The sequence below is a fragment of the Nonomuraea sp. JJY05 genome, from assembly GCF_043496855.1.
In the GTDB taxonomy this organism is placed as follows: Bacteria; Actinomycetota; Actinomycetes; order Streptosporangiales; family Streptosporangiaceae; genus Nonomuraea.
In genome coordinates, this window is sequence record NZ_JBIEIS010000008.1 from 56,731 (window position 1) to 114,172 (window position 57,442).

General features: G+C 68.7%; 54 protein-coding genes and 2 tRNA genes (2 of these 56 running past the window's edge). 29 read left to right on the top strand and 27 right to left on the bottom strand.

The window, feature by feature from the left end; all coding sequences use genetic code 11:
• Positions 1-856, top strand: the 3' portion of a protein-coding gene (locus ACFKCF_RS13565) for an alpha/beta hydrolase (protein ID WP_394493482.1). 257 nt of this gene lie to the left of the window's left edge; 856 of the gene's 1,113 nt are visible here — the last part of the coding sequence; its start codon lies off the left edge, out of view; its stop codon occupies positions 854-856.
• On the opposite strand, the gene ACFKCF_RS13570 is transcribed toward ACFKCF_RS13565, so the two are convergent.
• The 6 genes from ACFKCF_RS13570 to ACFKCF_RS13595 form a co-directional block, all read right to left on the bottom strand.
• A complete protein-coding gene (locus ACFKCF_RS13570; protein ID WP_394493484.1) occupies positions 831-1,355 on the bottom strand; it encodes a DUF305 domain-containing protein in 525 nt (174 codons plus the stop codon). The genes ACFKCF_RS13565 and ACFKCF_RS13570 overlap by 26 nt on opposite strands.
• A 37-nt stretch (positions 1,356-1,392) precedes the next feature.
• A complete protein-coding gene (locus ACFKCF_RS13575) occupies positions 1,393-1,587 on the bottom strand; it encodes a dihydrofolate reductase family protein (RefSeq protein ID WP_394493485.1) in 195 nt (64 codons plus the stop codon).
• Complete coding sequence (locus tag ACFKCF_RS13580; protein ID WP_394493487.1) at positions 1,584-2,597, bottom strand: phosphotransferase family protein; 1,014 nt, start codon at positions 2,595-2,597, stop codon at positions 1,584-1,586. The genes ACFKCF_RS13575 and ACFKCF_RS13580 overlap by 4 nt, the downstream gene beginning before the upstream one ends.
• Positions 2,598-2,604: 7 nt before the next feature.
• Positions 2,605-3,231: a class I SAM-dependent methyltransferase gene (locus ACFKCF_RS13585; protein WP_394493489.1), complete on the bottom strand. Its 627-nt coding sequence runs from the start codon at positions 3,229-3,231 to the stop codon at positions 2,605-2,607.
• Between the two features lie 221 nt (positions 3,232-3,452).
• Positions 3,453-4,106 (bottom strand): response regulator, encoded by a 654-nt coding sequence (locus ACFKCF_RS13590; protein WP_394493491.1) that lies wholly within the window; start codon positions 4,104-4,106, stop codon positions 3,453-3,455.
• Between the two features lie 162 nt (positions 4,107-4,268).
• Positions 4,269-5,360, bottom strand: a complete 1,092-nt coding sequence (locus ACFKCF_RS13595; RefSeq protein WP_394493492.1) for a sensor histidine kinase — start codon at positions 5,358-5,360, stop codon at positions 4,269-4,271.
• A 419-nt stretch (positions 5,361-5,779) separates the two neighbouring features.
• Here ACFKCF_RS13595 and ACFKCF_RS13600 point away from each other — a divergent pair, with 419 nt between their 5' ends.
• The gene (locus ACFKCF_RS13600; protein ID WP_394493494.1) at positions 5,780-6,901 is read left to right on the top strand and encodes a hypothetical protein; all 1,122 of its coding nucleotides are present in this window, start codon (positions 5,780-5,782) and stop codon (positions 6,899-6,901) included.
• A gap of 602 nt (positions 6,902-7,503) precedes the next feature.
• On the opposite strand, the gene ACFKCF_RS13605 is transcribed toward ACFKCF_RS13600, so the two are convergent.
• Positions 7,504-8,532: an ArsR/SmtB family transcription factor gene (locus ACFKCF_RS13605; protein ID WP_394493495.1), complete on the bottom strand. Its 1,029-nt coding sequence runs from the start codon at positions 8,530-8,532 to the stop codon at positions 7,504-7,506.
• On the opposite strand from ACFKCF_RS13605, the gene ACFKCF_RS13610 reads away from it, so the two are divergent.
• Both ACFKCF_RS13610 and ACFKCF_RS13615 read left to right on the top strand, forming a co-directional pair.
• On the top strand, positions 8,513-8,791 hold the full coding sequence (locus tag ACFKCF_RS13610; RefSeq protein ID WP_394493496.1) for a hypothetical protein: 279 nt from the start codon (positions 8,513-8,515) through the stop codon (positions 8,789-8,791). The two genes, ACFKCF_RS13605 and ACFKCF_RS13610, sit on opposite strands and share 20 nt — an antisense overlap.
• A gap of 4 nt (positions 8,792-8,795) precedes the next feature.
• On the top strand, positions 8,796-9,089 hold the full coding sequence (locus ACFKCF_RS13615) for a hypothetical protein (RefSeq protein WP_394493498.1): 294 nt from the start codon (positions 8,796-8,798) through the stop codon (positions 9,087-9,089).
• 492 nt (positions 9,090-9,581) lie between these two features.
• On the opposite strand, the gene ACFKCF_RS13620 is transcribed toward ACFKCF_RS13615, so the two are convergent.
• Positions 9,582-10,892, bottom strand: coding sequence for a serine hydrolase domain-containing protein (locus tag ACFKCF_RS13620; RefSeq protein ID WP_394493499.1), 1,311 nt, complete (start codon positions 10,890-10,892; stop codon positions 9,582-9,584).
• Between the two features lie 95 nt (positions 10,893-10,987).
• Between ACFKCF_RS13620 and ACFKCF_RS13625 the strand changes: the two genes are divergently transcribed.
• Positions 10,988-11,170, top strand: coding sequence for a hypothetical protein (locus tag ACFKCF_RS13625; protein WP_394493501.1), 183 nt, complete (start codon positions 10,988-10,990; stop codon positions 11,168-11,170).
• 609 nt (positions 11,171-11,779) lie between these two features.
• On the opposite strand, the gene ACFKCF_RS13630 is transcribed toward ACFKCF_RS13625, so the two are convergent.
• The gene (locus ACFKCF_RS13630; RefSeq protein WP_394493503.1) at positions 11,780-12,238 is read right to left on the bottom strand and encodes an ArsI/CadI family heavy metal resistance metalloenzyme; all 459 of its coding nucleotides are present in this window, start codon (positions 12,236-12,238) and stop codon (positions 11,780-11,782) included.
• Between the two features lie 104 nt (positions 12,239-12,342).
• Here ACFKCF_RS13630 and ACFKCF_RS13635 point away from each other — a divergent pair, with 104 nt between their 5' ends.
• The 7 genes from ACFKCF_RS13635 to ACFKCF_RS13665 all read left to right on the top strand — a co-directional run bounded on the left by ACFKCF_RS13635 (position 12,343) and on the right by ACFKCF_RS13665 (position 16,383).
• Positions 12,343-12,705 (top strand): ArsR/SmtB family transcription factor, encoded by a 363-nt coding sequence (locus ACFKCF_RS13635; RefSeq protein WP_394493505.1) that lies wholly within the window; start codon positions 12,343-12,345, stop codon positions 12,703-12,705.
• Entirely contained in the window at positions 12,702-13,439 is a 738-nt protein-coding gene (locus ACFKCF_RS13640) for an aquaporin (RefSeq protein WP_394493506.1), read from the top strand. The genes ACFKCF_RS13635 and ACFKCF_RS13640 overlap by 4 nt, the downstream gene beginning before the upstream one ends.
• Positions 13,440-13,448: 9 nt before the next feature.
• Complete coding sequence (locus ACFKCF_RS13645; RefSeq protein WP_394493508.1) at positions 13,449-13,877, top strand: arsenate reductase ArsC; 429 nt, start codon at positions 13,449-13,451, stop codon at positions 13,875-13,877.
• A complete protein-coding gene (locus ACFKCF_RS13650; protein WP_394493509.1) occupies positions 13,874-14,413 on the top strand; it encodes a GNAT family N-acetyltransferase in 540 nt (179 codons plus the stop codon). The genes ACFKCF_RS13645 and ACFKCF_RS13650 overlap by 4 nt, the downstream gene beginning before the upstream one ends.
• A gap of 76 nt (positions 14,414-14,489) precedes the next feature.
• A complete protein-coding gene (locus tag ACFKCF_RS13655; RefSeq protein WP_394493511.1) occupies positions 14,490-14,849 on the top strand; it encodes an ArsR/SmtB family transcription factor in 360 nt (119 codons plus the stop codon).
• Entirely contained in the window at positions 14,842-15,597 is a 756-nt protein-coding gene (locus tag ACFKCF_RS13660; RefSeq protein WP_394493512.1) for a methyltransferase domain-containing protein, read from the top strand. Before ACFKCF_RS13655 ends, ACFKCF_RS13660 begins: the two co-directional genes overlap by 8 nt.
• Positions 15,598-16,212: 615 nt before the next feature.
• Complete coding sequence (locus tag ACFKCF_RS13665) at positions 16,213-16,383, top strand: hypothetical protein (RefSeq protein ID WP_394493964.1); 171 nt, start codon at positions 16,213-16,215, stop codon at positions 16,381-16,383.
• A gap of 57 nt (positions 16,384-16,440) precedes the next feature.
• On the opposite strand, the gene ACFKCF_RS13670 is transcribed toward ACFKCF_RS13665, so the two are convergent.
• From ACFKCF_RS13670 to topA, 10 genes are all read right to left on the bottom strand, one after another.
• Positions 16,441-16,517, bottom strand: a tRNA-Thr gene (locus ACFKCF_RS13670).
• Positions 16,518-16,572: 55 nt separating this feature from the next.
• Positions 16,573-17,403 carry a stage 0 sporulation family protein gene (locus ACFKCF_RS13675; protein WP_394493965.1) on the bottom strand — a complete coding sequence of 277 codons (831 nt, stop codon included), beginning with the start codon at positions 17,401-17,403 and terminating at the stop codon, positions 16,573-16,575.
• 69 nt (positions 17,404-17,472) lie between these two features.
• A complete protein-coding gene (locus ACFKCF_RS13680) occupies positions 17,473-18,561 on the bottom strand; it encodes a permease-like cell division protein FtsX (protein ID WP_394493514.1) in 1,089 nt (362 codons plus the stop codon).
• Entirely contained in the window at positions 18,558-19,085 is a 528-nt protein-coding gene (locus tag ACFKCF_RS13685) for a SigE family RNA polymerase sigma factor (protein ID WP_394493515.1), read from the bottom strand. Before ACFKCF_RS13685 ends, ACFKCF_RS13680 begins: the two co-directional genes overlap by 4 nt.
• Positions 19,086-19,136: 51 nt before the next feature.
• Positions 19,137-20,015, bottom strand: coding sequence for a permease-like cell division protein FtsX (locus tag ACFKCF_RS13690; RefSeq protein WP_394493517.1), 879 nt, complete (start codon positions 20,013-20,015; stop codon positions 19,137-19,139).
• Between the two features lie 90 nt (positions 20,016-20,105).
• Positions 20,106-21,278, bottom strand: coding sequence for a DNA polymerase III subunit delta' (locus ACFKCF_RS13695; protein ID WP_394493518.1), 1,173 nt, complete (start codon positions 21,276-21,278; stop codon positions 20,106-20,108).
• A gap of 53 nt (positions 21,279-21,331) precedes the next feature.
• Complete coding sequence (tmk, locus tag ACFKCF_RS13700) at positions 21,332-23,401, bottom strand: dTMP kinase (RefSeq protein WP_394493520.1); 2,070 nt, start codon at positions 23,399-23,401, stop codon at positions 21,332-21,334.
• Between the two features lie 132 nt (positions 23,402-23,533).
• Positions 23,534-24,079, bottom strand: coding sequence for a helix-turn-helix domain-containing protein (locus ACFKCF_RS13705; RefSeq protein WP_394493522.1), 546 nt, complete (start codon positions 24,077-24,079; stop codon positions 23,534-23,536).
• A gap of 75 nt (positions 24,080-24,154) precedes the next feature.
• The gene (locus ACFKCF_RS13710; protein WP_394493524.1) at positions 24,155-25,372 is read right to left on the bottom strand and encodes a metallophosphoesterase; all 1,218 of its coding nucleotides are present in this window, start codon (positions 25,370-25,372) and stop codon (positions 24,155-24,157) included.
• Positions 25,373-25,429: 57 nt separating this feature from the next.
• A complete protein-coding gene (gene topA, locus ACFKCF_RS13715) occupies positions 25,430-28,114 on the bottom strand; it encodes a type I DNA topoisomerase (RefSeq protein WP_394493526.1) in 2,685 nt (894 codons plus the stop codon).
• A gap of 208 nt (positions 28,115-28,322) precedes the next feature.
• Between topA and ACFKCF_RS13720 the strand changes: the two genes are divergently transcribed.
• A complete protein-coding gene (locus ACFKCF_RS13720) occupies positions 28,323-28,490 on the top strand; it encodes a DUF5703 family protein (RefSeq protein ID WP_225963818.1) in 168 nt (55 codons plus the stop codon).
• Between the two features lie 118 nt (positions 28,491-28,608).
• Here ACFKCF_RS13720 and ACFKCF_RS13725 read toward each other — a convergent pair whose 3' ends face one another.
• Entirely contained in the window at positions 28,609-30,630 is a 2,022-nt protein-coding gene (locus ACFKCF_RS13725) for a chaplin family protein (RefSeq protein WP_394493527.1), read from the bottom strand.
• A 234-nt stretch (positions 30,631-30,864) separates the two neighbouring features.
• Positions 30,865-31,461 carry a hypothetical protein gene (locus ACFKCF_RS13730; RefSeq protein WP_394493966.1) on the bottom strand — a complete coding sequence of 199 codons (597 nt, stop codon included), beginning with the start codon at positions 31,459-31,461 and terminating at the stop codon, positions 30,865-30,867.
• A gap of 352 nt (positions 31,462-31,813) precedes the next feature.
• On the opposite strand from ACFKCF_RS13730, the gene ACFKCF_RS13735 reads away from it, so the two are divergent.
• Positions 31,814-31,902: transfer RNA gene (locus ACFKCF_RS13735), tRNA-Leu, on the top strand.
• A gap of 105 nt (positions 31,903-32,007) precedes the next feature.
• Here ACFKCF_RS13735 and ACFKCF_RS13740 read toward each other — a convergent pair.
• Positions 32,008-33,255, bottom strand: a complete 1,248-nt coding sequence (locus ACFKCF_RS13740; RefSeq protein ID WP_394493529.1) for a tyrosine-type recombinase/integrase — start codon at positions 33,253-33,255, stop codon at positions 32,008-32,010.
• Positions 33,256-33,957 carry a helix-turn-helix domain-containing protein gene (locus ACFKCF_RS13745; protein ID WP_394493530.1) on the bottom strand — a complete coding sequence of 234 codons (702 nt, stop codon included), beginning with the start codon at positions 33,955-33,957 and terminating at the stop codon, positions 33,256-33,258.
• Positions 33,958-34,016: 59 nt separating this feature from the next.
• Between ACFKCF_RS13745 and ACFKCF_RS13750 the strand changes: the two genes are divergently transcribed.
• From ACFKCF_RS13750 to ACFKCF_RS13785, 8 genes are all read left to right on the top strand, one after another.
• Positions 34,017-34,250, top strand: coding sequence for a helix-turn-helix transcriptional regulator (locus ACFKCF_RS13750; RefSeq protein WP_394493532.1), 234 nt, complete (start codon positions 34,017-34,019; stop codon positions 34,248-34,250).
• Entirely contained in the window at positions 34,247-34,468 is a 222-nt protein-coding gene (locus ACFKCF_RS13755; RefSeq protein ID WP_350770019.1) for a helix-turn-helix domain-containing protein, read from the top strand. The genes ACFKCF_RS13750 and ACFKCF_RS13755 overlap by 4 nt, the downstream gene beginning before the upstream one ends.
• Positions 34,458-34,844, top strand: coding sequence for a hypothetical protein (locus ACFKCF_RS13760; protein ID WP_394493534.1), 387 nt, complete (start codon positions 34,458-34,460; stop codon positions 34,842-34,844). The genes ACFKCF_RS13755 and ACFKCF_RS13760 overlap by 11 nt, the downstream gene beginning before the upstream one ends.
• Positions 34,841-35,989, top strand: a complete 1,149-nt coding sequence (locus tag ACFKCF_RS13765) for an AAA family ATPase (RefSeq protein ID WP_394493535.1) — start codon at positions 34,841-34,843, stop codon at positions 35,987-35,989. The genes ACFKCF_RS13760 and ACFKCF_RS13765 overlap by 4 nt, the downstream gene beginning before the upstream one ends.
• 366 nt (positions 35,990-36,355) lie before the next feature.
• The gene (locus ACFKCF_RS13770) at positions 36,356-36,862 is read left to right on the top strand and encodes a hypothetical protein (protein ID WP_394493537.1); all 507 of its coding nucleotides are present in this window, start codon (positions 36,356-36,358) and stop codon (positions 36,860-36,862) included.
• 458 nt (positions 36,863-37,320) lie between these two features.
• Positions 37,321-38,895 (top strand): N-6 DNA methylase, encoded by a 1,575-nt coding sequence (locus ACFKCF_RS13775; protein ID WP_394493539.1) that lies wholly within the window; start codon positions 37,321-37,323, stop codon positions 38,893-38,895.
• A gap of 55 nt (positions 38,896-38,950) precedes the next feature.
• A complete protein-coding gene (locus ACFKCF_RS13780; RefSeq protein WP_394493541.1) occupies positions 38,951-40,081 on the top strand; it encodes a restriction endonuclease subunit S in 1,131 nt (376 codons plus the stop codon).
• A 3-nt stretch (positions 40,082-40,084) separates the two neighbouring features.
• Complete coding sequence (locus ACFKCF_RS13785) at positions 40,085-43,156, top strand: type I restriction endonuclease subunit R (protein ID WP_394493543.1); 3,072 nt, start codon at positions 40,085-40,087, stop codon at positions 43,154-43,156.
• Positions 43,157-43,417: 261 nt separating this feature from the next.
• On the opposite strand, the gene ACFKCF_RS13790 is transcribed toward ACFKCF_RS13785, so the two are convergent.
• Positions 43,418-43,552, bottom strand: coding sequence for a hypothetical protein (locus ACFKCF_RS13790; RefSeq protein WP_394493544.1), 135 nt, complete (start codon positions 43,550-43,552; stop codon positions 43,418-43,420).
• A gap of 251 nt (positions 43,553-43,803) precedes the next feature.
• Here ACFKCF_RS13790 and ACFKCF_RS13795 point away from each other — a divergent pair, with 251 nt between their 5' ends.
• Complete coding sequence (locus ACFKCF_RS13795; protein WP_394493546.1) at positions 43,804-48,243, top strand: sacsin N-terminal ATP-binding-like domain-containing protein; 4,440 nt, start codon at positions 43,804-43,806, stop codon at positions 48,241-48,243.
• A gap of 394 nt (positions 48,244-48,637) precedes the next feature.
• The gene (locus tag ACFKCF_RS13800) at positions 48,638-49,708 is read left to right on the top strand and encodes a tyrosine-type recombinase/integrase (protein WP_394493552.1); all 1,071 of its coding nucleotides are present in this window, start codon (positions 48,638-48,640) and stop codon (positions 49,706-49,708) included.
• A 20-nt stretch (positions 49,709-49,728) separates the two neighbouring features.
• Here ACFKCF_RS13800 and ACFKCF_RS13805 read toward each other — a convergent pair whose 3' ends face one another.
• Positions 49,729-50,946, bottom strand: a complete 1,218-nt coding sequence (locus ACFKCF_RS13805; RefSeq protein WP_394493554.1) for a hypothetical protein — start codon at positions 50,944-50,946, stop codon at positions 49,729-49,731.
• Between the two features lie 458 nt (positions 50,947-51,404).
• Here ACFKCF_RS13805 and ACFKCF_RS13810 point away from each other — a divergent pair, with 458 nt between their 5' ends.
• Complete coding sequence (locus ACFKCF_RS13810; RefSeq protein WP_030925166.1) at positions 51,405-51,974, top strand: dihydrofolate reductase family protein; 570 nt, start codon at positions 51,405-51,407, stop codon at positions 51,972-51,974.
• A gap of 222 nt (positions 51,975-52,196) precedes the next feature.
• Here the strand turns inward: ACFKCF_RS13810 and ACFKCF_RS13815 are convergent, their stop codons facing one another.
• Positions 52,197-52,994, bottom strand: coding sequence for a WbqC family protein (locus tag ACFKCF_RS13815; protein WP_394493556.1), 798 nt, complete (start codon positions 52,992-52,994; stop codon positions 52,197-52,199).
• Positions 52,936-54,720, bottom strand: coding sequence for an ElyC/SanA/YdcF family protein (locus tag ACFKCF_RS13820; RefSeq protein WP_394493558.1), 1,785 nt, complete (start codon positions 54,718-54,720; stop codon positions 52,936-52,938). Before ACFKCF_RS13820 ends, ACFKCF_RS13815 begins: the two co-directional genes overlap by 59 nt.
• Positions 54,721-54,877: 157 nt before the next feature.
• Here ACFKCF_RS13820 and ACFKCF_RS13825 point away from each other — a divergent pair, with 157 nt between their 5' ends.
• From ACFKCF_RS13825 to fxlM, 4 genes are all read left to right on the top strand, one after another.
• On the top strand, positions 54,878-55,372 hold the full coding sequence (locus ACFKCF_RS13825; protein ID WP_394493560.1) for a hypothetical protein: 495 nt from the start codon (positions 54,878-54,880) through the stop codon (positions 55,370-55,372).
• A 168-nt stretch (positions 55,373-55,540) separates the two neighbouring features.
• On the top strand, positions 55,541-55,930 hold the full coding sequence (locus ACFKCF_RS13830) for a hypothetical protein (RefSeq protein WP_394493562.1): 390 nt from the start codon (positions 55,541-55,543) through the stop codon (positions 55,928-55,930).
• 398 nt (positions 55,931-56,328) lie between these two features.
• The gene (locus ACFKCF_RS13835; protein ID WP_394493564.1) at positions 56,329-56,733 is read left to right on the top strand and encodes a hypothetical protein; all 405 of its coding nucleotides are present in this window, start codon (positions 56,329-56,331) and stop codon (positions 56,731-56,733) included.
• Positions 56,730-57,442, top strand: the 5' portion of a protein-coding gene (gene fxlM, locus ACFKCF_RS13840; protein ID WP_394493566.1) for a methyltransferase, FxLD system. It continues 1,741 nt past the right edge of the window; the window shows 713 of its 2,454 coding nt (coding positions 1-713); it begins with the start codon at positions 56,730-56,732; the stop codon falls past the right edge of the window. The genes ACFKCF_RS13835 and fxlM overlap by 4 nt, the downstream gene beginning before the upstream one ends.

Consider the following 57,442-nt stretch of genomic DNA (forward strand, 5'->3'; position numbering starts at 1 on the left):
CACGGTCGTCAGGGAGGTGACCCGCGTGCGGCGGGGCACGCTCGCGCCGGGCGTCCACGCGTATTTCGACCGCTGGATCTGGGGCCACGAGGACCCGCGCTCGGCGCTCGGCCTGCCGTACGAGACGGTGTCGATCCGCGGGGAGTTAGGCGACTTCCCCGCCTGGCGAACCCCCGGCACCTCGAAGACCTGGTTGATCGCGGTGCACGGCCGCAACGCCAACGCCTCCGAGGCCCTGCGCTTCCTGCCCGTCCTCCACTCGCTGGGGATGCCGGTGCTGGCGATCAGCTACCGCAACGACGAGGGCGCGTCGGCCGGCGAGGACGGCAAGTTCCACCTCGGCGCCAACGAGTGGCGCGAGGTCGCCGCGGCCATCTCCTACGCGCGCGGCCAGGGGGCGACCGGAGTGGTGCTGTACGGGTTCTCGATGGGCGGCGGCATCGTCCCGATGGCGGCCAGGAGGTTACCCGGCGAGCCGATCAAGGGCCTGATCCTGGACAGCCCGGTCATGGACTGGAACGCGCCCATCGACCTGGGGGCGCGGCAGCGGGGAGTGCCGGTCTGGCTGGCCTCGGTGGGCAAGTTCGTGGTGGAGCGGCGTACGGGGATCTCGCTCGACGACCTCGACCACGTGCGGCACGCGAAGGAGTTCAGGCAGCCGATGCTGCTCTTCGTGGACGACGACGACGCCAGCGTGCCCGTCGAGCCCTCGCTGCGGTTCGCCGAGCTCAGGCCGGACCTGGTGACGCTCGTACGCACGAAGGGCGGCGGCCACGTGGGCTCCTGGAACGTCGACCAGGCGCGCTACGAGCGGGCGCTGCGGGACTTCCTCACCGCTTCAGCAGCTTCATCATGATGTCGATCTGCCCCTTGCGCGAGGCCCGCACCTGCCCCGCCCACTCCTGAACGGCCGGGTTGGCCCCGCCCGCCACCTCGGCGGCGGCCATCTGCGCGGCGTCGTCCTGATGCGCGATGAGCAGGTTGAGCAGGTCACGCTCGAAGTTCTTGGACTTCCGCAGCGCCTGGATCCGCTTGACGTCGGTCTCGGGCATGCCTCCGTGGTGGTCGTGCGCGCCGTTCGGGGGCGTGAGCGGCTGGTCCCAGGAATGCAGCCAGCGCAGCATCCGCTCGACCTCGCTCTGCTGCGTGCCGGCGATGGCCGCGGCCAGCGTCCTCAGCTCCGGCGTGGTGGCGCGCTCCGCCCCCACCTTGGCGATCTCGATGCCCTGCCGGTGGTGCGGCACCATCATCTGCACGAACATCACGTCCTCGGCGTTGACCGGGGCTTCCTGGGGCCGGGCCGGGCCGCAGGCGGTGATCAGCAGCAGGGCCGCCAAGGCGGGCAGTGCGCGCATTATCGATAGGAAACCTTCCTAAGGGTTTCCTGTCAGGCTACGTGACTTCGTAGCGCAGGTAAACGATCCCCGAAGGGAACGCCCGGGTTTCCAGCAGCCGGGTCCTGATGGAGGCGTCGAGCTGGGGGAAGAACGGCTTGCCCGCGCCCAGCACGAGCGGGTGGACGAAGATGCGGAACTCGTCCACCAGCCCGAGCCGCAGCACGGGACTACTCCGGCCCGCGGAACTCATCGCCTTTTCGCGAGGAATTCGAGTGCCTCCCCGCTGTGGAACTTCGAGATCCCCAGCATGAACTCCCGCTCCGGGAAATCGCCGTCGAGCAGCCGGAGCGGCCCGGCGGTGAGCGACAGATGCTGAGCCAGCTCGTACAGCCGCATCCGGTCTTCGTCCAGCCCGTCGACGCGCAGCCGCTCATAATGCTCGTGGAAGCGGATCCGGAGGAAGACGTGCTCCCATTCGGCGTCGAAGAACATCGTGCCTTCGAGGTCGATCAGCACCGGCACGTCGTGGTCGTCCACCAGCACGTGATCGGGTCCGAGCTCCCCGTGAATGAGCCCGTAGTCCGGCCGCGGCCGCACGCCCGCGGCCATCTCCCGCAGCGCGCCCTCGAAGTCCTCCCGGACCGCGCCGATCCGCTCGACCCGCACGGCCGCCTCGTCCAGGTCCCGCAGCGCCTGCTCCAGCACGACCTCGACCGCGGACGGCCGCCGGATCCCCTCGATCTTCCCCACCCACGGCGCCCGCTCCCGCCCCATGGCCTCAAGGCTCGCCGCCAGCCGATCCATCACCCGGCCCGCCCTCGTGGGGTCGTCGCGCAACAACGCCTCCAGCGTCCCTCCGCGCACATCCTCGATCACCGCGACGTCCCCCGGCCGGTCCACGAGGTAGACCTCGGGCACCCGCACCCCGAGGCCGCTCAACCGGCTGTGGGCGGCCTCGAAGAACCGCAGCCCGGAAGCATGACCGAACGGGGTCTCCGGGTCGGCGTCCGCCGCGGCCGGCCAGAAGTCCTCCTCCTGGGACCAGACATAGACGATCGCGCCGGGCCGCCCGTCGTCGAACGAGAGCCGATAGACGCCCTTCTTGCTCCCGCCCCTGAGCCGCTCGACCCCCGCAGGCCGGCGCCCCTTCCCGAAGGCCGCACGCGCGATCTCGGCGAACCGCTGATCATCCATCACATGCCCGCCCTTGCCGTGCTGTGGATCCTCAAGAGCCGAGGCCGGCGTACTGCGGCTTCCCATGCCCACCTCATCCGGATCGCCGCAACGTCAGCGACTGGAACCGGAGTCGGTCAGATCCCACGACGTGGAAATCCACCACCTCGAAGGCCTTGCGTGCGTACTCCTGGAGTTGCTCATCGCCGCGGAAAGAGAAGAACCGAGGAGGATGGTGATCGTCGCCTTCGAAGGGACCCTCACCCGTCAAGCTCCCTCCGCCGTACACGCCGAGAAAGAAGAGGCCACCGGGCCGCATCAGCGTGTGGATCGCATCCATTACCGCCGGAAGGTCGCTGTTGGGCACATGCAGCAAGCAGTTCACCGCGTACACGGCGTCGAACGAACAAGGCGGGAAATCGAGGCTCAGAAAGTCCATGGCATGGGCTTCCACGCCCTTCTGTCGGCAGAGAGCCACCATGGCGGGCGACAGATCGACAGCCACGACCTCCAGGCCGTTCTCCTGGAAGTACGCGCTGTCCTGGCCCGTTCCGGCGCCGACCTCCAGCAGCCGCCCGCAACGCTCGCCCCGCAGCCGGCTCAGGAACGCCTCCCGCTCTGCCAGCTTCCACGGAGCCTTGCCGCTGACGTCGCGTCGTTCGGCGCCATCGTCGTATGCCGTTCGGAGGGGGCCGATCACGTCGTCGTAGCGCGCGCTCATCGCGCCATGATGCCCTACGAGGGATCTTGACGACAGGCACCCGCTGGACACATCGTTTCGACCGGACGGCGGCACGAGGCTGGAGACGGCTTCGCGGGCGCGGCCCGGGCAGTCGGCGCGGCTCGCGCGGCCGCGGTGAGCGGGGCGGCGTGAGCAGGGGGCCTTGAGCAGGGGGCCTTGAGCAGGGGGCCTTGAGCAGGGGCTGTGAGCGGGCCGCCGTCCTATGAGGCGTCGTGGACGACCAGGGCCAGCTGGACGCGGTTGTCCAGGCCCGTCTTGGTGAGGATGCGGGAGATGTAGCCCTTGACCGTGCCCACGCTCATGTGCAGCTCACCGGCGATGACGGCGTTGGTCTTGCCCTGCCCGACCGCCAGCGCCACCTCCCGCTCGCGGTCGCTGAGTGCCGACAGCACCCGCCGGGCGTCGACCCGCCGCCGGTCGTCCTCCTCGGGCTGCAGGTGGGCGATCAGCCGCCGGGTGACGCTCGGCGACAGGCTGGGCTCGCCCGCGGCGACGCGCCGGATCGCCTCGACGATCCCCTCGGGCGGCGTGTCCTTCAGCAGGAACCCGCTGGCTCCCGCGCGCAGCGCCCGGAACACGTGCTCGTCCGCGTCGAACGTGGTCAGGATGATGACCTCCGGCGCGTCCTGGCGGGCGCGCAGCCTGCGGGTCGCGTCGATGCCGTCGACGCCGGCCATCCGGATGTCCATCAGCACCACGTCGGGAGAGTGCTCGCCCACCGCGGCCTGGACCTGCGCGCCGTCGGCCACCGCACCCACCACCTGGAGGGCGGGCGCGCCCTTGAGCATCAGCGTCAGCCCAGTCCGGACGAGCGCGTCGTCGTCGACGATGAGCACCCTGATCGCGGCGGGCACACTCCCGGCCCCGCCGAGAGACGCACCCGCAACCTCACCCCCGGCAGAACCCGCAGACCCACTCACGGGTGGACCTCCAGCCCGACTCACAGCCGCACCCCCAGATCCACGGGCGTGCCCGCAGGCCCGCTCACGGGTGGACCGGCAGACCCGCTCACCGGCTCACTCATGGGGCCGCTCACGTGGCCATGGTAGCCGCGCCGCCAGCCGGAACCCGTCGCCGTCGGTGCGTCCCCGCTCCAGGTACCCGCCCGCCAGCGAGACCCGTTCCTCCAGCCCGGCCAGCCCCGCTCCGCCCCCGGTCGTACCCAGCCCCGCCGCCTCCGGCCCGGTGGGCAGCGGGTTGCGCACCTCGACCGTCAGCTCGTCCCCGGCCGCGCCGGAGACCACGACGGTGACGGGCCGGCCGGGCGCGTGCTTGCGCGCGTTGGTCAGCCCTTCCTGCACGACGCGGTACGCCGTGCGCCGGGTCGTCTCCGGCAGGTCGGCGAAGCGTACGTCGTGCTCGTGCAGCTCAATGCGCATCCCGGCCCGCCGCGACTCCTCCACCAGCGGCGCGAGGCCAGTCAGCGGGAGCTCGGCCGACGGGCTCTCGCGCAGCACGGAGATGACCCCGCGCAGCTCCTGCAGAGCCTGGTGGGCGCTGGCCCGGATCACTCCAGCCGCCTCGGCGACCTCGTCCGGCCTCGCGCCGGCGTTGAATTCCAGTGCCCCGGCGTGCACCGCCAGCAGCGACAGCCGGTGGGCGAGCACGTCGTGCATCTCGCGGGCGATGCCGAGGCGTTCGGAGCGGCGGGCCTCCTCCGCGCGCAGCCGCTGGTCGGCCTCGGCGCGGCGGGCCCGTTCCGCCAGTGACGCCAGCAGCTCCCGCCGGGTCCTGGCCAGGATGCCCCAGCCGGTGATCGCCCCGCCGAACAGCACGCCGACCAGCGCCCACACCGGGTACGGCGCCAGCCCGGGCGGCCGCCAGGCGAACCTGACCAGCGTCGCCGCCACCCACGCCACCCCCACCGCGACGGCCGCGGGAGGTCGCCGGTACAGCGCCGCGACGAGCGTGGCGATCCCCGCGGCCACCGACGCGGCCGCGGCCGGGACGGACAGTGCGATGACGGCCAGCGAGGCGGCCACCGGCCACCGCCGGCACAACCACAGCCCCGCGCACGCCAGGGCTCCGCCGACCACGTCGGCCCACAGGTACCAGCCGGGCGTCCCAGGGACCAGATCCCCCCAGACCACCGCGACGCCCCCTGCCACGGCGAGCACGATGCCGCCGACCCCGACCGCCCAATCACGCCGCGACCGCCCCGGATGCGGCTGCCCACCCACCCAGTCACGCCACGACCGCCCCGAGCCCGGCTGCCCACCCGCCCCCGAGCCCCAGCGGCTCCCGGCCTCCCCGCCGCTCGCGGCTCCGCGGTCCCGTCCCGGGCCGTCGTCGTCTGCGGCTTCTCCGTGCCTCCAGGGTTCGCCGTCGCGGCGGCCCCCGTCCCTGCCCTGTGCTGCGAACACAACCGCAGATCGTATCCACCGGCCTTACGCCTGGTAAGCAACCAAAGTCACCACCGCCGCCCCCGCCCTGGCAACCAAAGTCACCACCCGGAAGCGACCGAAGAGGCCACGGACCGGCCTGGCGGCAGCAGCGCGCCGCGCCCGCCCCGGGAGACCGTGAGCGCATGGTCACCTCACGAGCACGCGGCCGGTGGGCCGCGTTCCTGCTGGCCGGGCTCACCCCGGTCGTCGCCGAGCTCACGCTCGGCAATCCGCCCCTCCGCCAGGCTTGGCTGCTGCTGCTGTGGGTGCCGATCTACGGCGCCGGCACCGTACTGATCCGCGAGCTGGTACGCCGTACCGGCCGGGGCTGGCCCGCCATCCTGCTGCTCGGGGCGGCGTACGGGATCGTGGAGGAAGGGCTGGCGCTGCAGGCGCTCACCAGCCCGACCATCTACGGCGTGGCCGGCTGGGCGCCCAGGATCCTCGGTCTCAACAGCGCCTACACCGAGCTGAACCTGCCCTACCATGCGGTCTTCAGCGTGGCGCTGCCGATCCTGCTGGTGGATCTCATCGTCCCTGCTCTTCGTCATCGGCCCTATCTGGGGCGGACCGGGCTGGTCGTGTCGGGGGTGGTGTTCGTGCTGGGCGCCCTGCTGCTGCGGTGGACGACGGCCTTCATCGACCCCGGCTACCAGGCACCGCCGGCGGCGCTGGCGGCGTTCGTGCTGGCGATCGCGGTGCTCGCGGTGCTCGCGCTGCGATTCGTTCCCCGCCCGCCGGACGCGCCGGCCACCGCACCCCAAACGGTTCCCACGCCGCCGACCGCCGCGCCCCGGACGGTTCCCGCGCCGCCGGTCGTCGCGTGCCTGGCCGGGGTGGTGGCGTTCGGATATCTCGCCCTGCTGTTCCCCTTCGGCGGCGCCCGGCACCCGGCCTTCACCCAAGGCGGCTGGGTAATGATCCCGATGGTGGCGGCGGCGCTCCTGGCAATGGCGGCGGGGGTGCTGCTGCACCGGTGGACGGCGCACGGCGGATGGAGCGACCGGCACAGCCTGGCGCTGGCCGGCGGGGCGCTCGTGGCGCACACCGGGTTCGGGGTGATCGCCAACGGCGAGACCGCCACCGATCGTGTGTCGCTGGCCGCGCTCGGACTCGTCATGATTGCCCTGCTGGCCCTGCTCTCCCGGCGTACGCGGAAAGACGCTCAGCACGAACACAGCGAGCCTGATCAGGTGGGATCTTCGGCGATCAGTAAACCTGTGCCGGGGTTCGCCGACGCCCCTGCCTCAGTCTCCGATCTCTGATCGCCGCAAGCACAAGGAGGTGAGTCAACAGGCCGACACCTACGATCAGTCCTGCGACCTGAAACGCAGGCGTCGTGAGCTCACCGGACAGGGACTTGAAGGTCAAGGCGAACCCCACCCAGAGCTGAGCCCCACCCCGAAGGCCGTCAGGGCGTCAACCACGACCTCTTCTGATCAACCGGCTCCACGGCTCACTGTCCCACAAGTGGCCATAAGCGACCACCCACCCCGCCACGGGACCCTTATCCGCGATACCCGCCTCCATGAGTAGTCCTGCGCGTACACGGCGGCGTCCGGGCTCTACCTGATCCCCAGGTCGTGCAGCTCGACACACCCAGAGCCCACTCTCGCCGACCCCTGGCGCCACGCGGAGTCGCGTCGCAGCGCCTACTATCCGGCATCGTCCGGTGAGGGCTGGTCGCGCGGACAGCACCCAGCAGATCGATGGCAAGGATCGACGGAGTCGGTCCGCGGCAGCCCATCGCCCCGGTCCGGGAAACGAGCACCGAAGTGAGCGATCAGCACGGCCTCAGCTCACTTCGACGCGCAACGCTTACGGGGGGTCATCCATTGCCACGGCAACTCGGCTCCGCTTCAACGGTTCATTTCGTCCCGCCGAGGGAGGTCCCAAGAGCAGTCGTCATGTACAAGACGCTGCGCCCGGATCGCTCGCGTGCGACCAGCCCGCTCTCGCGCAGTACGCGGAGGTGTTGTGACACCGCGCTGGGCGTGATGCCGAGCGCACGAGCCAAGTCCGTCGTGGTTGCGGGGGACCGCAGGGCCTCAAGCAGTTCAGCTCGCGCCCGGCCGAGCAACCGGACCGCGCTGCCTGCGGGTGCCTGCGTGCCCGCAGTCCACAGCGCCCCGACGCCCCGCGCCGGATAACGCACCGTGGTCTGCGTGGACGTCCTCTTCTTGATCAGCACGTAAGGTGAGCCGACAACGACCGGCATGAGGACCAGCCCACCCGGACCGCGGTCCACGACCCGCTCGGCCCGCCAACGCGCTCCCCCAAGCTTCAGCTGGCCATCGCGCCAGTGCAGATCCGGATGCAGGTCGGCGAACAACCTCTCGGCACCGCCCGCGGCCATCTGCCTGGCGCGATGGATGACGTCCGCATCGAGTACGGCCCGGATCCGCGACCAATGCGGCGCGATGAGCCGGTCATGTGCCGCGCGCAGTTCCGCGGCGATCGCACGTAGCCCTTCCGCCGGCCGCTCGGCGAGCGCGACAACCGGGGCAGGGGGCTCGTCGCCGAACACGCGCCGGAGGCTGATCCGTACTTGCGAAGCCGGTGTCCTTTGCAAGGCTGCCAGGTCGTCCTCGATGGATGTCCCCGCCCCGGCCGGGGCCGGAACGAGGAACTCCGGCCAGTTCGGCCGATCGCTCACGAGCAGCGGCCACGTATGCGAGAGGTCGAGCGGATGCCTGGCGAGTTCGTCCGCCGCCCATCGCGGCCACCGCAGATTGAGCGGGTTCCGATCACGATCACCCAGTTGCTGCAGGCCGGACACGGTCTCCGACAGCGGCGAGATCGCGAATCGCGGCGGCCCCCCGCCCGCTGCCGCGGACATGAAGGCCTCTGGTGCGTACCGCTTCAGGGCTTCAGGCGTGTACGCCGCCGACACCACGGAGATCACCCAGGAGCCAGAAGGAACAGGCCGGTCCCGGGAAATCAGCATCGGCCGGGAGTTCTACTCACAGGCCTACGTGCGGTCCAAGGACGGCAAGTACGTCTGGAAGTCGCCGCGGACAGTGGGGAAATGGAGCAACTGGCAGAACCTGGCCGGGGTCGTCTGGGGAGAGGACCTGATCAACGGGATCAACCCGGGCTTCCTCAAGCTGGGTGCCTCTCACGATGCGACCAGCGCCGACGGCGGAACTTTTTGAGGGAGTGAAGACTACCCTCCACAGCGGCACGGTGACGGTTCCCGAGCTGGGCGAGAGGCAGGCCGGGATGACCTTCGGGACCGAGGACGAGGACGGTTCGTGGAGCGGGCCGATCACCTGGAAACTCTGGGTGGGACCGGACAACCTGCCGAGACGTTTCCACGCCATCATGAGGTTCACCCCAAAGCGCGGTAGTGGTAAGGCCGAGACCATGACGATGAACATCATCTATCGAGGATGGGGAGAACCCGTCAAGATCACGGCCCCGCCCAAGCACCTCATCACCGACGAATGGTGATCGACGCCCCCTTGTAAGAGAGCCTCGCCCTTACGTGTCTGCCACGACCGGCACGGTGCGTCAGCCGGCGCGGCGTTGGGCATCGGCGAGCCTCGCCAGGCCGACCGGTTCGAGGTCTAGAGCCAGGTGACAGACGTTCATTCGCTGCCCTGCGGCCAGAGCCGAGCTTGATGCGGAGGAGCCGGTCTGCTGGGCTTGCCTGCGTCGATGGTGTGCGAGGTGATCAGCCCCCCAGCCACCCATCTACGTTAAGGGCTGTGTGGCGATCACCTCGGTGCCGGAGTGCTCCCGCCGGAGGCATGTCTTGACCTCATCGGCTCTGTCCGGGAGTTGGCATCCCTCTTGGTGCTAGTGAACGTTCTGTACGCGGTTCCGCCTGCGTTCGTTGGTGCGGCGGGGTGGCCGGTCGGCACCGGCCCGGAGAGGCCGCACGCCCGCCCGGACCGCCCGGCCGCCCGCCGCCCAACGGGCGGCGGCCGACGGCGGTGACCATCAGGCGATCCGGTAGGCGGCGGCGCCGTTGTGCAGGAAACGGGCGCGGCCGTGGCCGTCGGAGCCGACGAGGGACAGGACCTGGTGGCCGGAGGACTTCGGTTCGGCGGTGATGACGGAGCTGTCGTTGAGGCGGACGACCTCGACGCGCTTCTCGGACCCGCCTAGGAAGGACTCGGCGATTTCATTGCGTGGGCGGTAGATGAGGAACGCGCGGTCGTGCTCGCTGGTAAGGGTGAGGTCGTACAGGGTGGAGCGATAGGTGCCGCAGATGCGGTCCGCGTCGATCCCGGTCGGGTACAAGGGCGGCACGGGTAGTGGTGCCGTCTCGACGTCGGCAAGGTCCCTGAGCGCCGCACCGAAGATCTCGTAGGCCAGGGGCTCACCGCCCGTGCTGTTGGTCAGTACGGCCACCGCCACGCCCGCCGATGGGACGACGCGAAGGAATGCCTTCTGCCCCTTGGCGACACCGGTGTGGCCGACGACGCCGTCCTGGTAGAGCATCCAGCCAAGTCCCCAGCCGATGACGCCGCCGCCGAAGTCCGGGACGAATTCCACCTGGGGTTCGCGCAGTGCCGCCAGCGCGTGGTCGGTGAGATGCAGGCGGACGAACTCCAGCAGCTCGCGTGCGCTGATCGCAAAGTGCGAGCCGCTGGGCGCGGAGTAGTAGGAAACCGCCCACTCTCTCGCCGGAACGACCTCTCCGCCGATCTGGACGTGGCCGACGGCGGCGCGGTGCAGGATCGCCTCATAGGTGTCGGTAGCGGCGGTGTGCAGGCCCAGTGGTGTCACCAGGCGTTCGCGGAGCACGTCGTGGAAGGGCTTGTCGCGTAACACCTCCACCAGCCTGCCGAGCACCACGTACCCGCTGTTGGAGTAGGAGAAGACGGTGTCAGGCGGGAGGAGATGGTCCGCCTCGGCGAGGGTGGCGACGAACTTCTCGATCGCGTCGTCGTTGCGACCGGTGTCGGTGAAATGGTTGCCGTCGATACCGCCGGTGTGGGTGAGCAGGTGGCGGGCGGTCAGGGACGCGGTGGCGGCCGGGTCGCTCAGCCGGAAGCCGGGCAGGTAGTCGCGGACAGGACGGTCGAGATCCAGCACACCGTCGCCGACCAGTTGCTGGATCAGCGTGGCTGTCCAGATCTTGGTGATCGAGCCGATCTTGAACACAGAGTCGGTCGTGGCCTCGACCTGGGTGCGCAGACTCAGCACGCCCGCGGCCTCGTCCTGAATCTCCCCGTTGGCCAGCACGGCGACCTGGGCGCCTGGTACGTCGTATTTCGCGACAAGCTCGCCAAGATCCCATCCCATCCCGCCAGGCTAGTGGCGACGGCCTCGTCCAACAGCTCGACCAGGACGACATCGACCGGGCGGCCGAAGACGCCACCACCCCAGGCGACCGGCTCGTGCTCATGCTCGCCGCCGTTCACGCCGCCCGCACCGGCGCCATCCGCTCCCTGCTCCTCGATGATGTCGACCTCGGCAACCGACGGCTCACCATCGCCGACCGCACCCGCCCCATCGATGAGTTCACCCATCAGATCCTGCTCGAATGGCTCGATTACGCGCACCTCCTTCAGTTCGCATGAACTCTGGGACTTCACTGGGGTTGAGGAACGAGCGGACAGCCGCTGGCGTTGAGAACGAGCCGGCGAGCGATCTTTCCAGCCCTATCCCACCTGCGGGCCACACCCACTCGTGAACTCCCCCGCACTCCCGCTCTGCGGCGCTCGGCACACGTTGTCGATCAAGGGGATCCGAATCGACTACCTCGACGCCAGCCTTCGAGGTGTAAGCACGTAGCTGTATTTCGCTGCTGTACGCCCACGCAAAAGGCCCTCCCGGATCATCCGGGAGGGCCTCTGACGTGGAGCCGCCTTGGGGATTCGAACCCCAGACCCCTTCATCACGAGCAAAATCAAGGACTTGCTCATCCTCCCCTACCGAGGGAGTGACCTGCCTTTTGCCGTCCGTCAGAGTCCGTGGACGTCCATGATCGAACGTCCTCGTTGTCACCCACTTCGTCACCCAGCCGCGTCGGCAAGACCTTCGAGCGCTAGGCACAAAAATGCAGCTCAGCGTGGCCTTGCCGATACCCGGTCGCCCTATCTGCGTGCCCGATATCTCAAGAGCGCGCCTTCAGAGATGGCCCGCCAGCCTGTACGGGCGGGCCGCAGCGAGCGAAGAAGGCCCATAGGTCAGCAGCAGTTAGCCGAGGCGCCGACCTGCTCGCTGGCCGATGCGGTGGCCGGAGTACAGCAGGCTGAGTCGGATTCCTTGGTCAGGGTGGCGGCGTCGCCCTTGACCACATACACCTCCCACGGCTCGGCACCGGGACCTTGCACCCAGACCTTGTCCTGGAGGGCGTAGCAGCAGGAGGTGTCGTTCTCCTCGAACGTGGCCAGCCCGGCGTCCTTGAGCCGCTGGGTGGCGGCGTTGACCTGGGCGGTGTCCTCGACCTCGACCCCGAGGTGGTCCATGCGGGTATCCTCCCCCTCCTCCCCCTCGATCAGCACCAGCTTGAGCGGAGGCTCGGCGATGGCGAAGTTGGCGTAGCCGGGGCGGCGCTTGGCCGGTTCGACGCCGAACAGCTTGGAGTAGAAGGTGATCGATCCCTCCAGGTCGGCGACACGTAGGGCGAGCTGGACGCGAGACATGACGATCTCCCATCGTTGTTTCGACGGATGTCTAAGTAGTGCCGAGTTTGCGCCCCTGCTTAGGAATCTGTCAAATTAGAGATATGTCGAAACAGGAGCTGCCGGTGCTCGCCTCCGAGTGCTGCACACCGCTGATCGCCGAACCGATCGCCGAAGACGAGGCCGCCGAGATGGCTCGCGTGTTCAAGGCGCTCGGCGACCCGATCCGGTTGCGGCTGCTGTCCCTGATCGGCGCGCACGAGAGCGGCCGCCAGATCGGTGACGGGGTGTGCGTGTGCGAGTTGGCCGTTGTCTTCGAGGTCACCGCGCCGACGATCTCGCATCATCTCAAAGTGCTGCGTGAGGCCGGTCTGATCGACAGCCAGCGGCGCGGCACCTGGGTCTACTACTGGATCATCCCGGCCACGCTGAAGCGCCTGACGGGTGTTCTGGCCCTGCCCGAGAAGCTTGTCGCGGACGCGCGGTGAACCTGGCGCGCCGGGCGTTTGCCGAGTTCGCCGGCACCGCCGCCCTGGTGGCCGTGGTGGTCGGCTCCGGCATCATGGCAACCGATCTTTCGCATGACGTCGGCGTACAACTGCTGGCCAACAGCCTGGCCACGGCGGCGGGCCTGGCGGTGCTCATCTTGATCCTCGGACCCGTTTCCGGCGCGCACCTCAATCCGGTCGTGTCCGTGGCGGCCTGGGTACTCACCCGACGCGACGCTGCCCCGGCGATACACGGACGGGAGGTGGCGGCCTACGTGCCCGCCCAGGTCGCCGGATCCGTCGCGGGGGCCGTCCTGGCGAACGCCATGTTCGCGCTCCCTGCCGTTCAGGTCTCGGCGCACGACCGGTCGGCCCCTCACCTGCTGCTGGGTGAGGTAGTGGCCACCGCGGGGCTCATCGTGGTCGTCTTCGCGTTGGCCCGGCAAGGCCGCGCCGCGCTCGCCCCGGTCACGGTCGGTGGCTACATCGGTGCCGCCTACTGGTTCACCAGCAGTACGAGCTTCGCCAACCCTGCCGTCACCCTGGGGCGCGCCTTCACCGACACCTTCGCCGGGATCGCCCCTGCTTCGGTGCCCGGTTTCATCGCCGCCCAACTGACCGGTGCCGCGCTCGGCGCCCTGCTGCTGGTCGTGCTCTACCCGAACAACCCGCAGCCCGATGCGGAGCCCGTCCCTGGCTCCGCCTACCAGGCCGCCGCCGATCAGCCTCGATAGGAGAAAGCCGTGCCCGACCAGATCGACGCGCCGCCGCAGGTGTTGTTCGTGTGCGTGCACAACGCGGGCCGCTCCCAGATGGCCGCCGCCTTCCTGACCCATCTGGCCGGCGATCGGGTACGCGTGCGTTCGGCCGGTTCCGCGCCCGCCGATCACGTGAACCCGGCCGTGGTGGCGGCGATGGCAGAGCGTGGCATCGACATCTCCGCCGAGATCCCCAAGGTGCTCACCGTCGATGCCGTACAGGCCAGCGACGTCGTGATCACCATGGGTTGCGGCGACGCCTGCCCGATCTTTCCCGGCAAGCGCTACGAGGACTGGGTGCTGGACGATCCGGCCGGGCAGGGCGTCGAAGCCGTGCGCCCGATCCGGGACGCGATCGAGGCCCGCGTGCGTGCGCTGATCTCTGACCTCACCCCCACTCCCGCAGACAGATGAGCGTCACCACGAACCCGGACACGACGGCCTACGGGCCACTCATCGAGTCCATGCGTGCCGCCCATGCCGATCAGGTGCTGACCGTCTACCAGCTCGGCATCGACGAAGGCCAGGCCACCTTCGAGACCACCGCCCCGACCTGGGCGCAGTTCGACGCGTCCAAGCTGCCCGACCACCGCCATGTCGCCCTGGGCACCCTCGACGGCACGCCCGGCCGGGTAGTCGGCTGGATCGCCGCGTCGGCCGTCTCGGCCCGCAGCGCCTACGCCGGGGTGGTCGAGCATTCGGTCTACGTGCACCCCGGTGGCCGCCGCCGTGGTGTCGGTCTGGCGCTGCTGCGGGCACTGATCGCCTCTACGGAGGCCGCAGGCATCTGGACGATCCAGTCCGGCATCTTCCCCGAGAACACCGCCAGTCTGGCCCTGCATGCCCGCGCCGGATTCCGGGTGATCGGCACGCGCGAGCGCATCGGCCGCCACCACGGCGCATGGCGCGACGTCGTACTGATCGAGCGCCGCAGCCCCACGGTGACGTGAACTCTCGGCCGAAGGCCGGCCGCTCTCATCCTGGAGGCTTTCCGGGCCGCCTTTCATCGTCTATCGTCGATTAACGATGGACAAAGAGAAAGGCCCGCTTGATCGGCCGACCGCAGCCACGTACGCCTCATGGTTCAAGGCCCTGGCCGACGCCACGCGCGTGCAGATCGTCTCGCTGCTGGCCCGCCGTGGCGTGCCGATGAGCGTGGGCGAAATCGTCGAGGCTGTGGACGTGGGCCAGTCCACCGTCTCAGCGCACCTCAAGACCCTTTCAGAGGTGCGGTTCGTGCTGGTCGAGCGCGTCGGCACGTCGGCGTTCTACCGGATCAACACCGCGTGTGTGGAGTGCTTCCCCAGCGCCGCCGATCTCGTCATGGGCCGCCCTGCTCCCGCACCGCCCGCCTGTACCCCCGCGTCAGGAGACACCGATGAGTGAACCCACCGATCGGCGTGAGGCCACCGTTCAGCGCTACTCCGGGCTGGCCCAACTGGCGGTGTCCGGCGGCACGCCGCTGGACTGCGAGGCCGGCGCTTTCACCGACGGCTGCTTCGGCGCCGCCGCCTACGCCGACAGTGACGCACCCGATGTGCCGGAAGCGGCCCTGCGCGCCAGCCTCGGCTGTGGCAACCCGCTCGCCGTCGCCGACCTTCACCCCGGCGAAACGGTGCTGGACCTCGGCTCCGGCGGCGGCCTGGACGTACTGCTGTCCGCCCGCCGCGTCGGCCCCACCGGCCGCGCCTACGGCCTGGACGCCAGCCCGGACATGCTCGCCCTGGCCCGCGCCAACGCTGAACAGGCCGGAGCGAAGAACGTCGAGTTCCTGCACGGCCACATCGAGGACATCCCGCTGCCCGAGGCCGCTGTGGACGTCGTCATCTCCAACTGCGTCATCAATCTGTCCACGGACAAACCCGCCGTGCTCGCCGAAGCCTTCCGCGTCCTGACACACGGAGGACGCCTGGGCATCAGCGACGTCATCGCCGACGACGGCCTGGACTCCGACCAGCGGATCGCCGCCGAACAACACGTGGGCTGCGCCAACGGCACCCTGACCGCTCGCGAGTACGGGCAGCTACTACAACAGGTGGGCTTCACCAGCGTCCGCATCACGCCCACCGCCGACGCTGGTGGCGGGCTCCACTCCGCCATAATCGAGGCCCTGAAGCCCAGCGCCGCTGGTTGACGTGGATGGCTCGTTAAGGGGTTGTTGACGGCTTCACCTTTCGCACAAAGCTCCCAGAGGCCGGACACGCTGTAACACTGGGGCGCCGAACGGGTGAAGCGAAACGTGGTGGACCTCTGCTCGGTGCCGCGCGGCAAGGAGGGCCGTCCGGCCAAGGCGCTCACGCCGGCTCAGGCAGAAGCCGTGCTCAAGGCCGCCGAAGGAACCCGCATGCACGGATATCCGGTGCTGGCCCTGCTCACCGGCGCACACACCGAGGAGCTTCGAGCGCTGACGTGGGACCACGTGGACCTGGAGGGCTCTCCCGACGCTGACCCGGCCGTGCCGCCGTACATGGCCGTGTGGCGGTCCGTCCGCACCGGAGGGGCACCGGAGGGGCACCAAGACCCGAAAGTCCCGGCGCACTCTGGCCCTCCCACAGCGCTGTGGAGCGCTCAAAGCACAGAGGGCTCAGCAGGAGGCGGACAAGGAAGCGGCGGGCAAGCGGTGGATGGAACACGGGCTCGTGTTCGCCTCGACCGTGTGCACACCTCTCGACTCCCATAACGTGCGGCGCGCTTTCCGCGCGATCATCGCCAAACCGATCTCGACCCCGACAAGTGGACGCCCCCGGAGCTGCGGCACAGCTTCGTGTCCCTGCTCTCAGACCAAGGCATCCCCTTGGAGGAGATCTCCCGGCTGGCCGGCCACAACAGCACAGCGGTAACCGAACTGGTCTACCGCAAGCAAATCCGCCCCGTACTCCAGGAAGGCGCGGTGGCCATGGACCGGATCTTCAAGACATGAGATCGGCAGGCTTAGACACCCAGAAGCCCCCCGCGATCACGCGGGGGGCTTCTGGCCTGGAGCCGCCTTGGGGATTCGAACCCCAGACCCCTTCATTACGAGTGAAGTGCTCTGGCCGACTGAGCTAAGGCGGCGTGCTCTGCGACTTGGAAGAGTCTACAGGAGCCGGAGGGGTACTCGCTCCCTCGATCATGCCTCGGCCGGATCTCCGTACGTCGAGTCGTACGCCTTGCGTGGCGCGCACACGCTGGCCTTCGAGCAGGCGCAGCGTCGCCCTCCGTCGTTGAGGCGCACCACCACGGAGTCGGACGGCACGTTGTGGCCCACCACGACGCCCGGCCCCTGCGGGGTCTCCACGCTGGCCCCCGCCCGGGGAGCCGAGGCGCGGAACTCCTGGTAGAGCGGGTGCTCGTACTTCAGGCAGCACATGAGCCGCCCGCAGGCCCCCGCGATCCGCAGCGGATTGACCGGAAGGTCCTGATCCTTGGCCATGCGTACGGAGACCGGCTCGAAGTCCTTCAGGAACGTGGCGCAGCACAGGTCACGGCCGCAGGGCCCGATGCCGCCCTGCAGTCGCGCCTCGTCCCTCGGCCCGATCTGCCGCAGCTCGACCCTGGCCCGCAGGTTGCGGGCCAGGTCGCGGACCAGGGCGCGGAAGTCGACCCGGTGCGGCGCCGAGAAGTAGACCGTGTAGATGTTGTCCTCGTCGAGGTAGTCGATCCCGACCACCTTCATCGGCAGGGTGTGCCGCTTGATCAGCCGCTTCGACACGCTGCGGGCCTCGGCCCTGCGGCGCTTGTTGGTCTCGTCGCGAGCCAGGTGCTCCTCGCCCGCCAGGCCCGCGCACAGGGGCAGCCCTTCGACGTCCTCGCTCGTGTACTGAGGCGCCCAGACGCACTCCGCCACCTCGGGACCCGAGTCGGTCGGCACGAGCACCTTGTCGCCCACTTTCGGGCTGTGCTCGCCGGGATCGAGGTAGTAGAGCCTCCCGTAACGGGTGAAGCTCACGGCCATGATCATTCCCATGGGCTCGAGCTCGCCTCCTGACGGCCTAGGGGTCGTACGACCTTCCCTGCCACATTACGTGTGTCAGCCCGCCGTGGGAGAGGGGCCGGGGTCCGGATGTTCGCCGGATCGCTTGTCCGTCGAGCACACCTTGCTATCAGGCAGGATCAATCCGTAGCGCTCTGCCAGCCGACTGCTGTCCAGCAGGCATCCGTGATAGACCACCTGGCTCACTCCTGGTTCTCGCCTCAACCTGGTCACCATCTTGCTCCAGTCGGCGTCAGGCGCCAGCTTGATCCTGAACGATTGGGGCATGTCGCTGACTTTCGTGGCGCCGATCAGCGTTTTGTTGTCTTTGTACAGGCGGCGGAAGTTCTCGTAGGCCTCCTCCTGGCTCTCGAAGACCGCCTCCTTGGCGTCAGGCATCGAGGCGATCAGCTTCTGGACGGCCGCCATCTGCGCGGGCGTGACGCCCTTCCCCTCCTTCGTGACGGTGAAGCTGCCCTTGCCGTCGGACTTACGCTCGGCGCCGCAGGACGGCATTCCCGACGAGGGGGCGCAGAGGAAGACGCTCACATCCCATTTAGCCGCCGAAGTGGCGTTGTCGGACGTCACTTCGTGAACGGTCAGGATCCCGGGTACTCCTCGCAGCGCCTCCTGCACACGGCGCGGATCAGTGCCCTTCGTGAAGGTCAACCTGAACGAAGCGGGGAGGTCTTCGGCGTCGACGGCGGCCAGCAGCGCCTTGTTGTGCGCGAAATCGCGCCGGAAGTCGGGGTACCCCGCGGCCTGGTCCTCGTAGGACACCTCTCTGATCCCCGGCATCTGCTTGACCTTCGCCGCGATCTCCTTCTTCTCCTCATTGGTGGCAGCGCCCTTGCAGGACGTCCGGTCCCGGTCCGACGACTTCGCGCACAGGAAGACGATCATCTTCCGCTCGGCGGGCGCCGGATCGGCCGCCACCGCGCGGTCCTCGTCGCCCGGACCGCTCAGGAGCCCGACAGTGGTCGCCGCCCCCGCGAGCACCACGGCCGCCGCCACCGCCACCAGCCGGAAATCCACCCTGGACCGCCGCCGCTCCCGTGCTCTCAACGGCCTGAGCGTGCCGGCGTCCACCGTCGCCCCCGCCTCGGCGAGGGCCTCCCGCAGCCTGTCCTCCATCGCGCTGTTCATGAATCCTCCCCGAGTGTCCTGCCGAGGGCGGCCAGCCCCCGCGCGATCGTGGACCTGACCGTGCTGGCGCCGATCCCCATGGTGTCGGCGATCTCCTGGTCGGACAGGTCGAGGTAGTAGCGGAGCGTGAGCGCCTCCCGCTGCCTGCGCGGCAGCTCACGCAGGGCGAGCAGCACCCCGCGCCGCTCCTCGCCCACCAGCGCGGCACTCTCCGCCGACCAGACGGGCGGCTCGTACGGCACCGCCCGCCGGAACACGGTCGCCCGCCTGCGCAGCACCGACCGGCACCCGTTGAGCACCGCGGAGCGGACATAGGCCAGCGCCTTGTCGGCGTCGCGCAACCGGCCGCGCCCGGCATGGGTGTGCGCGAACGCCTCCTGTACGACGTCTTCCGCGGTCGCCTGATCGCCGACCATGATCAGGGCCAGCCGTACGAGGCCCACGTGGTGCTCGGCGAAGATCGACGCCACGTCTATTCGCTGCCGCGCCCGGGCCTCTTGTTGGGTGAGTAGTTCGACTTCCACGTATCAGAGACGCCCGTCAGCCCCATCTGCTGCTCGCGTCACCTGACGGGTTCACTGACGCGGCGCGCAGACCTTGCTGTCGGGGAGGTCCTCACGCCCGTACTCCGCGAAAAGCTTGGTCTGGGCATCCATACACCTCTGGTTGTACACCTGACTCACCCCTGGCAGCCGCGCCAGGCTGCGGCTCACCGCGTTCCAGTCGGTCTCGGACCGCATTTGCAGCCGGTACGCCTCAGGAATGTCCGACATCCGGGTGACGTTCACGAGCGACTCGTTGTCGGCGTAGGACTCGACAAAGTTCCGGTACGCCGTCGCCTGGTCCTCGAAGATGTACGTCTCGACCCCAGGCGTGCCCTCGATCGCCTTGACCACGGCCTTCTTCTCCTTGAGGGTCGCGATCTTCCCGTTCGCCCGGCCGCGACCGGACAGGCAGGCCGGCATGGCCGAGTCCCTCACGCACAGAAAGATAGAAATATCCCATTCCGGGGCCATAGGCTGCGTATCGCCATACAGCACGGCTTGGTCGATGACGTTGCCCACCCCGGGCCGCCGATACACCGCCCGCCGCACCCGATCTTGGTCGGCACCATTCTTCAGCCGCAGGCGGAACGACTCCGGCAGATCCTTCGCCCGCACGGCCTTCAGCAACGCCTTGTTGCCGGCGAAGTCCCGGCGGAAGCTCTTGTACGCGCTCGCCCGATCCACGAACCGGACGTCGCTCAGCTCCGGCCTGGACTCCAGGAACGTCCTGAGCGCCTGCTTCTGCTTCGCCGTGGCACCGCGCTTGTGGCAGCCGTAGGTGGTCGGAATGCACAGGAAGACGGTCATCTCCCGTTCGTCGCTCGCGCTGATCTCCGGGGCGGTCACCGGGTCCGCCGCAGCCGGCGTACCGACGAGGATCGACATCCCCGCCAGCAGCGCGACGATCAACGAACGTAACGCCCGGGGCGCCTCTCCAGCCACTCCGCTCCTCATCCGCACGCGATCGACCCGGGCAGCCTAGTGCCCCTTGATCACGGGTCAGGAACGCAGCGACAGCATCATCGCCTCGACGGCCATCTGCGGGTTGACGTTCGCCGCCAGCCGCTCCCTGCACTGCATGATCGCGTCGATCCGGCGCAGCGTCTCATCGGGCGTGGCCGCCTTGGCCAGCTGGTCGATGTCGAAGCGGAGATCGTCGTTGGCCAGCTCGACCCGGGCCCCGAACTGCATCGCCAGCACGTCCCGGTAGAACGACACCAGCTCCAGCAGCGCCGCGTCCAGAGAGTCGCGCTTGATCCGGGTAGCCCGGGACTTCTGCCGGTCCTCCAGCTCCTTCAGGGCCCCGGCCCCACCGCGTACCAGCCCTCGGTTGAGCCCCTTGCCCGTGGACCCCTCGCCGTAGAGCTTGCGCAGCTCGGTCGTCTCGTTCTCGTTGAGCGCGGCCGTGGCCGCGGCGGCCTCCTCCTCCGCCGTCTTGACCAGGCGTTCGGCGGCGGAGACGCACTCCCCCACCCCGGTCAGCGAGCGCGGGATGCCCAGGACGGCCTCACGGCGCCGTCTGGCGCCCTCGTCGAGCGCCAGCGCCCGCGCCCTGCCGATGTGCCCCTGAGCGGCCCTGGCGGCGAACCTGGCCACGTCCGGCGGCACGCTGTCGCGCGTGGCCAGCACATGCGCGACGGCCTCCGTGGCGGGGGTGGTCAGGTTGACCACCCGGCAGCGCGACCTGATGGTGATCATGAGGTCGTCGGGGGCGGGCGCGCACAGCAGCCAGACCGTACGCGGGGGCGGCTCCTCGATGGCCTTGAGCAGGGCGTTGGCGGCGGACTCCGTGGCCCGGTCGGCGTCCTCGAACAGGATGACCCGCCACCGCCCCTGCGTCGGCGCCCCGGCCGCGCGCAGGATGAGCTCGCGGGTCTGCTTGACGCTGTAGGACAGGCCCTCGGGGCGTACGGACTCCAGGTCGGGGTGGGAGCCGATGAACACCTGATGGCACTGGTCGCAGTGGCCGCACCCGCCGTCGGGACAGAGCAGCGCGGCGGCGAAAGCGCGGGCGACGTCCTCCCGGCCCGAGCCCGGTGGGCCGGTGAACAACCACGCGTGCGTCATGCCCGCGCCGCGCCCGCCTCCGACGACCTCCCCGGCCGCCGCCGCGGCCCGCGACAGCACAGCCACCGCCTGGTCCTGCCCGACGAGGTCATCGAAAACTGCCACGACGTAAGGCTAACCGCCGGCGGCAGCCCCCACGCCCGTACGCGGGGAAGGGGCTAGTCGCGGATAGTGGGCATCGTCCAGTCGCCGCGGATGGCGGGCATCGTGCCCGTGGCGTCCTCGGACTCCTGCGGCACGGGGTCCGGCAGGAGGTCGCGGATCCGGTCCTGGATCAGCTGGGTGATCACCTCGGGCGCCAGCGTGCCGTCCACCACCAGGTAACGCTCGGGCGCCGCCGCGGCCAGTGCCCGGAACTCCTTGCGTACCCGCTCGTGGAAGTCCAGCGGCTCCGACTCGATCCGGTCGGCGGCCCCGCCCAGCCGGGTCAGCCCCACCTGCGGCGGGGTGTCGATGAGCACCGTCAGGTGCGGCACCAGCCCGCCGGTGGCCCAAGAGTTGATCTTGGACACGTCCTTCGGGTCGAGCGCCCGCCCGGCCCCCTGGTAGGCCAGGGACGAGTCCACGTAGCGGTCGGTGATCACGAGCGAGCCCCGGTAGAGCGCGGGACGGATCACCTTCTCCACGTGCTCGGCCCGGTCGGCGGCGTAGAGCAGGGCCTCGGAGCGTGCCGACAGCCCGCGCTCGGCCGCGTCGAGCAGGATTGCCCGCAGCCGCATGCCGACCTTGGTCGAGCCCGGCTCGCGCGTCTGCACCACGTCGTAGCCCTGGTCGCGCAGCCAGATGGCGATCAGCCGCGACTGGGTGGTCTTGCCCGACCCCTCGCCGCCCTCGAACGCCACGAACAGCCCGGGCACCGCCTCGGCCGCCTCGGCCGGGAAGCGCTCGCCGCGCACCGCCGCGATCAGGTCGCCGGCCAGGGAGACGCCCCTCCTGTCGTCCATGTGGCGCAGCGCGAGGGCACCCACGATCATGGCGAGCACCCCGCCGATGACCAGCACCAGGTTGGAGCCGTCGAAGCGGTAGGCGAACTCGCCGAACCGCAGCCAGTGGACGTCGAAGATCGCCGCCAGCGGGTTGGCCACCGCGACCACGAGCAGCAGGGTCACCCGCGCCGTGGACTGCAGGAACGAGAACGTACGGCCTCGCAGCCCGTCCTCGACCTCAAGGCCGATCAGCGTGTAGCCGATGATCCACGCGATGCCCGCGCACGCCCCCAGCAGCACGGTCAGCATGACCACGATCGCCAGGTTGTGCACCAGCGCGGTGGCCACCAGCACGAGCCCGGCGAAAGTGACGGCCAGGCCGAACAGCCGCCGCCGCGACAGCTCGCGCAGCAGCCTGAGGCCGAAGAACATGCCCAGCGCCATGCCGACGAAGACCGCGCCGAACACGACGCCGTAGGCCGCGTCGCCGCCGCCGAGCGCCTCGACGTAGATCTTCGCCACGCCGACCACGGCCCCGCCCGCGGCGAACGCCCCCAGCATGCCGATGATCAGCCCGCGCACCAGCCGGTTGCCGCCCACGAACCGCCAGCCCTCGATGATCTGCTTGAGCACGGAGGGCGTGGAGATGGCGCCGTCGCGCCTGGGGATGTCGCGCAGCGTGAAGATCAGGACGGCCGAGACGAGGTAGGCGCAGGCGTTGACGACCAGCGCGAGCGACGTGGCGTCCTGGCCGGACATGAACGGCACCACGCTGGTGAGCACGCCGCCCACCAGCGACAGCGCCGCGAACAGCATGGCCGCGACCGGCGCGGTGCCGTAGGTGACCAGCAGGTTGAGCCGGTTGGCCGACTCGAGCTGCTCCTTGCGCACCAGGTTGGGCACCGTGGCGTCCTTGGCCGGGACCCAGAACAGGTTGACGCACTCGACCAGGACGGTCGCCACGATCACCCACTGGTAGCTGCGGACGAACGGGATCGACAGCACCACGGCGAACCTGGCCAGGTCGGCCGCGACCATCGTCAGCCGCCGGTCGAACCGGTCGGCGAACACCCCCGCGAGCGGCCCGAGCAGCACGGCGGGCAGCATCTTGGCGATGAACACCCCGCCGACGGCCAGCGACTGCAGCCGGTAGTCGCTCTGCGTGAGATTGCCGGCCAGGGCGGTCAGCGCCAGGAGGTTGAGCCAGTCGCCCAGGCTGCACACCGACATGGCCATCCAAAGCCGTCGGAACGGCGCATTGGCCAGCACGTGGGCCGGGCGGCTTCGGCCAGGGGCAGTCATGATTTCAGCGTATCCAGGAAGTGGGCGGACAACAGACCAGCCGGATATTCCCGGCGGACTCGGGGCTGAGGGTATTACGTTCGCGGGCCAGCGTGCAGGTTGCAGACCTCGAATAGGCCCCCAAAAGCATCATCAATTCATAACTCCGGCCTCAAGTCGGGCCTCTTCCACCAATGGCCCCCACTCCGCACGGATCTCCGCGGGCAGCTCCAGCTCGCCCCACAGCTCGACGAGCAGCACCCCGTCCACGTGATCGAGCAGCTCCTGGGGCTCGCCCTCGCACAGCAGCACGGTGTAGGCGGCCCGGCGGGCCTCCCGGTCGGCCAGGTCGTAGACCCGCTCCCGCAGCCGCACGACGCCCAGCGCCGCCCCGACCGGCAGCCGCCGCAACCGGCTCGGCACGTGGAACGTCCGCCCGTCGCCCGCGCGGGCCGCGAACTCGACCTTGGCCTCGAGCGCCAGCCGGAAGCCGGCCGCGTCGAGGATGCGCCCCGCGGTCTCCAGCGTCGGTGACTTCCTGCCGTGCTCATAGGCCGACAGCGTGGTCCTCGACGTGCCGCTCACGCTGGCCAGGACGCGCTGGTTCATGCTCGCGGCATGCCTGGCCTGCTTGAACAGCTGCCCGCCGCGCTGGGCCCAGAAGGCGGCGTGCGCCGCCTCCATAGGCGAGGAGACCATGCCCCACCTCCGATCAGTATCCGGTCGGATACTCTACGCCATCATGACCGGAAGTGACCAGCGGATCGCACAAAGTCAGCTGCGCAACTCCAGCAGCGTGATCTCGGGCGGCGCACCGACGCGCACCGGCGGGCCCCAGAACCCGGCGCCCCTGGTGACGTAGACCTGCACCCCGCCGACCGTGGCCAGGCCGGAGACGACGGGCTGCTGCAGGCCCACCACCAGGTTGAACGGCGCGATCTGCCCGCCGTGCGTGTGGCCGGAGAGCTGCAGGTCGACACCATGGCTTGCGGCCTGGTCGACCTGGACCGGCTGGTGCGCCAGCAGCACGGTGGACCGGCCGGTGTCGCGGCCGCCCAGCGCCTTGTCGAAGTCGGGCCCGTCGCCCGCGGAGACGCCGTTGAGGTCGTTGACCCCGGCGAGGTCGAGCACGGCGCCCTGGTGCCTGATCTCCACGCGCTCGTTTCGCAGCGAGCGTACGCCCAGCTGATCGAGCTCCTCGATCCACTCCAGGGGACCGCTGGGAGCGAAGTATTCGTGGTTGCCGGTCACGAAATATGCCCCGTAGCGGGACTCCAGGTTCTTCAGCGGCTGCGCCAGCGGCCCCAGCTGCGCCACCGACCCGTCCACCAGGTCTCCCACGATCGCCACCACGTCGGCCTCGAGACCGTTGATCATGCGGACGATCCGCTCGGTGTGCCCCCTGCCCGTGAGAGGCCCCAGGTGGATGTCGCTCACCACGGCGAACCGCAGGCCGCTGAGCCGCGAATCGAGCTTCGGCAGGGCCACCTTCACGCGTTCGATCACGGGGTCGCCCAGGGCGCTCGTCATGCCGTACCCGACCGTGCCCAGCGCTCCCACGCCCGCGATGGCGGCGGTGGTGCGCCCCAGGAAGAGCCTCCTGCTGATCGGGGCCACCACGGGAGCCGGCTCGGGAGGCGCCGGGGCGCCCGCCATGGCGGGCACGGGCACCGGCGCCGCCTCGAGCGTCACGGCCTTACGCGAGACCCTGCGCAGGACCAGCGCGGCCAGCGCCCGCGGCGCCTCCAGCACCACGAGGAAGACGATCAGGTAGAACATCAGCGCCAGCCAGACGTAGCCCGGCCAGGCCAGCCAGTGCCCGAAGTCCATCCGCGTGGCCGCGAACGTCGCCACGACGAGCACCGTCAGCCCCACCACGACCCACGTCAGCGCCTTGCGCAGCCGCCCGGGGCCGGTGGTGGAACGGACCATCCGCTGCCACAGGTAAAGGTGTGCCAGCAGGATCAGGCCCGCGAAGAACAAGACGATCACAGCATCGATGCTACTTGCGGGGCCGCGTCCGGCGGCCCCGCAAGCCTCGCGGCTCGCCTACGACTTGGTCGCCGGCTTCTTCGCGGGAGCCTTCTTCGCCGGCGCCTTCCTCGTGGTGGTCTTCTTGGGCGCCGGTGCCCGCTCGCGCCGCTCGGCCAGCAGCTCGGCCGCCCGCTCGGTCGTGATGTCCTCGACCGTGTCGCCCTTGCGCAGCGACGCGTTCGTCTCGCCGTCGGTCACGTAGGGCCCGAACCGCCCCTCCTTCACCACAATGGGCTTCTTGGAGCTGGGGTCGGCGCCCAGCTCGCGCAGCGGCGCCGCCGCCGCGGCCCGCCGGCCGCGCTGCTTCGGCTGCGCGAACAGCTCCTTGGCCTGCTCGATCGTGACCGTCAGCAGGTCTTCTTCCGAGGCCAGCGAGCGCGAGTCGGTGCCCTTCTTCAGGTACGGGCCGAACTTGCCGTTGGAGGCCACGACCTCCTCGCCCTCCAGCTCGCCCACGAGCCTGGGGATCGACAGCAGCTTGAGCGCGTCCTCGAACGTGATCGTGTCCAGCGACATCGACTTGAACAGCGACGACGTGCGCGGCTTGGGCGCGTCGGCCTTCTTCGTCCGCTTCTTGGGCGCCTCGTCCTCGGGCGGCTCGGGCAGGATTTCCGTCACGTAGGGGCCGTACCGGCCGTCCTTGGCCACGATCATGTTGCCGGTCACCGGGTCGCGCCCGAGCTCCCGGTCGCCCGTCGGCCTGGAGAACAGCTCCTCGGCCTTCTCCGCCGTCAGCTCGTCGGGCGTCATGTCCTCGGGCACGTTGACCCGCGCGCCGTCCCTGTCGAGGTACGGCCCGTAGCGCCCGACCCGCAGCACGATGTCCGTGCCCTTGACCGGGAACGAGCTGATCTCCTTGGCGTCGATGTCACCGAGGTCGGTGACCATCTCCTTCAGGCCCTCGTCGCCGTCGGAGCCGTAGTAGAAGCGCTGCAGCTCCGGCACCCGCTCGGCACGGTCGTTGGCGATGTCGTCGAGGACCTTCTCCATCTCGGCCGTGAAGTCGTAGTCGACCAGGTTGCCGAAATGCTGCTCCAGCAGGTTGACCACGGCGAACGCCAGGAACGACGGCACCAGCGCCGTGCCCTTCTTGAACACGTAGCCGCGGTCGAGGATGGTCCCGATGATCGAGGCGTACGTCGAGGGCCGCCCGATCTCGCGGTCCTCCAGCTCCTTGACCAGCGACGCCTCGGTGTAGCGCGCGGGCGGCTTGGTCGAGTGGCCGGCCACGTCGAGCCTGGTGACGCTGAGCGCGTCGCCCTCCGCCAGGTTGGGCAGCCGCTTCTCGGAGTCGTCGCGGTCGGTCGACGGGTCGTCGGCCCCCTCCACGTACGCCTTGAGGAACCCGTAGAACGTGATCGTCCGCCCGGAGGCGCTGAACTCGACGTCCTCGCCCGACGACGACCTGCCGCGCACCTTGACCGTGATCGACTCGCCGACGGCGTCCTTCATCTGCGAGGACACCGTGCGCTGCCAGATCAGCTCGTACAGCCGGAACATGTCGCCCGACAGCCCGGTCTCGCCCGGCGTGCGGAACTCCTCGCCCGACGGCCGGATCGCCTCGTGCGCCTCCTGCGCGCTCTTCACCTTGCTGCTGTAGACGCGCGGCTTGTCGGGCACGTACGCGGCCCCGTACAGCTTGATCGCCTGGGACCTGGCGGCCGCCACGGCGGTCTCCGACAGCGTGATGCTGTCGGTACGCATGTAGGTGATGAAGCCGTTCTCGTAGAGCCGCTGCGCCACCTGCATCGTGTACTTCGCGGAGAACCCCAGCTTCCGGCTGGCCTCCTGCTGCAGCGTGGTCGTCCGGAACGGCGCGTAGGGCTTGCGCGTGTACGGCTTGCGCTCGACGGACTTGACCGCGAACGACGCGCCCCTCAGCCGCCCGGCCAGCTCGCCCGCGGCCTGCTCGGACAGGTGGAGCACGTCGACGTTCTTGAGCCGTCCGGTGCTGGCGAAGTCGCGGCCCTGCGCCACCCGCTTGCCGTCGACCCCCGTGAGGGTCGCGGTGAAGTCGCGCGGCCGCTCCTCGGCCTTGTTCGTGTCGAAGAGCGCCTGCAGGTCCCAGTAGTGGGCCGGCGTGAACGCCATGCGCTCGCGCTCGCGCTCCACCACCAGCCTCGTCGCCACCGACTGCACGCGACCGGCCGACAGGCGCGGCTTGACCTTCTTCCACAGGACCGGGCTGACCTCGTAGCCGTAGAGGCGGTCGAGGATGCGCCGGGTCTCCTGGGCGTCGACCAGGCGCAGGTTGAGGTCGCGCGGGTTGGCCACGGCGTCCTGGATGGCCTGCGGGGTGATCTCGTGGAACACCATGCGGTGGACCGGGACCTTGGGCTTGAGCACCTCGCGCAGGTGCCAGGCGATGGCCTCGCCCTCGCGGTCCTCGTCAGTGGCCAGATAGAGCTCGTCGGCGTCCTTCAGCAGCTGCCGCAGCTTGTTGACCTGCGACCGCTTGTCGGGGTTGACGACGTACAGCGGCTCGAACTCGTGCTCGACATTTACCCCGAGGCGGGCCCATGGGGCGCCCTTGTACTTCTCGGGGATGTCGTCGGCCTTCTCCGGAAGGTCACGGATGTGGCCGATGCTCGATTCGACGATGTAGCCGCGCCCGAGGTACCCGGCGATCGTCTTCGCCTTCGCGGGCGACTCGACGATCACCAGGCGTGTTCCGCCGGCGCTGCCGTTCTTGGCTGGCACGCTGCTTCCTACCTCGCTGTTCGCTTTGCAAATCCCCCTGCCGGGAGTCGGCACAGACTGAAAGGTAACCCGACTCGCGGAAATTTCCTTCCCCCGGGCTACCCACTAGCTTCCGGGTCCACCCACAAGCACGCAGAATAAGGCCCATCGAGCGGCATGGCGCCCTGACTCACCCTGGAGACTAATCGTTGTGCTCGACTACTCCTACATGGATATCTTCATTCCACGCGATCTCACTCGCGAAGCAGCACGTCAGCTGCTGACCGAACACGCAGAGTACGGGCAGTGGGAGCTGGCCCGCGTACGCGTCTACCCCGACGGCAGCCGCCACGTACGGCTACGTCGCAAGGTCATGCGGGTACGCAGCACGCTGTGAACCCCGGACATGGCTTTGCCCGCCCCGGGCCGCGCCCCCGGAACGGGCAAAGCGTCTAACGCTGACCGCTCACAGGCTGTGAGCGGTAGCCGTCCTTGTTACGTGCTGCCTGATTCCCTTACTTCCGGCCGAACCGGAACCGGCGGGCGGTCCCGAACAGCGTCGCCGAGGCGGCGAACATCGCGCCGAGCATGAGGGCGAGCAGGGAGCTGGAGTTCATCCCCCCGAGGCCGGCGGGCTGCTCGGCGCTCATCAGGCCGCTGACCGGCAGGCCGCGGGCGGCCGAGGTGACGGCGCCGCCGACCGGGGTGCCGGCCACCAGGCCGGTCGCCGGGTCGAGCACGGACACGGCGCCGCTCGAGGAGGCGGGGCGCCCGGCACCGTCGACCTGGCCGGCCGCGTGGGTCTTCTTCTTCGGCTGGGCCGGGGTCTGCGCCTGGGCGGGCAGGCCGGGCAGCTCGGGCAGGCTCGGCAGGCCGAACGTCTGGGCGGCGTCCTCGACCAGCGGCACCGAGGTCAGACCCGTACCCGTGACCTCCTGCAGCTTGCCGGTCACGCCGAGCTGCTGGGGAACCCCGGCCAGGTCGTTGCCCTTCTGGGTGACGCCGGCGATGTCCTGCACGCCGCCCAGGGCCGGGACGGCGGGCAGCATGGGCAGCAGCCCGCCCTTGGCGCCCTTCCCGGCCGTCCTCTCGACGGCGCCGCGGACGTATCCGTGCCCGTACTCCGGCTTGCCGACGTTGGCCCCGCCGAGGCACCCGGCCGCGGCGTCGCCGAGGACGGCCGCCGCGTTGCCGCAGACGTTGATGGGAGCGGCGATCGGCGCGATGATCTGGTTGCCCGCGAGCACCCCGGCGCGGCCGGAGGTGGTGTTGCCGCCGCCACCGGTGCGGTCGACCTTGGCCCCGCCCTTGCAGTGGGCCTTGGAGGCGCCGAGCACGGCGGCCGCGTTGCCGCAGATGTTGATCGGGGCGGTGATCGGCGCGACGATCTGGTTGCCGCTCAGCACGCCGGCCCGGCCGGAGGTGCGGTTGCCGCCGGCGCCGGTGCCGCCGTTCTTCACGCGGGCGCCGCCCTTGCAGCCGGCGAACGCGTGCCCGACCAGGGCCACCGCGTTGCCGCAGACGTTGACGGGCGCGCTGATCGGCGCCACCACCTGGTTGCCGCTGAGGACGCCCGCCTGGCCGGAGGTGACGTTGCCGCCCGCCCCGGACCCGCGGCGGGTGTTCTCGACCTTGGAGCCGCCCTCGCACCTGGCGGCGGCGTTGCCCACGGCGTTGCCGCAGACGTTCACGGGCAGGCTGACCGGGGCGATCACCTGGTTGCCGCTGCCGACCCCGAAGCGCCCGTCGGTGTCGTTGCCCGAGGAGCCCACGGGGCCGTGGGGGCCGTGGTAGCCGTGCCGGCCGCCGCCGCCGTTGGTGACGCTCGAGCCGCCCTTGCAGCCCGCGAACGCCCGGCCGAAGACCGCGACGGCGTTGCCGCAGACGTTCACCGGCGCGGAGACCGGCGCCACGACCTGGTTGCCGCCCAGCACGCTCGCGTTGCCCGAGGTGCGGTTGCCGCCCGCGCCCGCTCCGGTGTTGTGGACGCTGGAGCCGCCCTTGCAGCCCGCCGTCGCGTCGCCGAAGATCGCGACCGCGTTGCCGCAGGCGTTGATCGGCGCCGAGATCGGCGCGGTGACCTGGTTGCCGCCGAGCACGCTGGCATCGCCGGAGGTGCGGTTGCCGCCCGCGCCGCCCTTGCCCTGGTTGCGGACGGCGGCGCCGCCCTTGCAGCCCGCGTCGGACCTGCCGACCAGGGAGACGGCGTTGCCGCAGGCGTTGACCGGGGCGCTGATGGGCGCGTTCACCTGGTTGCCGCCGAGCACGCTGGCGTTGCCCGAGGTGCGGTTGCCGGGGATGCCGCCCTTGTTGACGACCTGGGCGCCGCCCTGCGAGGAGGCCGAGGAGCTGCCGACCGCGCCGACGGAGTTGCCGCTGATGTCGATGGGCAGGGAGATCGGCAGGTCGACCTGGTTGCCGCCGCCGACGGACGCGTCGCCCGAGGTGTCGGCCAGGGCGGCGGTGCCGCCGCCGAACGACATGACGGCAACGGCGAGCAGGGCCGCAGGAGTAGATGCCTTTGCCCACGTACGCATGATGAATGCTCCTAGTGGTTCTTCTTGGGGGGATATCTTCTTGGGGGATAACGGAACGGTTCGCGGGCAGCCCGAGGCCGTGCGAGGTTTCGCGCACAGCGGAGACCTCGGATTCGCGAACAGCTGAACTGACGTGTTTGCGCACCCGCCGGCGGAGAGGCGTCTCAGACCGCGCTCAACCGCATTACTTCGGAAAGGGGCCGGTCAGCGAAGGACCGGCAGCTGCAAGGCGGGTCAGTCAGGCGAGAAGGAGGGGTCGTCCGCCGCTGTGCGGACGACGGGGGCGGGCACCCGCGCCAGGAGGGCGCGCAGCACCTGCAGCCGCGGGTCGAACACGGACCTCGCGACGTCCCCGGCAGCGGCCCCGAACGAGCCGCTGCCACCGCCGTTGGGCACCAAGCCATTGGTGTCCAGGATCTTTCCGGCGGTGGATGGCGATGGCAGGCCAGGATCCCGCTGGCTGTTGAGCCCGTCGACCGTACGCCCGGCCATGGCCTCGGCGTTGTCGTCCGGACTGGTGAGGGAGTGAGGCGCCTGAGCGGACGCGGCTCCGTCCACGATCTGCGCGGTCGTGGACTTCGCTTGCGCGTCCGCCGTCGGAGTCGCCACATCGGCCGCCGCCGGGGCGGCGGTGAGCATGCCGAAGATGACGGTGAACAGCCATCCGGCGGCCACCAGGGCGCCGAGCGTGACTGCCCGCACGACGAGCCGCCGGGCACCGGCCGCGAACCGCGCCATCCGGTCGACCCGAACGGTGGTCACGTCATGCGCCGGGACGGTCACGGGCAGGCGATGCGCACCGAGGGCCACAGCCCTCCGCTGCACCACCATGCGCGCCACGTGACCTCCCGCACTCCAGAACCGGCCTCATTTGTCGTGAGGCCGGTCCCTGGACTCACCCCTCAACGATCCGTAACCGTAGCAGCACTCAAAGTTGCCGCAAGGGCTTTTCATCGGAGACCCAGAAATTCGCCAAGTCCCCATCGACCAAACCACCACCAAGTGCCCCAAGGCCCTCTGCAGTACGCCGGCAACACCCCATCAGGAGCCCCTGCCTGCCCCATATCCCGGCCCGCGGCGACGCCCTCGGAGGGGTGAGCGGATTCTTGGTATGACGCACCCCGCAGAGTTTGCTAACCTTACTGAGCCGACGCGAGATGACGGTCCCGCGTGCAGGCACCAAGTCCGGGTGGCGGAATAGGCAGACGCGCTAGCTTGAGGTGCTAGTGCCCAGTGATGGGCATGGGGGTTCAAGTCCCCCCTCGGACACCATGAAGGCCCTGAGAATGTGCAGGTCACAGGCTCGGGGCTTTTTCATTTCAGCCTCCAGAACGAGCCGTGATACTCCGCTGATACTTGTGGGCCTGAGCACGAGGGTTACGCGCTCTCGACCAGGGCCGCGAACCAGTCGGCGGCCTCTCGCTGATTGCCGGGCATGACATGAGCGTAGACCCGGAGAGTGATGGCGGGGTCGGCGTGGCCGAGCCGCTCGGAGACCACCTTCACGGGCTTGCCACCCATGAGGAGGATCGTGGCGTGGGTGTGGCGGAGGTCGTGAACGCGGATGCGGGGCAGCGCCTCGCGGCCGGCCTTCTCGAACGCCCTCGCGCAGCGGCCGAGCTGGTCCTGAAAACCGCGCGAGAACCGCTCGGGGTGCCGGTGGTTGCCCTCCTGGTCGCCGAAGATGAGCGCGTCGTCCCGGGCGAGTTGTAGCGCCATCCCGCCCCGCTCGCGCTTGTACGCCTTGAGTAACGCCACGGTGGCCGAGTCGAGATCGACCACGCGGGGCTTGGCGGTCTTGGTGTCGCCCTCCTTCACGACGGCGCTCTCCCCCTTGATCCGCACGACGCCCACCGACCGGCGGACGCTGATCGTCCCGGCCTCCAGGTCGATGTGCCGCCAGCGCAGCGCGAGCAGTTCGCCGCGGCGCATGCCGGTGTGCGCCAGGAGGTGCCAGGCGACGTGCAGGTGGCTGTGGTCGCGCGACCAGGTCAGGAAGTCCTTGAGCTGGGCCGTCGTCCACGGGTGCATCTCGGGCGCCTTGGCCTGCTTGGCGGTGGGCGGCTTGGCCTTGTCCGCCGGGTTGCGGGCCAGCAGGCCGGCGTCCACGGCCTCGGAGAGTGCGGCGCTCAGGATGGTGTGGACGTACCGCACGGTGCGGGCCGACAACCCCTCGCCGGCTTTGTGGTCCTTCCGGCCGCTCTCTTCCAGGTAGCGGTAGTGCGCGGTCAGCTTCGGGCCGGTCAAGGCCGCGAGTGTCGCCTTGCCGATGTCGTAGGGCTTGAGGTGGAGCCGGATGTTCTTCTTGTAGCTCGCCAGCGTGGACGGTTCCAGCCTGAGCCCGGCGACCCACTCATCGAGGTACGCGCCGAGGGTCTGCTTGCTGGGCTGGACGAAGTCGCCCTTGTCCACCTTGCCGAGAGCCTCGCGTAGAGCCTTCTGCGCATCCGTCTGAGTCAGCCACGGCTGGTTGTTCTCGTCGCGGCGCCGCAGGACCTGCTTGGCCGACCCATCCGGCAGCGTGGCCATGAACTTGATGCCGTACCGTAACTGCCCCTTGGACAGCTTGTAGCTGAAGACCGATCCCTCCCCGGGCGATCGTCTCCGCTTGGTCGAACTGGTCACTCAACCTCCTCTTGATTCGTCTTCCAGCAACACGTCAATGTGGTCTAGGTCCTCAGGCAGCGGCGGTATCGCCGTCCACCCAAGGCGGCGTAGCTCCTTCCGAGTCCTGGCGATCTCGTATTCGAGATGGCGGGCCATCTTGTCGTTGGCGTCTATCGCTTCGAGGCGAGCACGGCGACCGTCCTCGTACTCCGCCTTCTGCGCTGCCTGACGATGGTGGGCGGCCAGCTTGATCGCTTGTTTCCGTTCTTCGATATAGCGCTGGTTCTGGCGTAGCAGGTCGAGCGGTCTCACCTCATCGCGCCAGACGAGCTCGTCCTTGCCCATGAGCTTTCTCGGGGAGGATGGCTCGCCCTCCTCACGCCTGTACAAGGGAGCGCTGCCCACGAACCAGTCGAAGGCGTCCCACACCGTCATGTGGGCGTCCGGCACCATCTCGATCATCTCGGCGTACCCCAAGGGAAGCACCAGAAGAATCGGCGGGACCCGCAAAGCCCGCGCCAGCACCAACAGCTCGGCCAGGCTGATCGTGGGCCGCCGGCCGTTCTCGAAGTTGGCGAGCACCGACCGGCCGATGGGTAGGCCCGCCTCCGCACAGGCATCCGCGAGCTGCTGCGCACTCAGCCCTCGGCGCTGCCGATGTCGGCGTACTTCACCAGCGACTACTCGGGCCAGGTCGGCCGCCCACTCTTCTTCTGACACACCACAGCACAATATCGGCGCATTTGACATCTTGCAAGCAGTTGCGGATCATCTTGCTCGTGAATGCCAAATCTCCACGAATCTGTCAGTCCACAGCACAGCGCTCAGACGACTGGCTCACCACGGCCGAACTGGCCTGCCTCGCTCGCGTCTCACTCAGCACCGTCCGCCGCTGGGCCCGGCAGGGCATCGGTCCTCGACCCCGCCGCGTCGGGCCGCGCCTGGTCCGGTATCACCGGCCGGAAGTGGAGACGTGGCTGACCGGCACAAGCAAGAAGGGAGAGGGCGCATGACGATCGAAGAACTCGGCGACAAGCTGTTCGCCACCGTGCCCGAGGTCGGCCGCATCCTGCGTGCTGACGAGCGCACCATCCGGAAGGCCATCGGGGAGGGGCAGATCCCTGCCACCAAGGTCGGGGCGATCCACCGCGTTCCGGTCGCCTGGCTACGCGGTCAGGCCCTGCTCAGCGCCCCTGAGATCGAAGTCGAGGTCATCAGCAGTGCAGCGTGACATAGAGAGAGGCGCCCCTCGCCACAAGGAGCGCCCCCAGAGTTCGGCAGCCTTCAGCAGCCCCGATCACCCCAGCGTACCCGCCGACGAGCTTCGCCGCCTGCTCAGCGACCTGGAGGAACAGCACCAGCGGGAGCGTGACGCCTTCCAGCAGGGGTACCTCCTCGGTTTCACCGCCGGCGAGGAGACTGGATACGGCCGCGCCGAGAACGACATGGCCGTCTACTGGGCCGCCATCGCCCGCAAGGTTCGTGCCACTGCCGACATGCCGTCCTACCGCGAACTCGAACTCGTCCGGTGGGACGGGCCGCGCGAGCGGTTCCGCCAGGCCCGGCCGGGTGACCGCCCGCGCCGCCACGAGCGAGGTGTGGCATGAGCATGACTCCGGCAGAACTGGGCGCTGGAGACGCCGTACGGGCTGCCGTTCTCGGGGACCCCGAACCGGCGAAGCCTCGGCGGCTCCACCTCACCCGTGCCTCGCTGATCGAACCCGAACTTCTCGATTGGGCATGGCGTGACGGAGAGGCTTGTCGCATTCCGGCTGGCGCGCTCACTGTTGTCGCAGGCCGTGAAGGTACAGGCAAGAGTTCCTTCGGTATCTGGCTCGCGGCCTGCATCACCCGCGGGACCCTCCCCGGAACGTTCTACGGCACCCCGCGATCGGTGCTCTATGTCGCGGTCGAGGACTCGTGGGCGCACACCCTCGTTCCCCGCCTGATCGCGGCAGGAGCAGACCTGGACCTCGTATATCGAGTCGAGGCGGTCGAGGCGGAGGGCATCCACGGTACGGTCAGCCTGCCTCGCGACAACGAGGAACTGCGCGAGGTCATCGCCGAGCACGACGCCGCCCTCGTCGTCCTGGACCCCCTCATGTCATTGATCGGGGGCGGGATCGACACCCACAAGGAACGCGACGTCCGCAAGGCGCTGGACCCACTTGCTCGTGTCGCCGACAAGACTGGCGCAGTCCTCCTCGGCATCGCGCACTTCAACAAGAGCAGCGGGACCGACGCCTCCTCGCTGATCACAGGCTCTGGCGCCTTCAAGAACGTCGCCCGCGCCGTCTTCGGATTCGCCCGGGACCCTGACGACGGCACGCGAGTGATGACCCAGAGTAAGAACTCGCTCGGCGGTGAGGACACCTTGCCGTCCCTGGCCTACGCCATCGAGCAAGTGGAGATCGAAACCCGCAAAGGCCCTACGGGCGTGGGCCGCCTCGTCTTCAAGGGCGAGACGGATCGCAGCGTTTCGGAGATCCTCGGCCAATCGCTGAGCGGCGAGGAGCGCCAGGAAAAGATGACGGCGGTCGAGTTCCTGAAGGCCCGCCTGGCAGGCGGCCAGAAGGTCCCCACACGGGAGATCGAGGACGAGGCCACGCAGGCGCACGGTATAAGCCAGCGCACCCTCCACCGGGCGCGTCGGGCCCTCGGCGTCATCGCCGAGCAGATGCCCACCGGCCACAACCGCAAGCGCGAATGGTGGCTCTCCCTCCCTCAGGATGCCAACAGGTCAGACGCCTGACCTCGGCAGACTGCCAGGTTGCCATTCCCTCTACGTCTACGGACGTTGGCAGCCTGGCAGTCTGCCTCCCCGCTTCACCGGATCACACAGTACGGAGGTTCTCGTCTTGACCACCGCGATGGCCGCCACCATCATGGGCGCCCAGCACGCCCTGGCTCTCCTCCTGGCCGAGTGGGGCCTACCTGACTCCGAGCGGAAGGCTGCCGACGCCGTAACCACCCTCATGCGGTACGGGCTGCGCCCCACCGCTGCACGCCCGGCCCTGCCCGTCCCACGTACGCGAGACGCGGCTGATCCAGGCATCGCCCACCGAGGTGCTGCTCACGCTCGCCGACTGCTGGCCGCTCGCCGTCAGGAGTGCAAGTAATGGGCCGCCCTTCCAAGCTCACCCCGGAGCTGCGTGACGAGCTGTGCCGGCAGCTTGAGGCGGGCCACTTCCTCGGCACTGCCGCCGACCTGTGCGGCGTGGGCCGATCCACCGTCCACAGATGGATGGCCCGTGGGGAGGAAGCGGACGCGCCCCTCGAATACCGGGAGTTTCGGGAGGCCCTTACGCGCGCACGCGCGCGTGCCGCGGATGTCCTCGTGTCGGCCGCCTTCGCCGACGCCAAGGGCGGTGCGCTCATTCGGGAAGTCGTCCGGCCCGACGGGGCGGAGGAGCGGACATGGACACCTCCGAACGGGCGAGTCGCCCTCGAACTGCTCGCGCGTATGCACCCGGAGGAATGGCGCCCGGTGAAGGCGGTCGAAGTGTCCGGTCCACAGGGCGGGCCGGTGCAGGTGATCCCCGACCAAGCGATCATCGAGAACATCCGGGCGCGGGTCGCGATGTCCAAGGCCCGACGGCAGGCAGAAAAGCAGGAGAGGATCTGACCACCCTTTCGGACTTTTGCGAGGCACCTACGCGCACGCGCGCGAGCGGAGGTCGCACGCGCGCGAGCGGAGGTCCCGGGCTGTGATCTGCAACGCAGCCTGATCGGGACCCCTGCAACATCTTCTGGCCGCATGTCACCCGTAGCGGCTCAGACCTCCCACAGCTACACCGGGCCACCACTCGGAGAGTTGGCCGTTCACGAGAAGCAGCCTGCCTCCCGCCGCGCTACGGGGGCAGGCTCAGCCGATCGCAGGTGTCTGGCCTCGGCTGGATGCGTCGGCGGTTTGGGATGTTTGCCGAAGTCCGGAGCGCTGAGGCGGGCTATCGTAATTGGATCGCCCGTGCAGGGACGTACGGCGCCCGCTGGTCCATGGCGGGCGCGCCCGAAACTGGGCACCAGCAGGAGCCCTACGACCTTCGGGTCGCCACCTCTGACGAGCAAGGACACCCCCAACCTATGGCAGTGACCCAGCAGGAGATCGAGAACCGCTTGTGGGATGCCGCCGACGAACTGCGCGTGGCCATGCCCGAGGCGCAGTACGCCTCCGTCATCTTCCCGCTGATGTTCTGGAAGTACCTGTCGGACACCTGGGAGCACCAGCACGAGCAGTTCCTGGCCGAGAACGAGGGCCTGGACGACCTGTCCGCCGAGGAAGCTCACGAGATCGAGTACCGCGACTACCAGTCGTTCGAGATCCCGTTCATCCACGCTGGCACCGTCCACCAGCGTCGCGCCTCCTGGACGTCCATCCTCGCCACCATCACCCAGCCGGGCCTCGGCCAGCGCGTCCGCGCTTCCCTGCAAGCCATCGAGACGGCCAACCCTGACAAGTTCTCCCGCCTGTTCGGGTCCATGACCTGGACCTCCGAAGAGGTGCTGTCGGGGGAGGTGCTGGCGGCGGTCATGCAGACGATGGACCGCACCCCGAAGATGCACGAGGGCAACATGTCCCACGACGTCCTCGGTGGGGCGTACGAGTACCTGCTGAAGCGGTTCTCCGACGGGTCCGGTACCCGAGCCGGCCAGTTCTTCACCTCCCGCGAGGTCGTCGAGCTGATCGTCGAGGTTCTGGACCCCAAGGGCTACGAGTCGGTGTACGACCCGACCTGCGGATCAGGCGGCATGCTCATCGCCTCCGCTAACCTCCTGAAGGCCCGCGGCGGGCGCGGCTACACGCTCAAGCTGTACGGGCAAGAGGCCGTACCGGACACCGCGGGTGTGGCCCGCATGAACCTCTTCATGCACAACCTCACCCAGTTCAAGATCGAGGTCGGCGACACACTGAAGGACCCGCGCTTCAAGAAGCCGGACGGGTCCGTCGCGCAGTTCGACGTGATCGTCGCCAACCCGCCCTACAGCCTCAAGTGGAAGCCCTGGAGCAACGACCCGCGTGCCCTTGGCGGGGTCGCCCCGCAGTCGACGGCGGACTGGGCGTTCGTGCAGCACATGATCGCCAGCATGAGCCCGAAGAAGGGACGCGCCGGCGTCGTCCTGCCCCACGGCGTGCTCTTCCGAGGCGGCCAAGAGGCAGCCATCCGCCAGCGTGTCCTGGACGATGACCTGCTCGAAGCAGTCATCGGTCTGCCTGCCAACCTCTTCTACAACACCACCATCCCCACGGCGATCCTGGTGTTCCGCGCACCCGGCACCAAGGACCCGGAGCGGCAGGGCGGCGTGCTGTTCATCGACGCCTCCAAGCAGTTCACCAAGGCCAAAAACCGCAACATCCTCACCGACACCGACATCGCCGACATCGTGACCGCCTACCACTCGAAACTGGACGCCGACGGCAACCCGGTGGACCCCGATGGAGATGGCGGACTCGCGGTGCGGTTCGTCCCCACCGCAGAGATTGCGTCGAACGGGTACGACCTGAACATCGGGCGGTACATCAAGCAGGCCGCCGCCGAGCAGGAAGACCTCGGCACCCTCATCGATGCCTACAACATCGCTCGTGCTGAACGCCAGAAGACCGAGCAGCGCATGCTCGCCGTCCTCGCCGATGCTGGAATCGAGGGCTTCGATGAGTGATTGGCAGCGGACCACGCTCGGGGAGGTGATGACCCAGGTTTCTCGTGTTATCCGAGTGGAGGACCTGACCGAGGCGCGATACGCCGGGGTGCGCTGGAATGCCGGAGGAGTGTACGACCGTGAGACGGTCCCCGCGCAAACCATCAAGGGCAAGGTGCTCTACCGGATCAAGCGTGACGACATCGTCTACAACCGGATGTGGGCGACCAAAGCCTCTTTCGGGGTGGTCAAGAACGACGCCGACGGCTGCCTCGTCACCAACGACTTCCCGGTGTTCACGGTCAAACGCGAGGCGATCATCCCGGAGTACGTCGAGGCCATCTTCCACACTGCTTCGTTCCAGGCCGAGGCGGCAGGCCGAGCAGTCGGCACCACAGAGCGCCGACGTCTCCATGAGCGGGACTTCGTGAACATCCCCGTCGTGCTGCCGCCCCTACAGACGCAGAAGAGGATTGTTGAGGTCATCAGCGCGATCGACGACCAGATCACGGCACTTGACGCCGAGGCGGGAGCGTTGGCAGCGGTTCTGCGTCGGCGACGAGCCGACCTTGTCAACAACGACTCGGGTAAGGCCGTGAGGGCCGAGCACGCCTTCGACTTCTCCACTGGCGTCCGCCGGACACCCGACAGGGCGACCGGCCGGTACATGACGCCCTACCTCCGTTCCGCGAACGTCGGCTACGGGACGCTCGACCTGTCCGACGTGCTGGAGATGAACTACGACCCGGTTGAGCGCGAGAAGTTCGGCCTCCGCTACGGCGACGTCGTGGTGTCCGAGGGCAGCGCAAGCGCGAATGCCGTCGGGATGCCCGCCATGTGGCGAGACGAGCTGCCGGGGCCTGTCTGCACCCAGATGACCCTGCTCCGTCTTCGGGCGCTGGAAGGGGTCTGCATTCCCGAGTTCGTCTTCCACTGGAGCATGTGGGCCTACGAATCCAGGGCCTTCCTCGACATCGCGGGGGGCACCAACATCAAGCACATCAGCGCCAAGCGGGCGAAGGGCATGACTGTGCGCCTGCCGTCGCTCGACCGCCAACGCGAGATGGTGGTCGAGCTTGACGCGATGGAGTCTGTGGTGAAGGCGACCCGCGCGGAGGCCGCCCGTCTCCGTGACGTTCGAGCGGGGCTGCTGGCGGGGTTGCTGGACCGCACCATCGAGATTGAGTCGGCCAAGCTGGAGGTCTGAACCGTGGCGAAGGGCATTCGGGAGCGCGAGTTCCAGAACCTGATGATCCAGTGGTCCCTCCCCATGGGCTGGACCTTCACCGCGGGCAGGGCGCTGCCGCGTGAGACGACACAGACGGTGCTGGCCGGCTTGATGCGGGACGCCATCGTCCAGTTCAACCCCGGAGTGATCGACGGGTTCGACGTGGACGCGGTGGTCGAGGAGATCACCGCCACGGTCAATGCCGTCGAGGGCGGGCTGGTGCGGGCCAACGAGCAGGTGCTGCGCCTGCTGCGAGGGCACAAGGAGTTCCGGGATACCGACGGCGCGTGGCACGCCCTGAAGATCATCGACTTCGAGCACCCGACCGCCAACACGCTGGTCGTGTCGGACGAGGTGACCATCACCGTCCCCGGCAAGACCTCCCGCCGGTTCGACCTCGTGTACTGGGTCAACGGCCTGCCCCTGGTTGTGGTCGAGGTGAAGTCGCCGACCGCGAATTCCGGATGGGCGGACGCCGCCCGCGAGATCAACGACGTGTACGCCACCGAGTACCCGTGGTTCTTCACCCCCAACGTCTTCGCCATCGCCTCCGACGGGCTGAAGCTGCGCTTCGGTGCCGCTGGCGCCCCCACGAACCTGTGGCAGCCGTTCCGGTCCACTGCCGACAACGAGAACCTGTCCGGGCAGGCCGACGTGCAGCGCTCCGTCGAACTACTGCTCAACCCAGCCACCGTCCTGGACATGCTGGCCAACTTCGCCTTGTTCGACACCTCCGGGGGTGGGGTGGACACGAAGTACCTGCCTCGCTACCCGCAGATGGAGGCCGCCCACCTCATCCACAAGCGAGTCCTGGCCGGCGGCCGGAAAGGGTTGATCTGGCACCACCAAGGCAGCGGGAAGACGCTGCTGATGGTGTTCGCCGCCTCACTACTGCTGGCCGACACCCGCACCGAGTCGCCCACGATCATCCTGCTCTCGGACCGGACCCAACTCGTCCGCCAGACCTCCGGGGTGTTCACCTCCGCCATGGGGAGCGCCTACTTCCACCAGCCCGCCACCAGCCAGGAGTTGCGTGCTCTGCTGGCCGGAGACGTGCGCGGCGTCATCTCCACGACCGTCCACAAGTTCGCCGACGCCGGTAAGAACCTGTCGGCCCGGGACAACATCATCGTGTTGGTAGACGAGGCACACCGCACCCAGTCCGCCCGGTCGACGTCCCTGGCCGGGCAGATGCGCGCAGCGTTACCGCGCGCGAAGTTCTTCGGCATGACCGGCACCCCCGTCAGGAACCTCTCCACCGACACCTTCGCCCTCTTCGGCGAAGAGACCGACCCGGGCAGGGTGCTGCACCGGTACTCGGTGTCCCGGTCTCTTCTGGACGGGGCCACCGTTCCGGTCCTGCTGGACCCGCACCCGGTCGCCTTCGATTTAGACGACCAGGCGTTGCAGGCTGAATTCGACCAGTTCGCCGACGACTTCGACCTCGACGACCCCGACCGCGAGCTCTTGTCCCGCAAGTTCGGGCGCCTCACCTCGGTGTTCGCCAACCCCGACCGCATCCACGCGGTCTGCCAGGACATCGTGGACCACTACCTGGCCGGCGCCTACCGCAACGGCCTGAAGGCCCAGGTCGTCGCCTACAACCGTGAGCTGGCCGTGGCCTACACGGACAAGATCAACGAGCTGCTGGCAGGCTTCGAGGCGTCACAGGTGCTCGCCGAGGTCGGCAAGCACGGCCGGATCACCGCCGAGGTGAACATCTCCGTCTCGGACGCCAAGGGCGAAGACCCCGCCATGCGCCCGTTCCGGCTTTCGGAGGCCGAGGAGGAGGAGCAGAAGCGGCGGTTCCTCACCCCGGACGACCCGCTGTGCTTTCTGGTGGTGACCGCGAAGCTGATGACCGGGTTCGACGCCCCCAACGAGGGCGTCCTCTACCTGGACAAGCCGCTGAAGGCCCACACCCTCTTCCAGACGATCACCCGCCCGAACCGTACCTGGGTGTCCCCGACAGGGTTCGTAAAGACCTCCGGCGTGATCGTGGACTACATCGGGCTGGCCGAAGAGGTGCAGCGGGCCGTCGTCGATCCCACCTCGCCGGGCACCGGTAAGGGCGGCGGGTTCGTCACCGACCTGTCCGAGCTCGTCGCCGAGTTCCGCACCACCTTCGCCCGCATCGAAGACCTTCTCGTGGACGTGGACGGCCTGGACCTCACGGTGCACGGATACGAGTCCGTACGGGCCATCAACGCCTTCCTGGACGCCAACCCTGGCGCCGCCGAGGTGTTCAGCAAGGACTACCGGCTCCTGGCCCGCCTGTATCCGCTCATCAGCACCGACAAGCGGGTGGCCAAGTATCGGGACGGTCTCGGGTTGTTCGGGTCCGTGTACACGACCCTGTTCAAGAAGTCCTCCGACGAGGAGAGGAAAGAGCGGCTGAGTGAGCTGGGACCGATGGTCCTGGAGATCATCAACGCCCACGTCCACTCCTTCTCCGTGGTCGCCACCCGAGAGGAAGCCCTTGTCCTGGACGCGCAGGGCATCGCCATCCTCAAGGAACTGATGGCCCTTGTCCGGCCCAAGCACGGCAAGGACGGCGAGGACAAGAGGCCGCCGTCCGCAGCGGAGATCTTGGACCACATCAAGGCCGCCCTCGAAAAGGGCGTCGAACCGGGCTCCGCGAAGTACACCGCCCTCGCAGAGCGGATCAAGCTGCTGCGGGACCGGATCATCCAGAACTCACAGGACGCCCTGGAGTTCCTGTCCGAGGCGCTCCGGATCGCTCGCGCCATCGTGAACGCCGGCAAGCACCCCGACGAAGCCGTCGTGCTGGACGACGACCACGTGGGTGTCCTATCGCAGATCATCCACGACCACGCACCTCCCGGCCTCACCATCACGGAAAGGAACCTGGCCGAGGAGATCGACCAAGTGGTCACCCGCACCCTCGCCCGGTCATGGGACAACGCCGACGCCCGCAACCGCGGCGTCCGCCGTGCCACCGCCGCAGTCTTCCGCAAGTACATGCTGAAGCCGGTAGGCGAGCCATACGACTCCACCGTCGCCTACATCGAAGCCCACTACCTAGTCGACTGACGAACAAGGGCCCGGCAACCTATGGCAACTGCCGGTACCCTTCACCCTGTTTAGGTCCTGATCTATCCCCAGCCACCTAATGGCCCCGTTGATCCGCCGCTCGATTCTGCTCGGATGGCCGCAGAGCGCAGTAGTACGGTGACGGAAAGGTTCGCCGGGTCGGGTGACACGCCGTCGGGCTTGCCTGGTTCGGTGGCGGAAGACGGAACCGGTACGGGATCGACGGCTGGATGATCGCAAGGGGGCATTACCTGCAACGGGTCATCCGGCGAGCAGGCGCGGGGCGATCAAGGCCCCCAGGACACCGGTCGTCATGCCGTAGGCGTTCAGGACCCCGCCCCAGCGATCACCCACCTGGCAGCGGCGGACGAAGACACGGTGCGCGACATCATCCACGCCTTCAACGAGCGAATTGTCTGCGATCCCTCGAACGCCATGGCGCCACCACGCACCCCTCGACCACAACGCAAACCGGGCATTCCTCCTCCAGGCCCCCGCATGCCCGGCGCCGTCCGAAACCTCCGCACCGAGCTGGTCCGCCATTCGTCCCTGCTACTGCCGCCGGCACGAAGCTCTACCCTCCTGGCAGAGGCCGCGATCTGCCCAGAGCGGTCTTCCCGGGCGCGCCGATCTGAGATCTTGGGGTGATGACGACCTCCCTGGAGACCACCGTGACGCCTGACCCGGCCGGACGGATGGTGCGGGCTGTCGACCTCGTAATGGGGTCCAGGCTCGACCATGGCGACGATCTGTACGAGGAGCCCGTCACGCTGGTGGATGCTCGCACTGCGGTGACCCTGCTGGGCGAGCGGCTACGCGACAGCGTCCCGGAGGTGGTCCTCGAGTCGCTGGAAACCCAGCGAAGCAACGGCGAATTGATCTCCAGCGACCGACTGCAGTTCCTGTCGGAGGCCGTCCAGAACGCCGATGACGTAGCCGCCACGGAGGTCCGCGTCATGATCGGCGACGGGGCGCTCTGGTTTTCCCACGACGGCGACCCCGTCCGCCTGCGCGACATTCTGGCGATCGCGCTGCCCTCCGCGAGTACGAAGAAGGCCGATCCGTCCGCCACGGGCCGGTTCGGCATCGGGCTCGGCACCATCGACGCCGTCAGCCCCGTCTTCGAGATGCATTGCGAGCCCTACCATGTCCGTTTTGCCCATCTCGATATCACCTGGACCGCGCCGAGAACCGCCCCTCCGGGCCTGTGCGGTCCGGAGGGGTGGACCCGGTTCCGGATTCCGTTGACCGGGGTCCCCCTCACCGAAGGCGAGATGGTCACTTGGCTCCGGGACTGGGGCGATGGCGCCCTGCTTTTCATGCGGCACGTGGCCAGGGTGACCCTGCTCAGGGCGGACGGCACGGTGCTGGAGGAGTCGCGGCTCAGCTGGAAGGAGCTGGCCGCCGGGTCCGCTGGGATAGGTGGCGTCCGCCTTCCGATGTGCCGGCAGATCGCCTCGGCCTCCGACGGCCGCCGCTGGGCGGTCTACGGAGTGGACGCGGACACGCCCGAGGGGTTCGAACGCAAGAACAAGGCGTCCGCCGTGACCACACCAGTCCGCGTCGCCCTGCCCTTCGATGACGAGGCAGGCTTCCTGCACGCGGGCTTGCCTGTGGCCGGGCTCGGCTGTGCCGTCCGGGTCAACGCCCAGTTCGATCCCCTGCTCAGCAGGCAGGACATCTCGACCCGAGGCTGGAACCAGGCCCTGCTGCCGCTGATCGGCGGCCTGTGGACGGCCGCGATGGCGGACCTGTTCACCATCGACCCCTCGTCGGTGTGGCGGCTCGTCCCCACCATCGCGACCGGGACCGGATACCGGCTCAGCCTGGAGGAGGAGCTGCTGAGGCGAGCCCGCGCGGATCTCGCGCCGCTGCTGCGCATCGAGGCGTCCCCGGCGGGCGAGCTCGCGCTGACGGACCTGGCATACGAGGCCCCGGCTCTGGAGGGGCTGCTGAGCCCGTCCGAGGTGGCGCGCCTGGGGCCGGCCACGGCCGAGCTTCCTGCCCGTGCCCGTGATCGCGACGGACGGTGGCGTGAAGTCCTCCGCGACTGGCGGGAGGCGGGGGTCGCCGTACCTGTCGAGGTGACGGTCCTGACCGCGCTGGCGCTGCTCAGTGAGCCCGAACGCGCGGTCTCCTCTGTGCTGGCGCTCACGGCGGCGGGCCTGGCAGAGCAACTGGGAGCACGATTGCGGCGGCTGCCCTGCGCGGTCATCGCGGACGGTCGGCGACTCGTCCCGGAGGAGTTGGTCGACACTGTGCTGACAACCGTCCCCATCCCCCTGCTCGACTCGCTCGGCGTCAGCGCGCGGCTGCATGAGGAGCATCTGCTCGACCAGCCCGATGCCGTGACCGTCCTAGATTGGCTGCGGACGCTTGGCGTGCTCGTCGAGACCGATGATGTTCGGCTCGCGGTTGGGAGCCTCGCCCGGCTCGGCAGTTACGGTCTCCGGCTGTGGCTCTCCGAAGAGCGGCTGCGGGAGCTCCGGTCGACGTTCGACGAGCTGTCTGTCAAGGACCAGAAGAAGCTGGGACCTGGCGTCGGCAGGGCGATCCTCCTCGCGGGGAATGAATATGATCCCGACGGCGCACGTCGCGAGATCAAGATCTCACCTGCCGACGCCTACCTCCCCGCGCGGTTCGACCGGGGCGGCTTCGCCACCGCTGCCGGGCCGACGCCAGGCATCCCCTGGCTGTCGAGCCGGTATGCGGACGTGCTGAGGCAGCGGGGCGGACAGGGCGGTCTTGGCGCCGCCGCACTGCTCCGGCTGCTCGGGGCCGCTACTTCCCCGAGATTCGCACCCCACGCGGGGCTGGAGTACAAATATTCCGGCAAGCCGTATGGCCTGGCGCTGCACTCTCCCGACTCCACGGCCCAGCGGCGGAGCGATCTCCGCGATCTCGGCGCGACCTACACGGTGGACGAGTACGACAGCCCGGTTCTGCGGGCTGTCGTCCGCGATATCGCCCGCGATGAGGACGCCGGGCGCCGCCAGGAGAGATCGGCAGCCCTGGTCGCGGTCGTCGGACGCGACTGGGAAAAGATCAAGCGCTATCGCCGAGCCAAGGCCGCTTCCGACCACTACGGCTGGAACTTCAAGGGAGACGTCGAGGCGCTCTGGTTCCGTGAGGTGCGGACCAGCGCGTGGGTGGAATCCGCCGCGCGGACCCCACGGACACCGTCCAGCCTGCATTTCCGCAACAAAGAGACAGTCGCCATCCTGGGCGCGGACCCCGGTCTCTTCGTCGCGCCCGACCTCGCCGAAGCCGACCGGGGCGGATTCCTCAACGCCTGCGGAGTCGGCGGGTCCCCGAACCTCACCCGGCTGGTCACCAAGCTGAAGGAGCTGAGGAACGACGGGTCGGCCACCCTCGACGCCGATGTGGCGCTTGTCTACCAGGGGATGGCCGGGCTGCTCCGGCGATCGGCGGGGCACCGATACGCCCTACGCGCGGAGTTCGCTCGGGAGCCGGGGCTCATCCTCACAGCAGAGGGCTGGCGACGGCCCGAGGAGGTCCTGCGCGGAGATCCGATCTTCGGCAGCCGCCGTCCCTTCATCCCGCCGATCCCGGACGCCGAGCAACTGTGGGAGGAACTGGGCATCCCCCGTCCTGGCCCCGATGACGCCCTCATCGTCCTTGCCGAGTTGGCGGGACAGCCACTGGATGAGGAATCGTCTGGCGTCATGCTGGAGTGCTTTCGGTTGTTGGCCCGGGACTTCGCCATCGACCCGCCGACACGGCGGCAGAAGGACCGGCTCCGGCGGCTGCGGCTTTGGACCAGCCGCGGATGGGTCCGTGACCGCCCGGTCTATACGACCGAGGACCCCGTGCTCGCCGAGGCACTCGGGGCCTCGCTCGCGGTCTGGCAGCCGGGAGCCGAGCTTGCCGGCTTCCGGAACCTGCTGGGCCGCCTCAAGATCACCGAGGTGCACGCAGAGCAGGGCGAGGCCGTCCGTCCGACGCCGCCCTGGCGCGACGACGAGTCCACTGCGCTGTTCACTACCGCGGCGGAGCTGCTCAGGGACTGGCTGGTCAGGAACGAACCAGAGCTGGAACGGGCGCTCGAACTCGGCTGGGACGAGCTGGGCGGCTTCGAGGTCATGATCTGTCCGGGACTGCAACTAAGCCTGCGGCTCGACGACGGCACCCTCGCGAGGGCAGCGGTCCCGGCGCTCGTCGACCGCCGTGAGACGAGCCTCCTTCTCACCGAACCCGGTCAGCTCGCCCATGTCGACGGCGCGGGCCGTGCCATCGCCGGTCTCTTCACGACCGGCGGCGAGAACATCGCACTGCACTGGTCGGCCGCCTGCCAGCGCGCGGCCGCCGGCCGCCGCGCCCAGCGCGTCCAGCTGAACAGGACAGTATCGGCGGAACAGCTCGCGGAGGCTAACCGCAGGGCCGGTGCCCGGCTGACCGAACTCGAGGAGCAACTCACCACCAGGACGACCGCGGCGGCACAGAACATTCCCCTCCCGCCGTCCGCCCCTCCGGCGCCCAGGCCGTCTCTGCCCAGGACTCCGCCGCCCGCACCTGAGGTCCCGCCCCGCCGACTCGTGGACCTCGACACTGTGGTGTTCGGCGAGCCGGTGCGTTCGCGGGCTAGCGGCCCGGACCCGGTCCCCGCACCGCGATCCCGCAGCATCACGGAGCCGCGCTACGAGAACTCCCCTCCCCAAGGACGAAGCGCTCCGAGAGCCTATACCGACCTGGACAAGGAACAGCTCGGGCTTAACCTGCTCCGTAAGCTCCTGAGCCGTTCGGACAGGGAGATCATCGACCTGCGCGCCCAGCACGGAGTGGGAGCCGACGCCATCGACGACCTCCGCAGGTTCTACGAGCTAAAGGTCTACGCCGCCCAGGAGCCGAACACCATCCGCCTCACCGCGACCGAGCTCGAACGCGCCCTGCGCGACGAGAACCTCGTCCTAGTGGTCATCTCAAACCTCGAAGGCCCCAACGCCCGCCCCCGCCTACGCTTCATCACCGACCCCCTGCACCGCCTGAGACCCCAGCACGACACCGTCATCTCGCTCACCGGAATCCAGAATGCCCCCGGTTGCCTCGTCGTCGACGCGACCAGCTAACTCGGTGTGACCGCGAAGGTTTGCCGGGTTTGATCACGCGGCTTGGCTGCGTGGATTGTCCCAGCGTTGGTGTCGCTGCGGATGCGGGCACGTTCGCGGCGTTGGACGGCCAGGACATCGGGGTGGCGGGCGTTGGCGTTGCGCCCAGTGCAGGTAGCCCTGGAGATCCCGGGCCAGGACGGTGTGGCTTAGGTGGTTGCTGTTGCCCATCACGAAGGACCGCAGCGGCCCGAACTGGGCCTCGATGGGGTGGAAGTCGAACCCACCGAACCCGGCAAGCCCGACGGCGTGTCACCCGACCGGCGAACCCTCCGGTCACCGCACTAGCAATAGTCGAACGTTCTGGGTCGCGATAACATGCCTTATCGCGACCCAGATACTTGATCATCTGAAGATGGGAGACCTGCCGGTGACCGAGTTGGCGCGGCTGAACGACAACCTGACCGCCTCGCTGCCGACCCCGGCGGGCGCAGCCGACCGGGAGCTGACCGAGGCGGCACGGGCGCGGGTGGCTGGAGGGTTCGCGACCAACACCAGCCGGGCCTACCAGCGGGACTGGGAGACCTTCACCGCCTGGTGCGCCGCGCACGGACGCAGCGCTCTTCCCGCCACCCCGGAGACGGTCACCGAGTACGTCACCCACTTGGCCGCGACACCCACCCGCAAGGGCACCCTCCCGGCGCCCTCCACTATCGAGCGGTCGCTGGCCTGTATCCAGTCCCGGCACAAAAAGGCCGGACTCTCCCTGAACGCCGAGTTCGCCCGGCTCGCCCTGCGCGACTACCGCAAGGAGCGCGCCTCGGCCGGGCAGCGCACCCACAAGGCCCCGCCCGCCGAGCTGACCGTGCTGCGAGCCTTGGTCGACACCACCGACTCGGCCAGCCTGGTCGGCCTGCGTGACCGCGTGGTCCTGGTACTCGGCTTCGCCCTCATGGGCCGCCGCTCCGAGCTCGCGGCGCTCGACATCATCGACCTGACGTTCACTGCCGACGGGCTGGAGGTCGCGATCCGCCGGTCCAAGACCGACCAGGACGCGATCGGCGAGATCGTGCCGCTGCCGTACGGCTCGCACCCGGCGACCTGCCCCGTGCGCGTCGCCCAGGCATGGCTGGCGATGCTGAAGGGCCACGGCGTGACCGAGGGGCCGCTACTGCGCGCCATCGACCGGCACGGGCGGCTGTCCGGCACGCCGGGGGCGACCATGCGCGGCACCGGCCGGATGTCCGGTGACGGCCTCAACAAGATCGTGCGGCGCGCAGCGCAGCGGGCCGGGCTCAAGGACGCCGACACCTTCACCGCTCACTCGCTGCGGGCCGGCGGTGCGACGGCGGCGGCCAAAGCGGGCGCCTCGATGTCGGCCATCGCCCGACACGGCCGCTGGTCGGAGAAATCACCCGTGGTCCACGGGTACATCCGAGCGGCTGACAAGTGGCGAGACAACCCTATGCGCGACGTGGGACTTTGAAGCTTGCAGAGGGCTGCGGACTAGCTGGCTGCCAGATCCAGAAACCAATTGCGCACGGCTGCGCGGGCCACCGCGAAGGCGGCATCGTGCCATTGGTGCTGCTGCATGGTTCGGGGGATGAGAGCGCCCCAGGTGTCCGGGATGTCCAGGCCATGTAGGACGCCGCCGTGCACAAGCCTGGAGCGGAACTCGTACATAGCTGCGCGTGCCCCTTCACTCTCTGCAGCGGCGTGTGTCTCCACTAGGGACCGGAAGTGGGCGGAAGGTCCTGGATTTCGATCCGTACCACAGCATGGGCAAGGATCCCGTTCCCCTCTGGGTGGTGCAAGTGCCTCGATGGCGTTGATCGCCGCGACGAAACTCATCGACTTGGAGGTGTCCCAGACGCGGGAGGCGGAATCCAGCCAGTAGCACGCTCGAAGAAGCTGATCCCGCACTGCGGGAAGGGCGGCCTCGAAGCGGTCGAAGAAGTTGTCGAGGCAGGATGGGACACGCATGCCGTCGTCTTGCACGGAGATGCCGCGCCGCGAGTAGTACTCATCATCGGATACGGCCTCCAGTTTCTGGATGCCCGATACGTCCGAGAAGGTAGCCGCCTTCACGACGAAACCCCTGACCATGTAGCCCTCATTGGCGTAGACCGTGTGGGACCCGTCCGCCAAGGGTTCGCGCAGCAGTATCCAGTGATGCGGATGGGCCGAAGACTCACGAATAACTTGACCGCGCAGCAGGAGCGAGAGCAACAAGTGCAGCTCCCAGCACCGACGAAAGCGGCGCGTTGTCTCCACCTGGAAGCTGTCCGAGCGCCGTACCTTGTACTCCAGTATGAAAGGGTGCTTACCGAGCAGCATCTGCGGTCGAGGTGCTGTCGCGGGCGCCGGCAGGATCTGCCAGTCGTCGGCGTGCCGCCAGAATCCTCGGATCTCGGGGGTACTGAACAAGATCTCCCGTCGAATCTCCAGCTCGGTGTGTGGAGCCGACGCTGCCTCGGTGAGGCGCCGCACCTGCGCCACCAACTCATCGGTCAGACCTGGCCCCGGTACACCACGCAGAATTCGCCCCGATCGCTTGCTATACAGCAGGTCAAACACGTGACCAGCTTCCGGGTGAAAGTAAGCCACCTGCGTTCCCGACTCCCACTTGGACATAGGGAACAAGCTGCTCAGCAGATCAGCCAGCTCGCCGTCCGGGACGACTCCCACCTGAAGGGCGGCATTCAACGTCGCGGCATCAACCATGCAGGGGCTCACCTCGGCCTACTCGGCACACCAGCCGACCCGGGACAAACCGCTGCACCTTCGGGCGGCTGTCGAGGTCATCCGGTTACTGTAGGGCTCCTTCCGTCAGTACGACCACCTTGATGTCCTGAACGGTCGTCATGCGCTAACTACGCTAGTGCCGCGTCAGGCAACGTTTGCGACGTTCGTCGTTGGCCCTGAGCCGACGGTAGGTGACGTGGCACCGTGCATCGAAGTCGAGCGTTATGGGCGCCGTCCCGTTGCGAACCTGAACGCCCCGAGCGCCGAATCGGTCGCGCGCTCGGTCTGCGGTCTGGTTCGCATCACGACGGCGTTAAAGTTCGCATCGCGACGGTGTTGAGCAGGTGTGATCGGGCGCCGATGAGAAATGGCGCCGACAGTCGTCTAAGTAGACGTCCGGTGAAAACGCGCTGCGCGCATCAAGGGAGAGCAACGAGATGAGACCACTTCGATACTCGATCAACGTCACGCTCGACGGCTGCTGCCATCACGAGGCAGGGCTCCCCCCGGACGAGGAGTCGATGCGTTACTGGACCGCTGAGATGGAGCGAGCCGATGCCCTGCTATTCGGCCGGGTGACCTACGAGATGATGGAGTCGGCGTGGCGGAAGCCGGCCACGGACACGTGGCCTGACTGGATGGATGAGTGGCAGATCCCGTTCGCCGAGACCATCGACCGGGCGAAGAAGTACGTTGTGTCGAGCACGCTGAGCGCGGTCGATTGGAATGCCGAGCTGGTGCGAGGCGACTTCGGGCAAGCGGTTCAGCGGCTCAAGCAGGAGTCAGGCGAGGGCCTGTGGGTGGGTGGCGTGACGCTCCCCCTGGCGTTGGCAGATCTGGGACTGATCGACGAGTACGAGTTCCTTGTGCAGCCGGTCCTTGCCGGACACGGGCCGACGTTGCTCGCCGGGCTGCGCGAGCGCATCCAGCTCGAGCCCGTGGACCGCCGTGAGTTCCGGTCGGGGGCGGTCGCCCTGCGATACCGGCCCACGCGAGTTACGGCTTGACGTGATTTATCCTGGCACGTTGACCGCTCCCTCGCGACGGAACGACGGCCCGGGGTCGCGTTGGCCGCGCTGGCCGTGCCCCCGAACGCGCGGACATATCGACGAAGGACATCGCCCCGAGGTGCCAGTAGCGGACAGGGCAAACGTTGCCTGACGTGGCACTAGCCACCGGGTGACATGCGAGTTGAGGTTGATCGCCAGAGACCAGCTCAGAACCCGGGCCTACCCCCGTACAGGCTCTGTGGCGATGACGCGAGCTCTCAGCGCCGCCAACTCCTGCTGCAGGCCATGCGATCCGGCGAGCATCAGGGCATGGACGGCGCTCACCTCCCGGGCGGAAGCCCAAAAACCCGAGGCGGGTGTCCGAAATGAAAGGACCTCGATCGAGTGGACCCGGAACGCCGCCGGGTCCAGGTACCGGATGCCCCCGGTCCCGCAGAGGTAGGTCGTCGCACCGGTCAGCCAGGCGAGGTCCGCCAGTCGCTGCGACCGTTCCCCTCGGGCGAGCAGATCGCTACTGTGCAGAATCCGTCCCGACCATCCGACCAGTTCCAGCAGCAGGCGTGTGGACAGCTCCGTCACCTCCGCCAGCCGGTCTGTGCGCTCGAATGCGGCCAGCACGGGTTCGAGCCGCCGCTTGAACGACGGCCAGTAGGTGCTGTGCCGGTAGTGATCAGCGAGAAGCTGAGCGACACGGCGTCGGCAGCGGACGGGATCCGCCAGACGCGCTCCGCGAATAGAGGTGGAGCGGCCGTGCGGTAGATGGGTGGCGATGGAGAGCCACTGCTGCTTCCGAGACTCGTCGAGTGAGGCGAGGCGCGCCCGGTGCTGGTAGTCCCTGCGGGCAAACTGCACGTCGTCCAGGACGATCCAGTAATCGGCGGTGAACAGCTTGGCCAGGGTCGCGAGCCGAGGGAAGAGATTGGGCTGGTGGATGGCGCACACCTCGCCGTACGGCAGGTCAGGGTGTAAGAAGCCTGCTGTCGAATCCGGCGCGGAGAAGAGCCTGGTAGGCGTCATGGACCTCTCCTGGGACTGGCTGCTCGATGGCGTAGCCGAGCTTGGGGTACTCGATCACGCGCTGGAGGTCGCCGACGAGCATGTCGATGACCAACTTCGGATCGCCGATCGAGCTGACGTAGTCGTCCAGCTCCAGCGGCTCGGAGGCGCACACCACCTCGACCTCGGGCCACACCTTCCGCGCCGTGGCGTACGCCCGGCGCTCCATGTACGGCTTGGAGATCAGGAGCACCGAATCGGGCTGGATACCCGCGTCGGCCAGCACCTGGCGGGACAGTGCGATGTTCTGGCCGGTGTTGGTGGCGTTCGGCTCCAGCAGGATCGCCTCGTCGGGCACGCCGAGTTCCAGCGCGTGCTCGCGGTAGTGGACGGCCTCGCCGCGGGGGAAACGAGCCGCGGTGGTGGAGCTCGTGGCGCCGGAGAAGACGAGCAGCGGGAACCATCCGGCGCGGTACAACTCGACCGCCGCACGCGCGACCCCCAGATCGTGGCTGCCCAGGCCGATGGCCACATCACACCGGCGCAGGTCGTGGTGCATCTGGTGGTAGTCCCAGATGGTGCGGGCATGACGCCACTGCTCGTCGGTGATGACCTGCTGCTTGACGCTCACTTGGCTGCTCCCTGATCGCCGTGGCAGAGGGAGACGGATCTCCCCCTGGATGGTCCGCTGGATGTCCTCGATGCTGCGCAGTTGGTGCGCTAGCCCGTGCTGCGCGGCTTCGCGTGCGGCACGGTCGAGGATCATCAGCCCATCATCCACGGTGGCCCGGTCGGAAAGCAGGATGTGCCCGTAAGCCGTCTCCAGCCGGACCCGCTGCATGGGCGCATCGGTGACGGCGGTGGCGCGAGCGAGGTCGATCAGGCGTAGCGCCTCCGAGAGGTTCCCGGCGCCGCGGTGGGCCAGGGCGAGTTTCTGGTGCGCGACCGACCAGTCCTCAGGTTCGCCGAGGCTCTCGAACTCACGGATAGCGGTCATCATCAGGCGGGCGGCGTAGTCGTTTTTGTCGTTCTTGCTCAGGGCGGTTCCGACCCACAGCCGGGCTCGCGTCCGGTCGCGTGGTGAGAGCCGGTCATCCACCGCCAGCACCTCATACTCCTTGGCGGCCTCGTCCAACAGACCCGACATCTCCGCGACCACCGCCAGCGAAAGGTCGAGCTGAGCGATGCGGCGGGGGATATCGAGCTGGCTGTAGATCGAACGAGCGTTGAGGTAGGAGCGGCGGGCGGACAGGGGGCCGGCGACTGCGCCTTGGTCGCGTTGGAGGTCGCCGAGCAGCGTTGTGGATCGTGCGAACAGGTACAGGCCCTTGTCGTCCAAGGCGTGTGGGTCGTAGCGGGTGAGCCATCGGTTCAGAAGGTCGGCGGCGTAGCTGAAGCTCTGGCGGCTGAGGGCGACCACGGTCCGGTCAAGGTCGTCGGTCCATGTCTCGTAGTCCCAGGCCCGTGGTCCCACGCGTGTGACTCGCAGCCCTTGGTCCACGTCCTGGCCGAGTTCCAGGAGCAGGGTCTCGAATCGCAGGTGGGTCGCCGAGTCCGCGCGTGCCAGTGCAGTGTCCAGGATGGCCTGGGTGTCGGGGCGGGGCCGGGTGGCGGGGCCGAGCTGGTCCCACTTCGCGACGGTACGGGGCGCCACGCCGAGGTGTTGGGCGAACACCCGCACGCTCATCCGCAAGGCAAGACGAAGTGCATGCGCTTCGAGGCCGGTCCACTCATGCACGGTCGTCACGTCGCTGCTCCCTTCCACGGCCATGGAAGCACGCAGAGGTACCGAGGACCTACGGAAGTGCAACGGAAGTGCGACAGCGGGTCGTATGCAGCCGGCCTGGGGCTGGCCATGCTCGAAGTGCGGGCCATCAGCCCCGACCACGGTAAGGACGGCTACCTTGTGGACACTCACCGAACAACACGATGTGGACGGCCCGATCGTCTACGGGTACCTGCGGCTGCACCGTTCGACGCCCGAACGGCAGGCAGCGCTGACGGTGGCCCTTGCCCAATACTGCGAGCAGCACGAATTGCAGCTCTGCGGCATCTTCACCGATCGAGGGACCGAACCGGCGGATGCCCCTGCTTTCGCCGGGTTGCTGGACGTCCTTCTCCTGTCCAACGTCTACGGGGTGGTCCTGCCCACTGCGCACCACCTGGGTCGGAAGCACGTCGCCGCTCGGCGGCGGGAACAGCTCAACGCGATCGGGGCGCGGCTGCTGTTCGTGCGTGGAGCTCTCCGTACGGCCGCCTCCTACGCCAGCTGGAACATCCACAACCCGGACTCCATCCGGACCGTCGACTACCGCGCTGAGGAGATGTCACGTCGTCCCGACCCGGACGTGCCGCATTTCCACATCGACCTGGCGGACATCCCGCAGAGCGGGGCATAGCAGCCACCAGCCACGAAGACAGGCGTGCGGTACGCCGTTTCGCACGCCGAGCGCGGGCGGCCCGGTGTAGTCGTCCCCGTCGTACCGCGCTTTCCGGCGCAGGCCGAGGTTGGCCGCCTATCGCCCGGCCTGCGCCATTACATCGTCCCTGTTCCCAAGGAGGAACCCATGCTGGCCCGTGAGGCCGAGACCACCGCCGATGCGGCAGCGAGGAGGCAGGTAGCCGGCCTTCAGCGTCGTGCCCGCGGCATGACGGTCGACAACGCCACCGAGGTCCTGAGCGACAAGACAGCCCAGTTCCTGGCCGAGCAGTTGCAGGAGTCGTGGGCCGGCCGCTGGCAGGTGATGTGGGAACCCTGGGGCCGCAAGTTCCGGGCATTCCCGGCCTACGACATGGACGTCAACACCCCGGTCGAGGGCGCCAATCTCCGCGAGCTGTGGCGGGCCGTCCTCGACGTCGACCAGGAGCTGTTGCTGGCCGTGGCCGAGGCCATCCCGGCGCACCCGCCCACCGTCGTCCACGTATCCCCCGGCTTCCTTCAGGAGGTATTCGGGTGATCAAGCGAGACGTGGCCAGGCAGGCGGCTCCGCGCGCAGACGGGGAAGCTACGCCACGTCTTGGCGCGGCCCGGCCCGCGAATAGGTGCGCTCCACTTGCCGGCCGCGCACTACGGCTCGGGCTTAACCAACCACCGGAATCCATTCCCTCCTGGCCCGCGCCGCCTACCACTCGCAGCCCACGCCGGAGCCCCTGTCCGTCGTGGGCTGCGAGCTCCACCCTGTCGCCACCCGCAACACCAGGTCACAGCGAAGGCCGCCGCCGATGGACGCCCTCTTCCTCGCCATGTACGCCCACGGCTACCTGCCTGCCCGCCTTCCCGCACCTGTGGACGCGGCCCGTCCGCCGGTTGCCGCTCGATCGCCGACACCACCCGAATCGAGCGCGGAGACAGCAGATGAACCAGCGAGTCAGCCGCTCCCGACGACCTAGCACGCAGACGGCCGACACGTTCGGGTGGACGCCATACGCCACCTCCGGCGGCACTCTCCGAGTCCGACACACCTCGTGCTGCGGCCGGTACGAACTCGCGTCCGAGGGCGGCCAATTCTTCGTGCTACGTCAGGCCGAGAGGGGCGGCTACGAGGAGACCGGCCGAGGCCGCACCTACCGCGGCGCCGTCCGGACGTACGTCGCCCTGGTGATCGAGCATCGCCGCGAGCACATCACCCGCGGGGAGCCGCTGGAGCCCGACCCGTACGTGGATGAGGCGGGCGGCGTGCCTGACCGCCGGCACTGCCCGCCAACAGCCACCATCGACCAGTCGCCCATCACGACCAAAGAAGAGGGGACATACCCGTGACCACCGACAACGACGTCCAGGACGCCACCGCCCTGCGTGACGCCATGACCACCGCCGTGGCGGCCAGTTGCGGAGAGTGGGGCTTCCCGCTCCCCGTGCAGGTCGAGGCTGCGTTCCGTGCGGTTCCCCGGCATCTCTTCGCCCCCGAGGTGTCGCTGGAGGCGGCGTACGCGGTGGACATCGTCGAAGTCAAGCGCAGCGAGCACGGCACGCTGATCTCCACCATGTCCGCGCCCGACATCCAGGCCATGCAGCTCGTGCAGACCGACATCAGCCCGGGGATGCGCGTGCTGGAGATCGGCTCAGGTGGTTACTTCGCGTCCCTGCTGTCGGAGCTGGTCGGCCCGACCGGTCAGGTCACGTCCATGGACATCGATCCCGACGTGACCAGCCGGGCCCGCGCCTGCCTAGACGCCGCCGGCTATCCGCAGGTGCGGGTCGTCACGGCCGACGCCGAACACGGCTGGGAGGCCGACGCCCCGTACGACCGGATCATGGTTACGGTGGGAGCGTGGGACATCCCTCCGGCCTGGCGCGAGCAGCTCGCTAAGGGCGGCAGGATCGTCGTGCCGCTGCGGATGAAGGGCATCACTCGCTCCCTGGCCCTCGAACGCACCAACGACCACCTGGTCAGCTTGTCGCAGGGAGTCTGCGGCTTCGTCAAGATGCAGGGCGCCGGCGCCCACGACGAGCACCTGTGGCCCCTCAA

Coding starts and splice junctions, on each gene's coding strand:
- ACFKCF_RS13570 (WP_394493484.1), bottom strand. CDS start 1,355: ATGCGCGCACTGCCCGCCTTGGCGGCCCTGCTGCTGATCACCGCCTGC.
- ACFKCF_RS13815 (WP_394493556.1), bottom strand. CDS start 52,994: ATGACGCCTACCAGGCTCTTCTCCGCGCCGGATTCGACAGCAGGCTTC.
- ACFKCF_RS13675 (WP_394493965.1), bottom strand. CDS start 17,403: ATGATCATGGCCGTGAGCTTCACCCGTTACGGGAGGCTCTACTACCTC.
- ACFKCF_RS13725 (WP_394493527.1), bottom strand. CDS start 30,630: ATGCGTACGTGGGCAAAGGCATCTACTCCTGCGGCCCTGCTCGCCGTT.
- ACFKCF_RS13680 (WP_394493514.1), bottom strand. CDS start 18,561: ATGAACAGCGCGATGGAGGACAGGCTGCGGGAGGCCCTCGCCGAGGCG.
- ACFKCF_RS13805 (WP_394493554.1), bottom strand. CDS start 50,946: ATGGTTGATGCCGCGACGTTGAATGCCGCCCTTCAGGTGGGAGTCGTC.
- tmk (WP_394493520.1), bottom strand. CDS start 23,401: ATGACTGCCCCTGGCCGAAGCCGCCCGGCCCACGTGCTGGCCAATGCG.
- ACFKCF_RS13580 (WP_394493487.1), bottom strand. CDS start 2,597: ATGGGAAGCCGCAGTACGCCGGCCTCGGCTCTTGAGGATCCACAGCAC.
- ACFKCF_RS13650 (WP_394493509.1), top strand. CDS start 13,874: ATGAGCGTCACCACGAACCCGGACACGACGGCCTACGGGCCACTCATC.
- ACFKCF_RS13800 (WP_394493552.1), top strand. CDS start 48,638: ATGGGAGACCTGCCGGTGACCGAGTTGGCGCGGCTGAACGACAACCTG.
- ACFKCF_RS13575 (WP_394493485.1), bottom strand. CDS start 1,587: ATGAGTTCCGCGGGCCGGAGTAGTCCCGTGCTGCGGCTCGGGCTGGTG.
- ACFKCF_RS13620 (WP_394493499.1), bottom strand. CDS start 10,892: ATGGGATGGGATCTTGGCGAGCTTGTCGCGAAATACGACGTACCAGGC.
- ACFKCF_RS13660 (WP_394493512.1), top strand. CDS start 14,842: ATGAGTGAACCCACCGATCGGCGTGAGGCCACCGTTCAGCGCTACTCC.
- ACFKCF_RS13655 (WP_394493511.1), top strand. CDS start 14,490: ATGGACAAAGAGAAAGGCCCGCTTGATCGGCCGACCGCAGCCACGTAC.
- ACFKCF_RS13795 (WP_394493546.1), top strand. CDS start 43,804: ATGACGACCTCCCTGGAGACCACCGTGACGCCTGACCCGGCCGGACGG.
- ACFKCF_RS13630 (WP_394493503.1), bottom strand. CDS start 12,238: ATGTCTCGCGTCCAGCTCGCCCTACGTGTCGCCGACCTGGAGGGATCG.
- ACFKCF_RS13830 (WP_394493562.1), top strand. CDS start 55,541: ATGCTGGCCCGTGAGGCCGAGACCACCGCCGATGCGGCAGCGAGGAGG.
- ACFKCF_RS13770 (WP_394493537.1), top strand. CDS start 36,356: ATGGGCCGCCCTTCCAAGCTCACCCCGGAGCTGCGTGACGAGCTGTGC.
- ACFKCF_RS13835 (WP_394493564.1), top strand. CDS start 56,329: ATGAACCAGCGAGTCAGCCGCTCCCGACGACCTAGCACGCAGACGGCC.
- ACFKCF_RS13705 (WP_394493522.1), bottom strand. CDS start 24,079: ATGGTCTCCTCGCCTATGGAGGCGGCGCACGCCGCCTTCTGGGCCCAG.
- ACFKCF_RS13755 (WP_350770019.1), top strand. CDS start 34,247: ATGACGATCGAAGAACTCGGCGACAAGCTGTTCGCCACCGTGCCCGAG.
- ACFKCF_RS13720 (WP_225963818.1), top strand. CDS start 28,323: ATGGATATCTTCATTCCACGCGATCTCACTCGCGAAGCAGCACGTCAG.
- ACFKCF_RS13600 (WP_394493494.1), top strand. CDS start 5,780: ATGGTCACCTCACGAGCACGCGGCCGGTGGGCCGCGTTCCTGCTGGCC.
- ACFKCF_RS13775 (WP_394493539.1), top strand. CDS start 37,321: ATGGCAGTGACCCAGCAGGAGATCGAGAACCGCTTGTGGGATGCCGCC.
- ACFKCF_RS13730 (WP_394493966.1), bottom strand. CDS start 31,461: ATGGTGGTGCAGCGGAGGGCTGTGGCCCTCGGTGCGCATCGCCTGCCC.
- ACFKCF_RS13765 (WP_394493535.1), top strand. CDS start 34,841: ATGAGCATGACTCCGGCAGAACTGGGCGCTGGAGACGCCGTACGGGCT.
- ACFKCF_RS13810 (WP_030925166.1), top strand. CDS start 51,405: ATGAGACCACTTCGATACTCGATCAACGTCACGCTCGACGGCTGCTGC.
- ACFKCF_RS13585 (WP_394493489.1), bottom strand. CDS start 3,231: ATGAGCGCGCGCTACGACGACGTGATCGGCCCCCTCCGAACGGCATAC.